The sequence below is a fragment of the Methanobrevibacter thaueri genome (genome assembly GCF_003111625.1).
GTDB classification, from domain to species: Archaea; Methanobacteriota; Methanobacteria; order Methanobacteriales; family Methanobacteriaceae; genus Methanocatella; species Methanocatella thaueri.
In genome coordinates, this window is record NZ_MZGS01000029.1 from 1 (window position 1) to 57,671 (window position 57,671).

Sequence of the window (57,671 nt, forward strand, 5' to 3'; positions counted from 1 at the left end):
TGCTGCCAAAAAGACAATTACAGAATAATTCAAGACTATGGAAACCCTTCCAAAATCAGAATGCAACGGAAAATGGAAACTGACTGGGCGCAAAAAATCTACAAAAAACGATCAAAAACAGCAGAATTACCCTTTGCACACCTAAAACAAAACATGAAACTACATGAATTCACCACAACAGGAATAAAAAATACAAATACTGAATTCAAACTATACACAATCGGACACAACCTAAAAAGAATATACAACGAAATAAACAGAAAAAACAACTAAAAATAAGAAAAATTACAAAAAAATCAAAAACACAAAATTCGATTAAAAATTTTGCGTCACATCCTCAAGTTTAAAAAAAAAAAGTAAATAACTAAAATCAGCCATATGAAAACCAACGCAAATTGATTTAAAATAACTGATTTGACTGAAAGTCAATACTATTCGGATATATAGTAATTAGTTATTTATGATTACTTATCATAGGATAAGACCTATAATTCTCCCTATTTAAACCCAATTAAATAGGAAGTATGTTTAATGATCTTTTTTTAATAGGTATATGTCCTATAACTGAACCATAATCACTTATGGTTAAGACATGAGTCAAAAGCCTTTCGATAGGTTCCTAAATCAATAGAAAACTATCTGATTTCTGTTTTTTCAAATATTTAATACTATTTTTAAACAAATTTTTCATTAACATACATGTCCTAATCATATCTTCTATAATCCAAACACATATGCATATAAATTTATGATATATTGTATAATATAAAGGTTACTATTTTAATTTTGTTTTTATATATTGAAACAAATATTTATTTAAATAAAATATCAAAAATTAACTAAAAAAATTAAACAATCAAATATATATTACATATTTTTTAATAAGTTTATGTAATTATTATATTACTTTTTTTGTTTAATAAATTTGTAATGAATACGTTACATATTCGACATTTATGTAATATATATATTACATATTCACGTGATGTAATTAATATATCACATCAATTGATACATTTCAAAAAGAATTGTTATTTAATATAAAATACATATATTATTAACATGACTACATTGGAAAAGATGAAAATCTTAACAGATTCCGCACAGTATGATCTTTGCGATTATGTCAACCATAACAAAAGTTCGCAGATTAACTTGCCTGGAATTTACGAAGCAATAGGTCATGATGGATGTAAAATCCCTCTTTTTAAGACTCTTTTAACAAACAAATGTAAAAATGACTGCAAATATTGCATAAACCAATCCAAAAGAAATTTCACACGATTGGAACTATCCCCTGAAGAGCTTGCAAAGGCATTTCTTGGATACTATAACAGGGGAATGGTCAATGGTTTGTTTTTAAGCTCCGGCATTTCCGGGGATGTGGATTCCACAATGGAAAAGCAGATAGAAACCGTCCATCTTCTTAGAAACAAGTACGGATATGACGATTATATTCACCTAAAGGTGGTTCCAGGAGCAAGTAAAGATTCCATTAAAAGGGCAATGGCTCTTGCAAATAGAGTCAGCATCAATATCGAAGCCGCAACACCATCCGGTTTGGCTGAATTATCCTCTACAAAGGATTATAATAAGGACATTTTGAAAAGATTGTCATGGATCAACAGTCTACAGCACAAAAGTACAACATATCCAAATTCTACCCACACCACACAGCTCATCGTTGGCGCCAACAATGAAAGTGACAAAGAGATTCTCACCAGAATGGAAAAAATCTACAAAAACTCCGACCTGAAGAGAACATATTTCTCAGCATTCACACCAATTGAAGAGACTGATCTTGGAAACAAACAGGCATGTTCAACCGATAGAACCGCCAAACTGTATAATGCGGACAGTCTACTTAACGATTACCATTATAATGTTAAAGAGTTGGTTTTTGATGAAAACGATAAGTTGTCTCTTGAACAGGACCCTAAAATTTTATCCGCAGAAAAGATGGATATTTTCCCTGTAGAAATTAACACAGCACCATTTGTGGAACTCATCAGGGTTCCTGGAATAGGCGTGAAATCAGCACGTCAAATAATATCTATTCGTAAAAAAATGCCATTCTCCAAAAAAGAAGAACTTAAAAAACTAGGGGTTGTAGTCGATAGGGCAGAACCTTACATCAAAATAAGTGGAGAATATCAAACTACTTTTGATTTTTAAGATTATTATTGATTTAATAGCTAATTATTTAAATTAAATCTAAAATAATTAAGTGTAAAATTAAGCATTATAATAGAAAAAATTTTATATCGAATATATTAAAATAGAATCTATTCACCACAATTTCAAGTGTAATCTATTATATTATAAATCCTTGAATAAAGCCCAAATTTCAGGATATTTTTTAGAAACAGCCTCTTCAATTAAAATTGAAGCTTCTTTGGAAATACTGAATTCGGGTTCGGTTTTTCTTAAATATCTAAAAACAGCTGAGGATTTGGATGACCATAAAGTAATCCTTGGATTTTTCTCAACGATTTCAATTACTTCATCTATATGTTCCTGCTTTACTTCGACTTCTTGTGATGATTGTAAACTGTCTTCGCTGCCTTGATCGCTAGGTAAGTCTTCGGATGGGCTATCATCATCTTCATCTTCTTGTGTTTCTTCGGCATCTTGCTGGACACCGCCATCTTTATCGGTATCGTTATCAACTTCTGAATCATTTTTATCATCTTCGATTTCTTCAAGAACCTCTTCAACACTTTCAGATTCATTCTCCTTCAGCATGTCCTCAAGAGATTGAGTTGAATTGCTGTCAAAATCCTCATTGTAAAAATCAGGTATCAATGAATCTAATCCTTTACCAAGCCCTTTCCTAGCCATTATAATTCCTCTCCGTCACGTTTAAGAATTTCTTTAGCTAACTTAAGATAAGCCTTTGTTCCGGTACTGTCAGGATCATATATCAAACATGGCTTACCAAAACTTGGAGCTTCGGCCAATCTGATATTTCTAGGAATGATTGTCTTGAATAATAAATCTGTACCGCCAAAGTAATTTTTCAATTCTTTATAAACGTCTTTACTAAGTCTAGTCCTTCTATCAAATAGAGTGAGGAGAATTCCTTTAATGGGAGTAGGGCTTCTAAGCCTTTTTTCGACTAATTTTATTGTATTAATCAAATCAGCTACTCCTTCTAGAGCATAATACTCAGCTTGGATAGGTATTAAAACACTATCTGAAGCTACTAATGCATTGACTGTTATGACTCCAAGAGAAGGAGGTAAATCAATGAATATGTAGTCAAATAATGGTACAACATCTTTAAGAGTTTCTTTTAAAATTATGTGGTAATTTTCACGTTTAGAAAGCTCCATTCCAGCACCACTAAGGGATATATTACTTGGGATAATAAATAAATTTTTAATAAACGTAGGAATTGTTGCTTTTTTTACATTAATATCCCCGATGATGGCATCATAGATTGTATTTTCTATTTTAGTCTTATCAATACCAAAACTTGTAGTAGCATTGGCTTGAGGATCCATATCCACAACCAAAACAGATTTGCCCATTACAGCCAGGGATGTTGCAGTATTCACAACGGTTGTTGTTTTACCGCAGCCTCCTTTTTGATTCATCACCGCAATTACTTCACTCATTAAAGAATTCTCCTTTATCTGATAAGTTTTAAGTTATCAGTTATGATTATAACTTAAAATCAAAGTACTAAAAGAATAACGTGTAAGTTATTCAGTATAAGTTAAAAGAATTAAGTTATATCTTTTAAATGAGAACTTAAAGGAAATAAGTTATCAGTTTTAACTTCTAAGGGATAGGAAATAAGGTTTAAGTTAAAACTTCTAAATTATAAAAAATAAGTTCTAAGAAATAACTTATCATAACTAACTTTTAACAAATAAGTTATATTTTATAACTTCTATCTTATAAAGTATTCGTTTTCACAAATAAGTTATTAGTTAAAATGTGTAAGTTAAATGTTATAAGTTATAACTTATAACTAAAAAATAATAAAAAAATAAAAGAAGGATTATTTAGCATTTTGCATTGTTCCTTCAAAATAGCTAGCATATCCTTTCAAGTCTAACATTCCATGTCCTGAGAAGTTCATGACAATGGTTTTTTCCTCACCTGTCTCTTTACATTTGAGAGCTTCATCAATAGTAGCCTTAATAGCATGAGTGGTTTCTGGAGCAGGAACGATACCTTGGTTACGAGCGAAAGTGATTCCAGCCTCGAAACAGTCCTTTTGATGAACAGATCTTGGTTCTATGTAACCTTCTTTAGTTAGAAGTGAAACAATCGGAGACATTCCGTGATATCTTAATCCACCTGCATGAACTGAAGGAGCTACAAAGTCATGACCTAATGTAAACATCTTGAGCATTGGAGTGAATCCGTTGGAATCTCCAAAGTCATAATCATAGGTTCCTTCGGTTAATGTAGGACAGGCGCTTGGTTCAACTGCAATGAATTGGGTATCTGAGTTTCCTTCAATCTTATCCTTAATGAATGGGAATAAAGATCCGGCCAGGTTACTTCCTCCACCAGCGCATGCAATCATGACGTCAGGCTCCTCTTCGGCAATTTCCAATTGGGTCTTCAATTCCTGACCGATTACAGTTTGGTGCAACATTACATGGTTTAAAACACTACCTAATGAGTATTTGACTTCCTCATTTTCCAATGCCTCTTCCATAGCTTCGGAAATGGCAACACCAAGAGAACCCGGATGGTCTGGGTTTTCAGCCAACACTTGGCGTCCGACCTTGGTATTTTCACTTGGGGATGCATAAATGTCGCTGTCATAGATGTGCATTATGTTCTTCCTGTCAGGTTTTTGGTTGAATGAGACCTTTACCATATAAACAGTACAGTCTATGCCCAATAGGTTACATGCCAATGATAATGCGGTACCCCATTGACCGGCACCGGTTTCGGTGGTTAATCTTTCAACACCCTCTTTTTTAGCAAAATAAGCTTGAGGAATAGCTGAATTTAACTTATGTGACCCTGTCGGTGAACTGTCTTCACGTTTAAAGTAAATTTTAGCTGGAGTATTTAAGTATTCTTCAAGTTTATTGGCTCTTACCAATGGAGATGGTCTTCCCATTTCCATGTATAGTTCTCTGACCTCTTTAGGAATAGTGATATAACGGTCTGTAGCAAATTCTTGTTCTAAGCCCGCTTTGGTAAACGCTAATTGTAAAGCTGCAATTTGATCCTTTCCCTCACTGTTTTTAGGAGCAGGAAGTGGAACAGGCAAATCTGCAAGCATATTATACCATTGCTTTGGCACTTCATCTGATGATAATTCTATTTTGTAAGTCATGAATATAATTATAATTAATGTACTATTTAAAGCTTTGTTGTACAAAAATGTACTATTAATTATTAATAATATAAAAAACAATTAAAAAATATGAGAATTTTAGCAATTGATGTTGGTACAGGAACACAGGACATAATGATATATGATAGTGAAAAAGAGCTGGAAAATGCAATAAAACTGGTTCTTCCATCCCCTCACCTATTTATTTCACAAAAAATAAGGGAAACAGAGAATGACATTTATTTCGATGGAGAAATAATGGGTGGAGGAAAAATAAAAAACACACTATTGGAACATATGGAAAAAGGATATAATGTCGTGATGGAACCAACATGCGCTAAAACAATCAGAGACAATATAGAACAGGTCAAATCCTTTGGAATCGAAATAGCCGACAATGAAAAAAGCTATGACGGATATACAAAAATCACATTGGGCGACATTGACATCACCAAACTGTCAGAATTCCTATTGGGATATGACCTTGAATTTGATTTTGACAAGATAGCGATAGCAGTGCAAGATCATGGCTACAACGAGAACATGGGAGATAGGGACTTCAGGTTTGAGAAGATCAGAGAGAAAATATCCGAGCCTACATCCCCATTGGAATTCGGATTCAAGGGTGACGATTTGCCCGAATACTTCACAAGAATGCAGGCTGTCAGAAGACAGGTTAAAAATGAGGGAATAGAGGAACTTCCACTGGTGATGGATACCAAATTCGCCTCAATAGCCGGAATGTGCTATGATGAAGTTGCATCAAAATTAAACAGTTTCATTGCGATTGACATCGGAAACGGCCACACCACTGCCGCATCAGTCGAAAACGGTAAAATCCAAGGGGTGTTTGAACACCACACATCAAGCCTGACAGGCGAATCACTTGAAAGATACATCAAGAGGCTGGCTTCAGGTGAAATCACCCATGAGGAGGTTTACAATGACCATGGCCATGGCGCACATGTCTTGAATCCAATATCAAAAATAGAGAAGGTTATAGTGAGCGGACCAAAAAGAGAGTTGATTGAAAAGACCAATCTGGATTGGCATCATGCCGCCCCAGGCGGGGATGTGATGATGACAGGAACCGTCGGTTTGATTAAAACAATATTAGGATAGATAATAATGCTTAAAATGGATTCACATATTCACAGCGAATATTCCCCAGACTCAAACTCAAAAATTGACGACATCCTGAAAACCGCAAGAAGCAGGAACCTCGACATAATTGCAATCAGCGATCACAATACAGTTGATGGAACTGCCGAAGTTTTGCGTAAAACAAGGAACACAGATATACTTGCCATTCCATCTATTGAAATTTCTTCAACACATGGCCATATTCTTGGTTTTGGGTGTGAGGAAAATGTACCTCGTGACCTATCACCGCAAGATACTATTGACAGAATTCATGATTTAGGAGGTCTTGCAATAATACCCCATCCGTACTGCTTTTACAGGCATGGGCTCCTATGCAAAAGTGACTACAAGGACTTGAAAATCGATGCGATTGAGACAAAGAATGCAAGATTCATTGTAGGATACTGCAACAGCAAGGCCAAAAAATTGTCAAGAAAAGAAAATATACCTCAATTGGGCGCAAGCGATGCGCACTACTGGAAGTTTGTCGGTGACTGCTTCAGCATGATTGATTGTGAAAAGGATATTGACAGTGTATTAAAGTCAATTGTAAAAGGAAAAATAGAGGCTCATGGAAAGGGAACTTCGAACATATTGCTTTCTAAATATCTTTTTGAGAAAAATGTATTAAAGAAATTTGATTAAAAAGAGTTATTCGCTCTTTTCAATTAAAATTTCTATAATAGAAACATTTGTTTTTTCATGGTTATAGTTCTCAATTTCCTCGGTGGAAATTTGGATATCTGTAACGTCTGAATCAGGTACAAACCTATTTCTAACAATTTCAGCTGCATCTACGGCACGACTAATAGCTTTACCTCTAGCTCTAAGTAATACGCTATTAGAGCCTTCATTAAATTGTGTAACGACAGCTAAAACGTAATTCATTACAGGTTTGCTCCCTACAAATATTGTATTATTTTCCATATTTAACTCACCATATAAAATTTATGTAATCAATGTATATAAAATTTTACATGAAAATGTTGAAATTTAAACAGTGGGCAAATAAAAATAAGATAAAATATTATAAGTAACCAATGATTATAAAAAAAATAATAATTAGAAAAAAAAATAAATAATTTATAATAAAAATTGAAAAAAATAAACAAATATGAATTATAATTTATTCAAATTTGAATTTTTAATCAACAATAATTTATTGATTGAATCCAATACCGCTATAATACTTGCCATCACGATATCCTGATTTGTTGATCTTCCGGTGGATTTGTTGCCTTCGGAATCAGAACTGATAACAAACACTTCAGCCAGCGCATCGGTACCTCCAGTGATTGCCTCAAGGTTATACTCCTCAAGCTCCACATCAATGTCGTCCTGAATCAATTCACGAATAGCGTTTAAAGCGGCATCGACGGGACCGACACCTGTAGCGGCTTTTTCCTTTTCAACGCCGTCAATTTCCAGCCTGACTGTTGCTGTTGGGGAAACTCCATTTCCTGAGGACAAACCCAATCCCTTCAAGACAATAGGGGTTTCACGAGCTGAAGAAAGCTCTGTGATTGCAATAGCTATCAGGTCGTCATCTGTGACGCACTTGCCGCTATCACCTAAAGATTTGATATCATCGAACACCTTACAGAATTGCTCCTCATCCAAATCTATGTGATATTCCTTTAATTTGGCTTTAAGGGCATTGGCACCTGTATGTTTTCCCAAAACAATTCTTCTGGAATGACCAACCATTTCAGGAGACATCGGCTCATATGTTGAAGCGTTATTTAGAATTCCATGAACATGAATGCCTGATTCATGGGCAAAGGCATTATCCCCCACAATAGGCTTGTTGACCGGCATTTTCACACCTGTCAAACGGCCGACCAATGTGGATAAACTGTACAGTCTGGTAGTGTCCAAACCCAAATCAATGCCATAGGCAGACTTGAGAGTCATTACCAGTTCTTCTAAGGAACAATTACCTGTTCTTTCACCCAAACCGTTGACAGTAACGTGAGCCTGATTGGCACCACATTCGATTGCAGTCAATGTATTTGCGGTGGCAAGACCGAAATCGTTGTGGAAATGAACGCTGATAGGTGTTGTGAAATTGTCCTTTAAATCTGTAATCAATTCATGGGTTAAGATAGGAGTTAATATGCCGACAGTGTCAGGAACATCAATGAAATCCGCACCTGCACTAACCGCCTGGTTAAAGACCTCAAACAGGAAATCCCTTTCTGTTCTTGTGGCATCCTCAGCAGAGAACTCGACTGTCAGGCCATGGTCCTTGGCATATTCGATGGCATCTACAGCAGTATCGACAATCTCCTCCCTTGACATTTTCAGCTTGTAGTCACGATGCAATGGAGAGGTGCCTATGAATGTATGAACATATTCCAAATCAGAGTCTATAATGGCATCAAGGTCCTTTCTTAAGGAGCGTGCCAAACCCACAAGGGTTGAATTCAAACCTAGGGAAGTAATCTGTTTTGCTGATTCGATTTCACCTTTTGATGAAGCTGGAAAGCCAACCTCTATCTTATCGACACCCAAATTGTTCAATTTGGTTGCAATTTGAATCTTCTCATCGACCGTCAAGGCGACACCAGGTGTCTGTTCACCATCCCTTAATGTTGTATCGAAAATATAGATTTTGTCGGCGAGATTCATATTTTCGTTTTTTAATGTCTCTATATCCTGCATCGTTTCACCATGATTAAAATTATAAGAATATTATATTTCACAAGTTAAATAAACATTTAGAAAAAAAATTGTAAAGATAGAAAATTATTTTCTACCTTTAACCTTACGCACGACCACAATAGCCACTATAATGACTATTATCAGGACGGCTATTGAATAGAACATCTGAGTTGAGCCCGGAACCTCATACTTATTGATGTTTAATGAATATACATTTCCAGAATCATCACCAAAGAATAAACTGTTTCCATTTATTACAGGTGAAGATGTAATAGCTGAGTTAAATAAAATTGTTCCCGGATTATAAGTAAATTCCTCAGCTCCTGTGTATTTATTCAACACATACAAATACCCATTATTTGATCCGAACGCAACAAGGTTATCCTTAATCGCAGCAGTTGACTGCACCTTATCCCCGGTTGAGTGACTCCATTTGACGGTTCCGTCACGAACATCAAGGCAGGTCATGTTGCCTTCATCGGAACCTATGAAAACATTATTGTCATGCCCGTCAACTGTTGGGGAGGAAATAACCTTATCGTTGAGGTCAACTTTCCATTCCAGATCACCGTCAGACTTTTTGAGGCAATATACGCTTCCGTCGGTTGAACCGAAGATAATTGTCTTGTTAACATAGGCCGGTGAAGACAATATTTCATCTCCTGTGGTGAATTCCCAGTTTTTGCTTTCATCGGTATCGATGCTGTACATCTTGCCGCCTGTGGAACCTACATATATGGTATTGTCAACCACGATAGGGGAGGTCCTGAGCTCATCGCCCAATTTCTTATCGAACTTGACCTTGCCGTCCTCATTTACACCATACAGGTGTCCATCATCACTTCCGAAGTAGATTATATCGTCGTGATAGACTGGAGCGGAAGCCACATTGTCACAGTCATAGTCCCAAACGACCTTATGGGAGTTGATGTTGACCGCCTTAAGACCGTCCTCACAACCGATGTATAACCTGTTTGAATGTATTATCGGTGAGGAATTTGTCTTGGCCTCAAGGTCTAAATTCCATTCTTCCTCGCCTGTTTCCATGTCTATTGCCTTTAAAATACCATCGTTTGACACATAATAAATGTAATCCTTATATATTGCCGGAGATGAATGGACCGGAGATTCCATATTAAATGTCCAAAGATTTGTTACAAAATCAGACTCCCCATCTCTATATCCGCTATGGTCTATACCTCCTTGAAATGAATTCCAATTTTCAGCTGCTATTGGAGATAAACATAAAAGAGCTACAATTAATCCAATTAATAATTTTTTATACATTTGAAAACCTCCTATACATCTCTATTGAATCGTTTTACACCTAATATGAAGAATAATATTGCAAAACCGATAAGTATCACTAAATCAAACCATACATCACCAAGTGTCTGTCCCTTAAGCATTATTCCTCTCATTGCATCATTCAAATAAGTCAATGGGAAGATATAAGCTAATTTCTGTAAAATCCACGGCATGGTTTCAATCGGATAGAATACCCCTGAAACAAACATCATCGGCATTGAAAACGGCATTACTATTTGGGCATAATCCTCCTGTGTGGATGTCCTTGCGGAGAAAAATATACCGAATGAAACAAAACACAAGGCCCCAATCACAAGGACTATGAACGTTTGTAGAATTCCACCCTTGATGCTTACGTTGAAGAGAATTATTGCCATCAGAATCAATATCAATGCCCTGACAAGTTCGATGAGAAGTTTTGCTGCAATCTTACCTCCGATAACTGTGGAAACTGAAGTCGGGGTCATGAAGAGTCTTGCGAGTTCTCCTGTTTCCCTTTCACCTGCAATTGTTGCTCCCATACCCATCATACAGCTGAACATGATTGTCATACCCAGGACAGCAGGAACCAAAAAGTCGATGTATTTGATGTTTCCATAAATCTTGTTTATATGCAGGCTGATATCGTCCTTAAAGTTGTTTAGAGAATGAATTATGGACGGTTCTATATCCGCATCCTGTGTTGAAACGCTTGTTTGAGAAGCGACAACATTGGATAGCCTGTAAAATATGCCTTGAGTAGATGATTCAAGGATTTGTGAAGCCATCTGATCTGAGGAATCCAAATATAGCGTTACCGCCTTTTGCTGCGAGGAATCCTTATCATAATCATCAGGCAGTATTATGGCCGCCTTAACCTCACCGGACTCAACGCGCTGCTTTCCCTCATCAACATCATCAATTACCTCTACAACATGATATGTTTCTGTGTCCTTGATGGTGTCCAATGTCAGGTCTGTCAAATCACCATGGGACTGTGAAACAACGACTATAGGCAAGTCTGTCATTTCCCCACCCATTCCATAACCGAAAAGCAGAATCATGATTATCGGAAATGCAATAATGGAAATCAATCTGCCGGGGTGCCTTTTGAGTGAAATCAATTCCTTTTTAATCATCCACCAAAATTTATTAAGCTCTAGCATCTTCATCCACCTCTGCTGTCGCCTTAATGAATACGTCTTCAAGTGAAGGCTCCTCTGTGAAAATTGATTTAATTATTCCTCCGGATGAAATGACATCCTTCATGATATTGTAAACTGCCATGCCATCAAAAGCGTCAATTTTCAGGGTTATACGTCCATTATGGGCGATTTCAAAATCCTTAACCGTTTCATTGGATTGAAGACTTGAAATGATTCCCTCATCATGATCTTGAAGTAAAAATGACATCTTCCTTAAGCTGAGACTTTCTAAATCCTCCATTTTGGAAGTTGAATCCTCGCTTTCGGAGTGAACCTGTGATAGGGCTTCAGTCAATTCCCTTCTGTTTTCTTCAAGAAGAGAATCCTTAAGGCCCTGAGGTGTGTCATAAGCCACAAGATTACCTGTGTTTATGATTCCGACATTATCACACAACATATCCACCTCATGCATGTCATGAGAGCACAATATAATTGTGTGGCCATCATCATTCAGTTCCCGAATCAGGTCCCATAAAGTACGCTTGGTTGTAGGATCCAATCCTATGGTTGGTTCGTCCAAAAACAGGATGTCCGGCCTGTGAACCAAACTGGCCACAAGTGAAGCCTTCTGCTTTTGTCCTCCGGAAAGTTGACCCACACGCTTGTCACGTGCATATTCGATGTCAACCAATTCCATCAGATCCTCTATACGGGAATCCCTTTCATCCTTTGGAACTCCATAATAATCCGCACACATCTGTGAGTTTTCCATCACTGTTAAATCCTTATACAAACTAACCTGCTGCGGAACCATTCCCAAAAGGTTTCTAACCTCATCAGGATTTTTCTGAACATCATATCCGCCAACAGTGGCTTTGCCTGAGGTGGGTTGAATTAAACAGGTCAACATTTTTATTGTTGTTGTTTTTCCAGCCCCGTTCGGACCCAACATTCCAAAAATTGTCTTGTCAGGAATTTCTAAATTTAGAGAATTAACAGCAGTGAAGTTATTGTTATATACTTTTGTAAGATTTTGAGTTTCAATTGCGTTTTTCATTGTTAATCTCCATTCCAGTCATGTCCTTAAAAAAGGCCAACCAGGTGGGACTGTTTAAAACATTGCTCATGTGTGTCTGAACGTGGCCTAAAACAATCTCTCCCTTTTCGGTTATGGAATAATACTTGACCCTTTTGTTGTTTTCATTTACTTTCCACTCTCCAGCAATCAGCCCCACCTTTTCCATCTTGGACAAGATCGGATATACCTTACTGGAGTTAATCTTAATATCACACTGATTGCAGTCAAAGTTAAAAAATTCCTCTAACTTCTTCATAATGCCATAACCATGGATATTCTCCTTTGAAATAATCCATAGAATCAGATTATGCGTTATTCCATTAGAAAATTGTTTAACTAGCTTTTCATGTGACTTGTTAAAATCATTTTCATCAGTCATATTTCACCATATGTCAAAATTTGATATATATTAACATTTATTATATATATCTCACTTATATATAAACATGAAACTTGGATTTACAACACTAGCGCTATTCATGGAACCAAATGACGACATCATCAATCTAGCAAAAAAACACGGATTTGAAATAATCGAAATTCTTGCGGAAGGCCCCTTCTATGAAAAGGACAACTGTGAATTTAAGGACTGCGGACTGGACATGAGAATGCATGCGGCAACAGTAGACATCAACATCGCCAGCTTAAACAAGGGAATAAGGGATGAAAGTGTAAGGCAGATGATTCATTGTGGACAATATGCGGAAAGCATCAATGCAAACACCATCACAGTACATCCGGGTATCATCGGCAGGAACGAACCTCACTTGAGAAAATGGGCATTGGAAATAGCTATTGAAAGTGTTGGGGAAATCATAGATAACACAAATGTTGAGATTTCCGTTGAAAACATGCCGGTTCGAGGAAAATTCCTGGGAAATACCGTTGAGGAAATAGAGATGATTCAGGAAGCCACCGGATGCAGCCTGACAATCGATACGGGTCACGGAAATACCTGCGGAAACCTGGAGGAAATGCTTTCATTGAAAAACATCAGCTATTGTCATTTGAACGATAATGATGGCGTGAAGGACCAGCACATTACCCTGGGTGAGGGCACTCTTGACTTGAATTTGCTCAAAAAGATTGATACCGCAATTATAGAGCTGAATAACTTTGACAACATCCTCAAAAGCAAGGAAGTCATTGACAATCTATAATTTATTTTTTTTATTCGGTTATTAGTTATAAGTTATAAGTGATTAGGCAGTTATCACTTATAAGTTATAAGATATTTTATACATAAATAAAAAGGTTTATCCAATTAATATAGATATTTAAACAAATATCTAATCAAATAAACTAATCAAAGTTTATTTAGTGGAGGAATTTGATGAAAAAAAGTTATATAATAATTTTAATAGCAATATTAGCTATTTTTAGTATCTCAACAGCATCAGCCGGACTTTTTGATGGTTTCGGTGGAGGAAATGTACATTTCCTTGACTTGACCATGAATGTCGATGGTGCAAACTTTGAAGATGGGGATTCACATGCCCAAAACGACAATTTTGATGTCAGCTTCTACAACATAAGTGATAATGATGAGGGAAGAATGAGTACAATAGCAAAAGAGTTGAAAGCTGGAAAATTTGATGAAAACAGCATATCAGACGCCTTTAGCAAAGCAGACGCTTCAATCGCCAATACCATATCATACACATACGATAAAGAATCAGATGATCAAACATGCGCAAAAACAATATTGTCCTTCAACAAACTTTCCGACTATAAGGAATTTGACATTAACGGCAAAAAAGCAGCGGACTTCATCGTTTCAGATTCAGTCATATATGACGATTCCGGAGCCACAAGCATGATACCTGACTACATCACCAATCCTGACAGTGGAAAAACATCAGATGATTTGGCCAGATGGGTGCTGGTGTACGACAATGAAACCGACACACTATACGGTATTGAAATCCAGTCAACAAAAACCAGCGTTGTGACTGACGAATCCGTACTTCAAAGCAGTGAAGTGCAATCCATTATAGATTCAATAACCTTTGAATAGGAACATTCCTATTCCCTTTCTTTTTTTTAAAAGTCAATCATTGTGACCTCAAAGATGTCCTCAATGATATGATCTGTCTTGTCCATCATCTTTGGAGAGACTTCCTCTTGCTGTTCTATTGTTAGGACACTGACATCCGCTTTCTTAAAGGCTAAAATGTCATTCAGGCCGTCACCGACCATCATAACCTTGTATCCTCCCTCCTGCAGGATGGATACGACCTCGCATTTTCCTCTTGTGGAAACTGTTCCGAAAGCATTGTCCTCAGGCACATCAAGCATGTTTGCCAATCTGTTGATGGCACCCTTCCTGTCTCCTGAGGCGATGAATATCTCAATTCCACGGGATTTCAGGACCTCAACTGTTTCAAAAACCTTTGGGAAAAACTTGCCGGCTGAAGTGATGGTGTATGCGACAGTCCCCAGGTCCATGTCCACAATCAATGCGGACCCGTTGCAAAGCTCCATGTGGGAAATCTTTTCGCGCAAAATGTCAAAGCCGTCAGTGATATCGGAAACAGTGGATGACTTTTCATTGTAGAGAATCTCCTCGACTTCGGCCTTTGAAACCTGCCTTGTGGAAAAGCTTACGTCAAAGTCGATGTTGTACTCCTTAATGACATCTGAAATCAGTCTATCCTTATCCAATTCCAGAAGCCTGTTGGTATTGAACTGAAGAACCACCAAAGCCAATGAATCGGCTGAATCAATCAAGTCCAGAGAGTTGATGTCGGTGAATATGTTTCCGTTCAAAACATCCTTAACGACCCTGTATCTTTCTATCAGGGTTCCTGAGTTGTCAAACACTACCGCTTTTTTCATGGTTATTAATATATCAAAAAAATGATTTAAAACTTGTGTAAAAAAACAAGTATATAAACATTGAAAAATAAAATAATAATATTATAATTTACGATTATTAAGGTGTTTTAATGAACGTTATTGAAAAGTTAAACTCCATTAAAAGTGGAGAAATGACAGCTAAAGAAAATGTTGAAGGCTTCATTAAAGTTATCGATGAAAATAACGAAGAAATTAATGCATTTATTGAATTAAACTATGAAAATGCATTAAAACAAGCTGAAGCTATTGATGAGAAAATAGCAAACGGTGAAGAAGTAGGAGCTTTAGCTGGATTGGTATTCGGTATAAAAGCAAACATTAATGTTGAAGACTTGATTATTTCAGCGGCTTCCAAAACCTTGGAAGACTATATTGGAAGCTATAACGCTACTGTCGTTGAGGAAATCCTATCTGAGGACGGAATAATCATCGGTATTTTGAATATGGATGAATTCGCCGCAGGAAGTTCAACTGAAACTTCATACTACGGCCCTACACAAAACCCTGCAGCAATGGGCAGAATCCCTGGAGGTTCATCCGGTGGATGTGCAGCCGCAATCGCAGCGGAAATGTGTGATATATCAATTGGATCAGACACAGGCGGTTCCATCAGAAACCCTGCATCACACTGTGGTGTTGTCGGATTCAAACCAACATATGGTGCGGTCTCAAGACAAGGTTTACTTGACCTTTCAATGAGTCTTGACCAAATCGGACCATTGGCAAATGATGTCAGCGGAATAGCACTGGCTCTAAACACCATTGCAAAATATGATGAAACCGAATGTACCACTTTGGACTGGGAAAAACCTGACTTCACAGAAATATTAGGTGAAACCTCACTTGAAGGCATGAAAATAGCGGTATGTCAAGAGTTCATCGACGTTACTGACGATGAAATCAACAAGACAGTCAACAAGGCAATTCAAAAATTGGTTGATGCCGGCGCTGAACTTGTTGAAGTGAGCTTTGACTACATTGACTTATGTTTACCTACATACTACCTAATCAACTATGTGGAATTCTTCTCAGCAACCAGAAAATACGATGGAAGGGACTACGGTTCCAGAATTGAAGAGGTTTGTGGAGACGAAGTGCTTAGAAGAATCAAGATCGGTTCCCACATTGCCGAAGCAGAATTCAGTGGTAAATATTACAAACAGGCCTTAAAGGCAAGATCCGTAATCAGAAATGAAATCACAAAGATGCTTGAAAACGTGGACCTGATTGTAGGTCCTACCGTGCCTAAGCTTCCTCACGAAATCGGTGCTGAATTGGAACCTATGGAAATGTATGCCTACGACGTTCTAACAGTAATAGCTAACCTTGCCGGTATTCCTGCAGCAAGCATTCCTGCCGGTGAAGTTGACGGAATTCCTGTCGGACTGCAGATTCAGGCAAAACCATTGGATGATGAAAAAATTATTAAAGCTATGAGTGTTTTCGAAAACACTCAATAAATTCTTTTTTTTATAATATTTTTCCGACTCTTTCAGTCTTTTAAATTGTATAACCATGATAGTCAATCATAAAGATGTAAAATCAGTCATTTCAAAATCAAATCTTCCCATTGCCGGTTTCACTGTCAATCCCTATGTTGGCTGTGCGCATGCGTGTAAGTATTGCTATGCAGATTTCATGAAAAGATTTACCGGCCATAAGGAAGAGTGGGGAACTTTTGTCGATGTCAAACATTGGCCTCAAATTAAAAATCCTAAAAAATATGACGAAAAAACAATTATTATCGGTTCAGTGACTGATCCCTACCACCAATGCGAAAAGGAGTTCCTAAAAACACGAGAATTTTTAGAGGAACTGCAGGGTGTTGACGTTAATTTAATCATAACCACCAAATCATCATTGATTTCAAGGGATTTGGACTTGATTAAAACGTTTCCGGATCCGATTGTATCTCTTTCAATCAATACATTGGATGAACGCTTTAAAAACGATATGGACAATGCATCATCAATCGCTGATAGACTTGAAACCTTGAAAAAATTCCATGCGGAAGGCATAAAAACCGTTTGTTTCATTTCACCCATTTTCCCGGGAATAACAGATGTGTTTGATATAATAAAGGAAGTTTCTGATTATGTGGACTATATATGGCTTGAAAACTTAAATCTTCGCGGGGGATATAAAAAGACAATTCTGGAATATATCGCAGAAAAATATCCGAAATTAGAACTGCTTTATGAAGACATTTATAAATACAAAAATAACGATTATTGGGAAAACCTAGATAAAAAACTAAACGAATTTGCAAAAGAAGAGGGATACCTTTATATTATTGATAAAGAACCATTTTTGATTAATCCTACAGATAAACCAATACTGATAAACTATTTTTATCATGAAAAAATTCGCCAAAGTTCCAAAAAGAAATGAATATGGATTTTAAGTCGATTTTTCAAATTATTAAAACTATTTTTACACTTGAAATGCACCTCTAAAATTTTATATTATTAAAATTACAATAGATTATCAAGAGGTTATTTTTATGACAAAAATTGGACTAGCTTACATAAACGGTGCAGTTCCAGGATTTGAAGATTTTGGATGCCTGCCAACTGATATTGTAAAGGAAAACGGACTTGTTAATGGTAATAAAGCTAGTGATGAACTTGATGCATTGATTATCCCCGGCGGGACATTAATCGAGTCAAACGACATTAACATGGGCCTGAACACTGAAATCAAGAAAATGGCCCGTGACGGAAAACCTATCATTGGAATATGTGCGGGATTCCAACTGTTGTCAAACCAGATAGACATCGGACGCAAGTCCCCGGTTCCAATCGTTAAGCCTGGACTCGGATTGATTGACGTTAACTTTTCACCGTTGATTACAAGCGACCGTGTGAAGGCAAAGGTGTTTAAGAACTCCTTTTTGGTGAAAAACCAGGATGAGGATGTAAACGGTTTTCACACACATACCTACGGAAAGGTCGAGGGAGACGCCAAGCCACTGTTCTATTCAAAAGTCCAAAGGATGAACTATGGCGACACCAATGAAAAGGGCGACTACAACATCTTCTCAGGCGCATGCAATGATGACGGCAATGTCATCGGCACAATGATTCATGGAATCCTGGATGAGAATCCGATAATTGTAGAAAACCTGCTGGAACAAATAGACGCCAGGGACACTGATGAAATTTACAATAGAAACATGGAAGTCAAGAGATATCTCAACAGTGAAGTTGGAATAAACACCGGCATAAAAGTACCTCAAATTCAACCAAACAAAAAACCTAAATACCTAATGATTGGAAGTAACGGATCCGACAGCGGCAAGACATTCATTCTTACAGGACTTGCTGGTGCATTGAGAAAAAGGGGCTATAAGGTTGCACTTCTGAAAGTGGGTCCGGACGTGCGCGACATCATTCCAGGATTATACTTGACCAAGGGAAAAATGGAAGATTTCGCATCAGTCAAAATCGGACATCTCGGCTGGGCAGACATCGAGTCTACAATAGCCAAACTGAACTCCTCAGACTATGATATCGTTCTCATTGAAGGAGTTATGAGCGTGTTCACCGGCCTTTTAAATGAAAAGGTGCCTTTTTCAGCTGCAGAAATAGCAATGTCCTCAAATATTCCGATGATACTTGCTTCAGGCGTCAACAAGGGCGGTATCGAATCGGCGGCAATTGACCTTGTCTCCCATGCGAACATGCTTGAAAAGTTCGGAGTTGACGTTGAGGCCATTCTATTGAACAAGGTATACAATGACGATATATTCGACCAGGTGGTTCCATACATCAAGAACAACACCAGTGTTGAAAACGTCTTGAAGCTTCCAAAGCTAAAATCAGCGGATATGAGGGGTTTCATACCTGAAGTGGAAATAAGATATGAGCTTTTCACCTCACATGCGATGGATCTGATTGAAAGCAATCTGGATATTGACCTGATAGTCAGCATGGCCCGTGAAGTGGAGTTTGGAAAAATCTACTCATTCGATGAAATCAAAAGGAAGGTGATTTAATGGCACTTAACCTAAGTCCTGAAAAGGGCGTGAAGCTGACAAAAAAGGACAGGGGCCATGTCCTAAAAAAGATGAGACAGGGCTGGAAGGCGACCTGCCTAATACCCGATTATGTTTTTGATGAAAACGGGGACATTCAGATAGCCTCAGACAAGAATCGTCGAGTGGTAAAAATAGTAAAAATATATGAGGACAATCTTCAAATCGAAAATGCGCTGAAAAGCAAAACCTTGAGAATTCCCTTTTCAAAAATAGTTTCAATCGCAAAGTCTCCTGAAGTCAAGGACGCTTTGGAAATAAGAATGAACGATGGGAAATATGTGGCTTTCAGTATTTACAACTCTTATAAAATCCAACAGATTACCCAATTCATTGCAGATTATATAGCTAATCACAAAAATTAGCTATTCTTTTAAATATTCATTGATAATGTCTTCGCCTCTAAGCAATACAAGGCCGTTTTCTTCCGCGTATTTGCGAGCGTCTGCAACGGATGTAGCCTGACCGGTTTCACCATCCATCATTTCACAAACTACACAAACAGGAGTGACACCAGCCATCTCACATAATGCAAGACCAATCTCTGTGTGTCCTTGTCTATTTTTCACAAGTCCTTGTGCTCCTCTTAAGAGGCATACGTGACCAGGTGACCTGAATGTTGCACCGAATTCGTCAAACCTTTCCTCTTTCATCATTATTGCCATTTCACTGATTGTCATTGCCCTGTCATGGTCTGTTACACCAGTGAAGGATTTTCTGTGGTTTGCCCATACTGAAAATGATGACCTTTCATCATATGGAATGTCGTTTGGTGCGAGTTTTGCGAGTTCTGGATATTTTTCTGTAGCGGCTTTCATGATGTCCACCATGAACGGCAAGTGAATAGCTTCACAAAAATCGTCATGTAAACAGTTACAGATTAAACCGCCTGCATCGTTTCTCATTGTTGCGATTGATTTAGGGGTTACAAATTCTGAAGCGATAATCATGTCGACTTCTCCTTCCCTATCATCATCATCGAAAACAAGAACGAATTCGCCGTTTCTAATAGCTTCTAAAGCTTTATCTAAATTTGTTTCTTGATTCATAGTAATGTCTCCTTATTTACTAGAACCAGGGCTAAAAATAACTAAAATTAACTATTATCTTCTCTTCCATCCGGACTGTCACCGTCGGTTTTGGATTTTCACCAAATCAACACTTATTCGTGCTCGTGGACTTATTATTTCTAAATCACCACCGGTAGGGAATTGCACCTCACCCTGAGAACGTATTATCAAATATATTAATCATGTATAAAATACTTTTTGGTAAGGTCATTAAAATTCCAATGAGACGACATCTCCATCCTCAAGATTCAATTCGTCCCTCAATCGGTTTTCTGCAATGAACTCTAGATAATTCTCTTCATGGGTTGTTTTGGCCGGAAACACTATGGCCCCCTCAACTTCTTCGTTTAGGATGGCTTCAATATATTTTACGGCACCAAATCCCTCATCTGGCTTGATTAGATTTTCACATGCATCTTTGATTTTGTTGATTTCATCCAAATGATCATCACTGACAACAATGTTCAGTGTTCCTGGAAATGGAACGAAGCCCAAATTCTTTTCGAATTCCCTAGTGTAAAATTCCTGTGACAGGAAAAATGCAGCCTTGCCCAAACCTGTTGTAACTTCACCCTCGATTTTCATCAAATAACCTCTAATTAAAGTACATTATAATTAATTTCAATTAAAAATTTAAATCATTATTTTAATCTAACGATATCATGAATGATAATATTAAAATTTAATTTGTTAAATATAGATTCGATAGTATAACTTAATAATTTTTGATTAATAAATATTTTTGAAGAAATTTATTTAACATTAAAAAATAAAAGTATTACTATAATAAAGATTTACAGGGTAATTTAAATGGAAATGAAAACTATCTCAACAGATGTATTGATTATCGGATCTGGTGGAGCAGGTTCAAGAGCAGCTATTGAAGTTGATGATGCGGGACTTAAAGCAATAATCGTGTCAAAAGGCCTTTCATTCAGGTCTGGCTGTACCGGAATGGCAGAGGGAGGATACAATGCAGTATTCAAGACCGTCGACAAGGACGATTCAATAGAGGCTCACATTCACGACACCCTAAAGGGTGGAAGCTATCTAAACGATGAAAAGCTTGTGGAAATACTCGTTAACGAATCACCGAAAAGGCTCATTGACCTTGAAAACTACGGTGCACTATTCGACAGGCAGGAGTCCGGTGAAATAGACCAAAGGCCATTCGGAGGTCAGACATACAGAAGAACCTGCTATCAGGGAGACAGGACAGGTGCTGAACTGTTGAACGCACTTAAGGAAGAAATCATCAGAAGAGACATAGAATGCATCGAAGAGGTGATGATTACCTCACTGGTTACCGATGACGACCAGGTGATAGGCGCAACAGGACTTGACCTCAAAGATTCCACTTTAATTTACTTCAAGGCAAAATCCGTTATTCTTGCAAGCGGAGGGGCTGGACAACTTTACCCTGTAACATCCAACACCTTCCAAAAGAACGGTGACGGTTATGCCATTTCATACAGAGCGGGAGCAAAACTGGTTGATATGGAACAGATACAGTTCCACCCAACAGGAATGGTTGCACCCGAATCCAAAAAGGGAGTTCTTGTAACTGAGGCCGTGAGAGCGGAAGGCGGAAAACTCATAAACAGCGAAGGCGAAAGGTTCATGAGTAAATACGCCCCTGAAAAGATGGAATTGGCCACACGTGACGTTGTCGCACGTTCAATCTATCAGGAAATCATTGAAGGAAGAGGCACTGAAAACGGCGGAGTTTACTTAGACATTTCACACCTTGATGACGACTACATTGATGAAAAGCTTGAAACAATGGTCCTGCAGTTTGAAAATGTCGGTGTTGACATCAAGCATGGACCGATAGAGGTTGCCCCAACCGCACACCACTTCATGGGCGGTTTGAAAATCAACCCTGACGCATCAAGTTCCCTGAAAAACCTATTTGGTGCAGGTGAGGTCTGCGGAGGAGTTCACGGAGCAAACCGTTTAGGTGGTAATGCACTGGCAGATACACAGGTGTTCGGTAAAATCGCCGGTGTGAGCGCATCCGAAGCCGCAAAAGCTACCGAGCTGAAAACAAACGACGAGCAAGTCCAAGAGGAAGCCTCAAGAATCGAATCCCTAATTAAGAAAGGATCAATCAAGCCACAGGAATTCAAGGAAAACATCAAAAACCTGATGTGGGAAAAGGTGGCGATCGTTCGTGAAGAAAAGACCCTGAACGAGGCATTGAAAGAGCTTCAGAAAATGCAGGAAAACCTCGACAAGCTTGACGTTGGCTATAAAAAACAATACAACACTGAACTGATGACAGCGCTTGAAGTAATAAACATGGTCGAAATCTGCATTTTGACCGTAAAATCAGCTATATTGCGTAGGGAAAGCCGTGGAGCACACTTCAGGTCCGATTTCCCAGAAACAATCGATATGTGGAAAAGAAGTATTGTTATAAATAATGAAAAAATAGAATTTGAAGCTAGATAGCTTCTTTTAATTCTTTTATTGCTTTTCTAGCCTTATCATAAATTTCCTGTTCATCCAAAACAGTCAATTTTTTATTTTCCATTAATATTTTACCGTTACAGATGGTAGTGTCCACATTTGAACCATTTGCAGAGTAAATCACGTTGGAACTTAAGGATGAACTGTCGGGAACCATGTTGGCTGAATTGGTATCAATTAGAATGATGTCCGCCTTTTTGCCGACTTCAATTGAACCTATCTCATTTTCCAATCCTAAAGCTTCAGCACCTTTTATTGTGGCCATTGTAATTGCCTCATCTGAAGTCAATACCTTAGGATCAAGGGTTGAAACCTTCTGAAGTAAACTGGCTGTCTTCAACTCTTCAATCAAATCGAGGTTGTTGTTTGAAGAGGCGCCGTCGGTTCCTATTGAAACACAGATGTCATTTTCTATCAATTTTGAAACCGGAGCTATACCTGAAGCCAATTTCATGTTACTACATGGGTTGTGGGAGACCTTGACATCATGCTTTTTGATGATTTCAATTTCCTCGTCGCTTAACCATACACAATGTGCCGCAACGACATCAGGACCCAAAAAGCCTATTTTTTCCAAGTATTCAAATGGTCTAAGACCCCTTTCATCCAGACTGTCATTGATTTCCTTTTCGGTTTCTGAAACGTGTATGTGAATTCCCATGTTATACTCATCGGCCAGTTCACGTACCTTTATTAAAAGGTCTTCTGATGCGGTGTATGGTGAATGCGGACCGAAGAACACCTTGATTCTACCGTCGGCCATTCCATTGCATGACTTGAAAAGCTGTAAGTTCTCTTCAATTTCAGCTTCCCTCCTCTCAGCATCTCCAAAGTCAATCATTCCATAGGATAATACCGCCCTTATGCCAGCGTCCTCCACTGCACGGGCAACATCCTCCATGTAAAAGTACATGTCGGAAAATGTTGTTGTTCCTGACTTTATGAGTTCAACCGCTCCCAAAAGAGCTCCAATATAACAATAATCACCATTAAGATTAGCTTCCATTGGCCAAATGTGGTCATTTAACCAGCTGTCCAAACTTAAATCATCAGCTAATCCTCTAAATAAAGTCATTGATAAATGAGTATGAGTATTAATCAATCCTGGAAGTAAAATTTTTCCTTCCGCATCGATGATCTTATCCACATTGCCCTCATCGATAGTCTCAGCAATTTCAGCGATCAAATCATCTTTAATCAATAAGGATTGTTTTTTGTTTTCAAAATTATTCAGATTTAAAATTAATGCGTTCTTAATCAAAATAGTATTATTCATGATAACACCTTAAAAAAAATAAAAAAAGTTAGCTAAAAACTATTTATAAGTTTTTGATAGCTAATTTAATGTCTTCTGCTTTAACAGTTTTACGTTTTGCGATTTTAGCAACACTGTTAGCTTCTTTAGCAACGTCACGAGCAACTTCTTCTAAGTATGCAGCTAATTCAGCTTTAGCATCTTCACTTACTCTTTCTGCACCAGATTCTTTGATGATTCTAGCAATAGGAGCTTTTGGTATTTCAGACATGTTTTTCACCTCACATAAATTCTGTTAAAACTTATTATTAGATAAGTCAATAATAAGTTAAATAAGATATAAGATGTCCTAATATTTAAATATTTTGCAAAATCGTGCCAATATTTGGAAAAAAAATAATATAATTAATAAAATTATCAAATAAATCTATTAAAAATTATTACTCCCAAAAAAAGTATTTAATAATATGAATTTACATAATATAATAAGAACAAAAAATTGAGTAGATATGATGAAAATTAAAATTGCCATACCATCAAAGGGAAGAATAAGTGAACCTTCAATAAACATTTTAGAAAAGGCAGGTTTAGGTTTAATCGATAAAAACAATAGAAAATTAATTTCAAAAACATTTAACGATGATATAGAGGTAATGTTTGCAAGAGCGTCTGACATTCCGGAATTTGTAAATGACGGTGTAGCCGATATGGGAATAACAGGCGTTGACTTAATACAGGAAAGCGAATCTGATGTTGAGGAACTTCTTGACCTGAGGTTCGGCCAGACAAAACTCGTCCTTGCAGCTCCGGAGGATTCAGACATCAATTGCGTGGAAGACATTACCAATGACATGAAGGTGGCTACAGAATTTCCTGTCCTGACTAAAAAATACCTGAATGAAAAGGGCCTTGACTTGAAGATTGTCAAATTGAGCGGATCAACAGAAGCGGCACCGTTCATCGGAATTGCAGACCTGATTACCGATTTGACAAGCACAGGAACAACCCTGAAGATGAACCATCTTGAAATCATTGACACAATATTGGAAAGCACAATCAAGCTTATAGCAAATCACAAAAGTCTTGAAGAGAAAAGGGAACTGATTGAATCCGTAAGCACAAGCATTAAGGGTGTGCTCGATGCCGACAGAAAGAAACTGATTATGATGAACGTCTATTCCGATGATTTGGATAAGGTTAAGGATGTAATGCCTTCAATGGGAGGTCTGACAATATCTGAAGTGCTGTCCGATAAAAAGACCGTTGCGGTCCAGGCAGTTATTGATGAAAAAGAGGTCTTTGAACTTGTAAACGACCTCAGAAATGCGGGTGCCCATGACATTCTTGTAGTGCCTATTGAAAGGATTATATGATAACAAAAACAAAATATTAAACATAGGCAAAATCACTGATAACATTTACTGTATGACTGAAAAGGGTTGATTAAAATTTTTAAACTGAAAAACATTATTTCAATAAAAGATTTTGAAAGGGAAGATGTAGAATATATTCTCGATGAGGCATCAAAACTGGAAGACATAGCCAAATCCCGCGAAGTCTCAGAAGAACTCAAGGGAAAGATTCTGGGTTTGATGTTTTTTGAACCTTCAACAAGGACAAAAATGTCATTTGAAACCGCAATGAAACGTTTAAATGGACAATGCATAGGTTTTGAAACTACCGGATCAAGTTCCGTTTCAAAAGGCGAAAGCATTGCGGATACTGCCAAGATGTTTGAGGGATACAGTGATGCATTGGTGATTAGACACGAGCTTGAAGGAGTTTCCAAATTCATATCAGACATTGTGGACGTTCCCGTCATTAACGCCGGTGACGGTGCCGGTCAGCATCCGACACAAACATTGTTGGATCTCTACACCATCAAAAACGAAATCGGCGAAATAGACAATTTGAAAATAGCATTAATCGGTGATTTGAAATTCGGTCGTACAGTACACTCACTGGCAAATGCATTGGGACTGTTCAACAACATCACAATATACCTGGTCTCACCGCCGGAACTCAAAATGCCTCAGGAAATCCTTCACGATTTGAACAAGACAAACATCACCTACATTGAAGCTGAAAAAATCGAGGATGTCATCGATGATGTAAATGTGCTGTATGTAACCAGAATCCAAAAAGAGCGCTTTGCAGACATCGAGGAGTATCAAAAAATAAAAGGGGCATATATCGTCAACAAAAAAATGCTAGAAGGAAAGGATTTAATAGTTATGCATCCTTTGCCAAGAATTGATGAGATAAATGGTGATGTGGACAATACTAAATACAACAAGTATTTCACACAGGCTGCAAATGCAGTCCCTGTAAGAATGGCCATTTTAAAAACATTAATTAAAAACAACCCTAAATAGTGTATAAGGCTGTTTCCAATAATACTTCGTCGCATTGAAGTTTGATAATGTTAGTTCTACCTTTTCCACGACCACGTGAAACTGTGTTGGTTGAGATTATTCCTAACAGCTCCAAATCATTGATGAAGTCAAATATTCTTCTATATGTAACCGCATCACTTTTGGACACGTCAGAGTATGCCTCATAAAGTTTTCCTGAAGTGATCTCCTCACCCTGTTTTGTCAATGTCAAGATTGCTTCCAAAAGCCTTTGTTGCTGTAGAGGTAATGTTGATAGAATCTCGCTGACCTTATTGTGCTCTATTCTGTCTTTCGCTCTTCTTACATGGTCGCTTGTTACTTTTTCTGAATCCTCATCAAATGCCAATTCACCAGCATTCTTAAGCAGATCCAAAGCGTATCTTGCGTCACCCTCTTCTTTGGCCGCCATTGCGGAACATAATGGGATTACGTCACTGTCCAAAACGCCATCATTAAATGACAATAGAGCCCTCTCATTTAAAATATCGGATAATTGATTAGCTCCATAAGGTGGAAATACGATTTCCTTATCGTTTAGGCTGCTTGTAACCCTTGAATTAATAAGATTCTTGAAGTCAAGGTAATTACTGATTGACAATACGGATATGTTGTCTGTCCTTGTCAATGTGTATAGGATTCCGTCGCCGTCCTTTTCAAGCAGGATATCAATTTCGTCCAAAATAACAATCAGGTGCAACTTCCTGCCGAATGCGTTTGTCCTGAACAATTCCCTGAAAGCGTTTACAACCTCTGCCTTGGTCCATCCACGGTTTGGGACATCCCTTCCCAGCCTGTTACATAATTCGGCTATAACCTGATATTCGGTTGTATAGTCTGTGCATCTGATATATTCAATTTTGACAAAAACATTCTCATTGTTTGCAGCTTCTATTAACTGTTCACGTGCAAATTTTGATGCTGCTGTTTTTCCTGTTCCTGTTTTACCATATAGCGTTACATTTGATGGGGTCACGTTATCAAGTACGTCAACCCAGTACTTTGCGATTTGTCTTATCTGTTCGTCTCTGTGTACCAATTTATCAGGTAAGAATCTGTGATCCAAAGGTTTCTTATCTTTGAATATTGGGTTTTTTCGACGACTGCCCACAAGACTCTCATCTTCGAAAATATTTGACATGTGTTTCACCTTTGCTGATTTTATGTGTTATCTTAAAAATTATGAAAAATATGATAAGTATAATTTCCAGTGTTAATAGTATAAAACATGTAATAAATAAAGGTTTTTATTACAATTTTGCATTTGAGTAATAAAATTGTTTGAATTGATAGAAATTAATTTTCTTAAAACTCTTAAAATCAAATTATATTCATTGAAAGTATGTAGTAATTAATATAATTGATAGTAAATCATTTATTTTAAAAAATTCATTGAAAAAATCGTTTAAATTTTAAATATGAAATAGTACTATTTCAAATATAAGATAACAATTTCAAGTGTAAAAATCATATGAAAACAGGCATTTTCTTATTCTAAATTGAGATTTGGACATCACTTTTGAAAAAATTATCATGATTCCTCACAAAGACAGAGAGGTCCATTTCAAGTGTAATGTCATTCATGCAAAAGCCGAAAATCGAGAGGTGGATTTCAAGTGTAAAACCGGTCTTTTTAAAGAAGTTTGAAGACAAAAAATTAAAAAGGGATATGATTGCTTAAAAGTGAAAAAGAAGCTCAGATAGAGGGATAAATTTCAAGTGTTTACAGTTGAAATATACCTCTTCAATCTTAATATACCTTCGCTAACGTTTCACTTGCAATACACCCCTCCCTCTCTAGATGAACATGTCGTTCTCATTGGAAGGAGCAGCATTTACTGCAACATTGCCGAATTTCTGATCAATAAGCCAGATGCAATGCAGTTTGGATTTGAAAATTCTCTTGACTGTTCTTATCAGTTCGTTTTTAGTTAACCCATCTTCAAATATCTGTTCTGTGATGACGAACTGCTGAAGAATGTCATTTGATACCTTGAGCTCATAGTCAACCAGGAATTGATTCAAACCAAAGTTAAGTTCCATTATGAATTCCCGTTGAGTGTTTTTGTCGCTTGAAATCATCAGATTCTGATGCTGAGGTGCAACCTGGGTTGCACAGGCAATTACAACACAATCCTTATCCTTTGGCTTTACGACATCCATTATATTATCATTTGGAAATTCAATGATGTAATGAAAATCAGCGTTTTCATCATATTTCATTTCTCTAAGCAAATCCTCTTCAGATAACCATTTCTCTACGTCTTTTTCGATATTCATAATATCATCTTATTAAAATTTATAATAAATTATTTATTTTTTTATTATATATATTAAATTATGATTGAATATAATTATTTGATTAATGACGTATTGACAAAAAATGTGAATGCTCTTGACTCATTTACAATGTTTGCATTTGTCATTTTGGCATTGATATTGTCATTAATGATTGACATTATATTCGCAGAACTTCCAACAAGAATACATCCTGTGGTGATTGTCGGATCAATGATAAGCTTCTTCAAGAACGTTTTAATCAATTTCAAAAGCAGGCTGTCAGGATTATTCGTTGTAATTGGAGTATGTCTGTTGTCAGCTATTATATTATTTATTATTTATTATATTACATCAATAAACATTATTTTGTTGTTTATTGTATTTACAATACTGTTATCATCCACATTTTCGGTAAATATGCTTTTACAGACCGCTGTTGATGTTGAAAATGCATTGAAGGATAACATCGACAAGGCACGTCAACTTGTCTCATATTTGGTGAGCAGAAAAACCGATGAGCTTACGGAAAGCTTCATTGTTTCAGCAGCGATTGAAAGTCTCACTGAAAACATAACAGATTCATATGTTGCACCGGTATTCTATTATTTCATTTTTGCTTTAATTGTGTTGTTCTATCCATTCGATAACTGTTTATATTTCCTGCTATTGGTTCCAATGCTTTACAGGATTTTCAACACACTTGACGCAATGCTTGGCTATAAGACTGATGAGCTGATAAATATCGGGTTTGTTCCGGCAAAGATCGATGATATTTTAAATTACATTCCGGCACGGATTTCTGGAATCTATGTGGTAATGTCAGCCTACATGCTTAAACTGGATGGGAAAAACGCATATAGGATAATGAGAAGGGACGCCAGAAACTGCCCTTCACCAAATTCAGGATATACAATGGCAACCACCGCCGGAGCGCTGAATATCCAACTGATTAAAAAGGAAACCTATATTTTAGGTGATGACAATAAAGATATTACAGCAGATGATATTTCCAAAGCTGTTAAACTGTCAAAACTGACAATCATGTTGTTCACATTAACAATAATTCTATTATTAACATTACTTTATGTGATTTTATGAAGGTAGCAATAATTTCTGTCTCAGACAAGGGTCAAAAAGTGGCTGAAGATTTAAAGGAAAAATTGGATACAGACTCAACAATAATAAAGACAGACCTGTATCATAAAAATGTTAAAAAGTATTTTCCATTATTATTCAGTGAGTATGATGCGATAGTGGCCATAATGGCATCAGGAATCCTAATCAGGTCAATCGCACCGTTGGTCGAGTCAAAAATATCAGACCCTGCAGTCATAAATATCGACGACAATGCGAATTTCGTTATATCCACATTGTCAGGACATCTTGGCGGGGCTAATAAGCTGACACATAAAATTGCTGACTTGATTGGTGCAACACCTGTCATCACAACTTCCACAGACGTAAACAACAAGCTTGGAATCGATGTCATCGCCAAAGATTTATATTTATCAATCGACAATACAAAAGAGATTCTGTTTTTCAATAAGGCCATCCTGGAAGGCAATGAAATATCATTCACAGTAAACCCTAACAAAAATTTCAATTATCTGTTTGATTATCTGAATAATAATACACTTGAAATTAACCTTTCTATAAATTTTTCATCTAAAGTGCCAACTGATGAAATTCATGTTGAGTATGGCGATCATCATCTGACATTGACAGAAAGGAAAATCGTTGTTGGAATCGGCTGCAGGCGTGGTAAGGAGTGTGAAAAGATATATCATGGATTGATCGAATCAATAGGAGACTTGAACATTAACATTTCAAGGGTAAACATGCTTGCATCTGCCGAGATAAAAAAGGACGAGAAAGGAATTCTGGAATTGTCAGAAAAGCTAAGCATACCTGTTGAATTTGTTGAGTTGGACAAGCTGAAACTATTCGAATCCAATGATGTTTCAAAATCAGAGTTCGTGAAATCAAAATTCGGCATATGGGGTGTCTGTGAACCTTCAGCGCTGATAATGGCAGGTTTCGATTCTAAACTGATATACAAAAAAACCTCTTATGATGGTGTTACAATATCAATTGCGGTGGAAAATAAAAATTAAATAATAGAAACTATTTAAATAGCTTCTAATTTTGAAAGAACTTCCCAAATTAAAGTTCTTGCGTGTACTGGAATATTAGGATCGTTACTGATTTCATCCAATTTTCCAAGAACGGTACTTATTTTAACAGATTGGTCTTGTTCCTCATCGTTTAATAAGTCAACGGATTGACTTGCAGCTTCTCTAATGTTACGTGGAACAGTATTATTATCTGAAATGTAGTTAAGTATTTCACATACTTCATTAATCGCATCATTACTCATTATACTCCCTCCAAACTAAAATATTTAAAAATAAGTAAAATAACTATTAAATAATAATATTTAACATTATTTAATTTAAATAGTTTGTGGTAATTCAAATTATTTGTTACGAAAAATATATATTAAATTAAAATGAATTATTATACATGTCAGAAATAAGCAAAACCACAATAAACTTACCTAAAGATTTAAAAAAAGAATTAAAAAAGATGGCAATCGATGAAGATACTTCATTATCCGGATTAATCATTAAAATGATTGAAGAAGGAATGCAATCAAGAAAAAAACCTAATTCAGATGGAGATTAGTCACCATCTTCAACTGAATTTAACATATGAGTAATAAATTGAGTTTTGGCGGTTTCCTCAACAAAAACAGCCAATAGCATAGCTTCTTTTAGACTGTCACTTACACAAATCACACCATGATTTTTTAAAATTAGGACATCCTCATCTCCAAGACCTTCACCGGCGCTTTTTGCAAGTTCGTCAGATCCAGGCTTCTCATATTCTATGTCTGAGAGGTATGGTGATTTTATTGCACCGAATCCTTCCAGCCTTTTAAGCTTCTTGTTTGAAAAGGCAAATCCTGTGGCATACGGTGAGTGGGTGTGAACTATTGCCTGCACATCAGGTCTTCTTTTATAAATCTCCAAATGCATATTGACTTCTGAAGAAGGCTTTCCCTTTGTCAGAACGTTGGCATCCATGTCAACAAGAACGATATCCTCTTGAGACAGGTTATATAAGGATTTCAAGGTTGGTGTAATGGCAACCACTTCTCCAAATCTTGCACTGATGTTGCCTGCCTTGCCTGAAACCAGGCCTTTTTCGTAAACTTCATTTGAAACGTCAATAATCTCAGCAATATTTTTTTTCATCAAATAACCTCATAAGAATTTAAAGTGTCTGTATTTTCCTTTATGAATGATTGGAACTTCAGCAGGAGTCGGATTGATGTTGTAGATTTTCTGGAACTCTGTCTGTGTCTGGAATGTTCCTGAGTTGATCAAGTGGATTCCCTTGAATTTCTTGTAGCTGTTAATGTGAATGTGTCCTGTGTGGAAAATGTCTGGAAGTTCATCAATAACAAGATAATCTTCAAGTTCTGAAGCCAATGGAGTTCTTTCACCATAGATCGGAGCTAAATGTCTTTTCTGTAACATCTCTTCCATTATATCATCGCTTTTCTCATAGGTGAATTCCTTAACAGCCATCACCAGGTCGTCGAAACTGCGTCCGTGATAGATTAGAACGTTGATTCCGTCAAGTGACACAACACCCGGATTTGAGATGAATTCCACATTATCCAGTTCATACAGAGCCTTTGCATACTCTTCCGGAACCGCCGGCTGTGGCTCTGCAACCCTTGATGCGTCGTGGTTTCCAGGAGCGATAATGATTTTGATGTCACTGCGAATGTTGCCTAAGAATCTTGCCGCCTCATTGTACTGCTCGGTAATGTCCTTTATGGCAAGCTCCTTGTCCTGGTTAGGATACACTCCGATACCGTCCACGATATCCCCACCGATGATTAGGTACTTGACGTCTTCGGCAACCCTTCTCTGTTCCTCATCACCGAACTCACAGTTGATCCAGTCGATGAACCTTTGGAAGGCATCCTCGAGGAATGTCAGGCTTCCGATGTGAACGTCGGACAGGAACACTATACCGAAATCCATTTTCTTTTCAGGGATTCTTAAAACGCCCGGATTGATGATTTCCTGACCGAAGGCAAAGCCCCTGTCGTCGCTCTTGTTAGCTATTACACCTACAACCTCATCCCTCACAAGCTTTTCGGCTTCGGCAAAAAGCTCCTCGTTTTTGTTTGAGAACAAGACGGAAATGTTTCCTGTGTCGTCTTCAAACTCGACAATCTTATGGCCGTTTTTACTTGACCTTATTTCACGGACCATCAAAATCAGACTTAAGCTGTCCTGTGAATCGTCAATGTCAGCTATTTTTGTGTAGTTTCTAAGTTCAGGCCTCTTGGACAGGATGTTGGCCAGCTTTTCGTAACGGCTCTTGAAGTAGGCGATTAGGTTTTCAAGTTCCCCGCTTGTGTATGATTTTTTACTTGTGTCCTGGATTATTTTGAAGTCATATTGGACATTGGTCTTCTGCTCGTTTCTTTTGAACTTGATTTTGGTATCTTTAATAGTTTCAGATGCCTCTAAGATTTCCTTGTTGACATAGGTTTCGGTTTTGTCGCTTTCCTTTTTGAAGCTTTCAAGAGAACCGGTCTTTTCACTTTCTTTTGGGGCATCTTTTTGTGGTGTTTTGTCAACTTCAGGCTCCTTTTTTGGAGCTTCCTTTTCAACGGCGGGTTTTACATCGGCCGCCAATGTTTCCTGATTTGAACTTTCGGCTTTTTGTTTGACGCCGAGTATTTCATCAACAGTTTCACCACTGACAGAAACCAAATCCTTTGAGGAAAATTTATCGCTTTTCAGTTTAACTATTAAGTTAGATGCAAAGTTTAAGGGATTTTCTGCATTAACAACTCGTTCGTATGCTTCAGGTGATAGGTTAATTCCTTTTTTTGCAAATTTTAATAGAATCTTATTAGTTGACATATTGATAAAAATTTTATTTTTTTATATTAATAAACTTTGAGAATTTCACACATCAAAAGTTATTTCGGCCCATTGAATTTAGTTATATTTATTATATATTAAACATAAAATTAAACATACTATAATATAATCTTTAATTATAAAAGATTGAGTTTGTGATAAAATGGCGAATAAGATAGTTAGAATTATTTTAATTATAGTATTATTTGTTGTATTTTTTGAATTGGGACTTTTCAGTTCATACACAATCGTTACAGCTGAAGCTCCAAATCCTCAAGCTTTAATTGATATGCAGATATCCAAGGTCACTGAATTTTTCAGTCCTGAAAATGTTAACGAGGCATTGATTAAGGATCCGACTCCGGTCAACATTACAAACAAGAAGGATGTCGGGCTGAAAATGGAGGAGCTGTCGAAGGTTGACGGTGTGAACGTCGATTCAATGAATATAACCACTTATGATGATACTGACAATAAGAATTTAACAGTTAATATTGAAGCTTTAGGTTACGCTTCTCCTAATTCAACTTCCGGCCAAATTGTAATCAGCCAAACTCCTTCATACAAGGTTATTGCCACAGGACAGGCTGAATACAAGGAAAACGGATTGAGAGTTGATGAGAACACCATAACAATAACTTCAATTTTACAATTGTACTAGTGATACCATGATTAATGTAATAGGAATTGGTCAAAATAGGGACAACATGACTCTGGGAGCCATCAGGGCCATTGAGGAGTCAGATGTGATAATAGGCTATAAGAAATACATCGACCAGATTGAAGACCTGATTGAAGATAAGGAAGTCATCAAAAAAGGTATGGGTGATGAGATAGCTAGAGCCGAATTTGCAATCCAAAAAAGTCTTGAGGGCCAAACCGTTTCATTAATAAGTTCCGGAGACCCAGGGGTCTTTGGAATGGCAAACGTGCTGTATCAAATTGTCAGCAAATATGAAGGCGTTGAAATCAAGGTATATCCAGGTGTATCTGCACTGAATTATGCATCAAGCCACCTAGGCGCACCTTTACATGACTTTGCGGCAATCAGCCTAAGCAACATCCTAACCCCAATGTCTGAAATCGAGAAGAAGTTAAGGTATGCGCTTGAGGCCAATATGATAGTTGCAATATACAATCCGATAAGCAAAACACGTAAGGAACCTTTCAGAAGATTCAAACAATGTGTTTTGGAAATCAAGGGTGAGGATGCACTGATAGGCATTGTGGACAGTACCTATGAGCCTCCAAAAGCAACAATAGTCAAGGCCAAGGACCTGACAGAGGACATCGTAAACATGTCCTGCACATTGATTGTCGGAAACGATATAACTTATGTTCAAGATAATAACCTGATTACACCAAGAGGATACGTTATCAGGTCAAAAATTCATCCTTTATCACAAAATCATTATGAAAAGTTCTTGAATGGTGAAGTCCCTCACGGACCAAACCGTGAGTGCGAGTTTTACCCATGCCACTGGGACGGCCAATACTGCGATTTCTGCTATTGTCCATTTTATCCATGTGGAGACTCAGCGACCGGAGGGGAATGGATTAAGGGCAAAGGTGTTTGGAACTGTACAAACTGCCACTGGCTACATGAAAAGGAAACAGTCGAATACTTAAGAGAGCCTTTGCAAAACATTCTCGAAGAGGTTGAGGACTTGAAAACCAAGAAAAAGACCTTATTGAAACTTAGAAAAGCATGCTTATTAAAAACAAATCCAAATGATCTTTAGGGGAATTTGAATTGTCAATTAAAAATCTTTTAATAGAAATGAAAAATATGTCGGAATTAATGGTTGATTTAGCTTATTCAGCTGTTTTATTCAACAGTAAAGCAGCAGCTGAAGAGGTTCTTGCATTGGAAAATGAAGTCAATGCAATGAATTATGAAATCAAAAAAGAATCATTAGTTGCCGCACGATCTTATGAAGATGCGGAAAAACTAACCGCATTGCTTGAAATCGCCGAAGCGGCTGAAAGTATTGCAAACGCAGCTAAAGATTTGGCCGATTTAGTAATAACCGGGTTTAAACCACACCCTGTATTCAAGATGGTTATGGAAGAATCAGATAAAAGTATTGTTAGAGTAAGAATCGAAGAATCTTCAGATTTAGCAAACAATACCTTAGGAGATTTATTATTAGTAAATCGTACAGGTATGAGAGTAATTGCAATCAGAAGAGGTTCATCATGGATTTACGGACCAGATAAACGCACAATGCTTTTACCGGACGATACTTTAATTTTAAAAGGAACAGACGAAGGAGCAGATTTGCTTGAAAAATTGGCTGCCGGAACCTGTTCACTAGAAGACATTCCAGAAGAATTAGAAGACGAAGACTAAAGAGTGATAAAATGATTATGGGTAGTGATATTTGTGAAAGAACAACAGAAGAAGATTCGCAGTCCACTATCTGTAATTTCAACATTTCCTGATTTTGTTGAAGAACACAGTTCTGTAATCAAAGAAAGCCTGATAGCCCTATTGATTTGTGCAATAGGCGATTTATGTGCAGGTATTATTTTGGGTAAGATGACCTTTTTCCTTGAAGCTTTTCCAGGATTACTGGTAATTATCCCTGGAGCCATTGGAATGAGGGGAAACATTTTTGGTTCTTTTGCCTCAAGGCTATCAACAAACCTTCACATTGGTATAATATCTGCAAAATTCGAATTTTCAGAAGAGCTGAACTATAACATATTCTCATCATTTGTTTTGACACTTGTCCTGTCATTGTTTTTAGCAATAATTGCAAAGGCATTATGTATTCTACTGCATCAGCCTTCAATGAGCGTACTCGATTTCATTTTAATCAGCGTAATTGCCGGTGTGATTTCAAACCTGATTATGCTTCCGATAACAATGATTGTATCATTCAAGAGTTTTGAGCACGGATGGGACCCGGATAATATCACAAGTCCAATCATAGCGGCATTCGGTGATCTTTTCACATTGCCGGCAATCATAGCTTCAGTGTTTATCCTACAGGCAATGAAGTTTAACATGATGTTTAAGGATTGTGTTCTCGTTATAATATTAATAGCCGTTGCGGTTAGTTTTGTTTATTGCTACAGGTTATCATATGAAACCAAATCCATCTTAAAGCAATCCACCCCGGTTTTACTCTTGTGTTCCCTTTTGGGAGGAGCGGCCGGAGGAATCTTGAACTCTGCAGTTGAAACATTGCTTACAAATCCGAGCCTGCTTACATTGTTACCTTTATTCTCAGGTGAGTGCGGTAGCCTCATCAGTATTTTGGGTGCAAGATTGTCATCAGGACTTCACTCCGGTTTGGTCGAACCGTTTAAAAAACCGGAAGGGGAAGCTGTTCACAACTTTATAATCAGCTTTATTTTAGCCATTATAGTGTTCCCATTAATAGGCCTTTTGGCTGAAGGTTCTTCCTATGGGCTTGGCGTAACCGGTGTAGGATTTGATAAGATACTTATGATTTCAACATTTGCGGGACTGATTTTGGTTGCAATCATGGTGACTATCGTCTATTACGTGTCAATCACATCATATAACAATAACCTGGACCCGGATAACATCGTGATTCCTATTTCAACAAGTATCACAGACTCAATTTCAAGCCTGATATTGATTTCAGTTTCATTGCTTATATTGGGCGTTTTAATTTAGGGCTATCAATACCATGCCTTCATCGTCAATTTGCATTCGTTGGTCCTGAAGTAATCGTAGTTCAGGAATTTCTCATCGAAATCCTTTGGCACAGACACCAGCACGGCTCTTGCATGAGGCTTGTCGAGATGAATGAACACAACGGCACTGTCATCCGTGAAATCAATTTTGTCATTTAAGTAAATCTTGTTGGAGTGGGCCGTTTGCCAATTCTGAGCTTCCTCTTCACTTGTAGTGCCGACAATGTATTTTAGATGATACACTTCATCGTTGTCCACCAACAGATAGTAATCAGATTTCCGTAGATTGCCTGGAAACACCTTGAAGTAATTGCAGCTATGTTTATCCTGTGCATGATGCTTATTGCATTTTCCATCATTTTGAAAGTCTATGAGAGCATAGCCCTTGTAAAAGTCACATTTCACCAGTCTGTTGGTTGAAAAGATTACATTTCCCTCATCACTGTCACCTATTTTTACACTTGAAATGGTACTCTCTTGCGGGATCAATTCAATCGAAGATTTGATTTTCGAGCCCAGCAATTTTTCATATACCATATCCTCATAATTTTCGCCCAAGGCTATCAGTTTGGCATAGGAGACGCTGTTGGGAATTGTCTGTCCATCAACATTCACGATTGCAAGTCCTGGAGTTCCCTTTACATATTCATTCCAATTATTCGGAATTCCTGGATTGTTTATTAAATAGTCAAGGGTTTCAGAGGCTAGCTTTTCCATATTATTGATTTCCTGTGTCTTCATGACTTTTTCAGTGGAATTTTCAACCGAAGTGAGGATGACTCCAAAAATCATCACAATCACTATCAGGATTATTCCGATTTCAATCAGTCGCATTGCCATAGTCACTCAACCCGTATTTTTTTCTGTGTGATGAATCCAAAATCAGGCTGTCCCAGTCGTTTGGGTCAATCTTCTCGCCGTTGTAATGATCTGCAAAGACAACATGGTCCGAACATGACAGCGATTCATTGCCCAATGGCGTATGAGTCTGTATGAATACTTCCATTCCATAATGTGGGCACTTGCCCTTGCCCTCCAGCCTGCACAAGTAGCAGCTTCCGTCAGCGCTTTCATGAAAATATCCTGTATCCAGACAGTCATCCAATACCCCCGGGTCGCCGTGATGAACATAAGGGTCATATGGGCATTTCTTGATTGTCATAGGTGCGGTTGCCTCAATATATGATTCCGGAGAATCCAAATCGTGCAGAAGCATATAGGCGGACAGTGCTGTTTTGTAGTGTATCTTATCGTCATAGGCCATAACCCCTGAAACTATTGTCAGCTTGGCTATTGGCAACGGATCTCTCAAACCCTCTATCGTTGCATTTCTCTCAATGATTTGTGAAAATCTCTCATCGTCCTTTTCACCGTTCAGCTTCACCCTAAAGAGAACCTTCCATGGCGAATCGCTTGCCTCGACTGAGAGGACTTCAGATGACAGGTCAACGTCATATTTATCCTCGAATTCATCGTTTTTCATGTTCAAATGTTTATCTAGATTTTTTTTGATTTGGCCTTCGCTGTCATGAACCGGCAGTCCATTGTACACTTTCTCTGTTGCTTCGGCTATCGATTCCCTTCCCAGCACCTCCAAATTTGTTGAATAGTCATCAATGATGTATTTGAAGTTGTCATTGGCTTGTGATTCAATGTTTTGATTTTGGATATAATTTATTGAACTTAAAACAAAAATGCACATCAACAGCAACATTAAAATTAAAATGCCGGTAGTGCCTACAATTATATTGCCTTTCGAGTCTGGTTTTCTCAGTTTCATTCTTAAAGGTTTGCCGTGGAATTTATAAATCGCTTTTTGAAGTGCGACTATATGATTTTGTGTAAAAGTGTAATAATTTTTTGCAGATTTCGTAAAAATAGTAATAAAAAAAATACCTATTTATATTATTGAAGATAAATTATACTTATTGAAAATTATAGGAGGCATTACATGTCCGATACTGTAAGAACATGGCGTCATATACAACAGAGATATAATCTTATAGGTTCCAAATGTAACACCTGTGGTGAAGTATTCTTCCCATCTCGTGTTGTTTGTCCTAACTGTAGGAGAAAAGGAGACCTTGAACCTTTCCAATTTTCAGGAAAAGGAAAAATATACACTTATTCAGTAATCAGATCAGCACCTGATGACTTTAAAAAATCAGCTCCATATGCTGTAGCTGTCATCGAACTTGAAGAAGGTGCAAAATTAACCACACAACTAGTCGATTGCGATGTGGATTCACTTGAAATCGGCGACGATGTTGAAATGGTATTTAGAAGAGTTAGAGAGGATGGAGAAGACGGAGTAATCTCATATGGATACAAATTCAAAGTTATCAAGTAATACCGGTGTAATTCTCGTCAGCCACGGCAGTACCTTGCCCTACGCTGAAGAGGTGTTCACTGAAATAAAACAGAAATTTATCAAAAAGACTGGTCTTGCGGCTGAAATAGGATACATGAAAGTTTCAGAGCCTACTATTGCTGGTGCTGTAGACATTCTAAAAGAGGAAATTGATGATTTGGATAAAATCATCGCTCTTCCTGTATTTTTAGCTCCAGGAATTCACACCAACATCGACATTCCGCAATTGTTAGGTCTTGAACCTTTGGAGGAAGATCCGAGATGTCCCGACGGTAACTATCCGCCTGAACATTATTTGTCAATAGCTCCCGATGTCGATTTTGACGGCGAAATTGAACTTTTAAGTTCAATCGGCCCGAGGGATGAGCTTTTGGATATCATAGATAAAAGGATTCAAGAGGCATTGGCCGAATCCAAATTAGGCGACGATGCAAAAACCGGAATTTTGCTTGTAACCCACGGTTCCAGATTGAATTACAACAAGGAATTCGCAACCGCATTATACAATAAGTTTGAAAAGACCTGCGAATTGCCTTCAAGCTTTGGATTTATGGAATTGTGCGGACCAAGCATTCCTGAATCAATTAACAAACTTGTCGATGAGAACGGACTGGAAAGGCTTGTTGTCATACCTGTCTTCATTGCTCCTGGAATGCACACAACCCATGATATTCCACACATCCTAGGATTTTTGGATGACCATGAACATGAGCATTCACATTCACATGACCATGGCGACCACGACCATGTGCATGACTTGACTCCGGTCGAGTTCGATGGAGAGATATTATATCCGGAGCCTATCAAAGCGGACGATATCCTAATAGACATTTTAGCTAAAATGATTGATGGAAAATGATTGTTTTTCCATATATTTTTTTGAAAAATTTTTTAATCAAGATAACTTAATAGAATTTAACTTAAAATTTAATAATGGTTGATATTTATGTCAGATAAAACAGGAATATTATTATTGTCACACGGTTCAAGATTGGACGATGGTGAGGAAGTAATTAAGGCTTATAAGGAAATGTATGCAGAAGAGTTTCCGGACATGCCGGTGGAATATGGTTTCATGGAAATCAGAAAACCGGGAATCCCTGAAACAATCAAGAAATTAACAGAAGAAAACGATTTGGAAAAAATCATCGTTGTACCGGTCTTTGTCGCACATGGATTACATACAAAAAGGGACATTCCAGGAATGCTTGGCATTGAAAGCGATTTTGAGTCAGAAGAAGGTCATCATCACCACCATCATGACCACGATGACCACGACCATGGACACAGTCACGGACATCATCATCACCACCATCACGACCACGATGAAGAGCCTGTCAAATTCGATGGCGAAATCGTTCTAACAGATCCTTTGGGAATCGACAAAAGAATGTATGAAATCATCAAGGACAGAGTTTCAGAACACTTATAGTTCTGAAATTCACTTACTTTTTTTGAATTTTTGAGGTTATTTTGGAAAAAAACTATTGATATACTTTTGAGCGATCTTCAATTCGTCCAATATAAATGCAATTGTTGTCTACTCTAAAACAGATTCTATAATTTCCTTTTCTTGCTCTTTTGTATTTTGGATATTTTTTTACTTTTTTATAATCGCTGTCTTCAGGATTGTTTAATATTTCTTCTAATTTTTCACGAATCAATTTATAAGCTATTGGATTTTTCTTTTTATAGTATTTCAATTGTTTTAAAGCAGAACGTTTAAATTCAAGTTCCATATTAATCATCTAGGTATGTGTCAAGTTCATCTAATGAAGAAAAGTGAACTCCTTCACCATTTGCAAATTCTTTATCTGCTTCAATTAAGTCTTTGATTCCTTGATATTCTTCATACTCATCTAATAATTTAGAGATAATATCATTGAAAGAATCATTTTTGTGTCCAATGTCTGCTAATCTTTCATGATTAATTAAACTGACTCTGATAGATTTGGTTTCCATTTTATATCACCTAATAATATATGTGTAGTTTAAGTATATATAGTTTACAATGTATACTTAGTATACATAATCAACAATATTAATTCAAGGTTGTCTATTTTTGAACATGTTATCTTCATTAATTATTAGTTTACTGCCGTTCATAATTAATTTTCCACAGTCAACTCAATAGGTTTATAATTTATCATTTTTTGATATTTTCCAATATCATATTCCGTTTTTCTAAAGACTTATTTATTTTAAAATTTATACTAATATTCATGACCTTGAAAGTCTCAGACATCGGTGAAAAGGAACTGGTTAGATATATTATTTCCAATTCCAAAGATATCACACCGGATGACACCGCAATAACCAATTTCAACGATACAAACCTGATTTCCACATGTGACATGCTAATCCAGTCAAGGCATTTTCCAAAGAACATGACATATTTTGACATGGGATTCAAGGCAGTCACAGTCAATGTTAGTGATCTTGCGGCCATGGGAGCCGAACCTTTAGGTTTCTTACTTGCAATAGCTATTCCTAAGGATTTAAGATTGGATGACTTTAAAGAAATCATTGATGGGGTTTTGAAGGCTTGCGATTACTATTCAATTCCATTGATTGGCGGAGACACCAATGAGGCGTCCGAAATTATCATTAACGGAACGGCATTAGGTTTGAGTGATAGCCCGTTAATGAAGGATACCTATCACAAAGGCGATTTGATAGCCGTCACCGGCGATATCGGCCTTGCAGCATTAGGCTTTGAACTGGACACTTGGGATAATGTTTATGTCAAACATGCCTTAAGGCCAGAGGCAAAGATTAAGGAAGGATTAATACTAAAGGATTATGCGACATCCGCAACGGACATCACCGATGGGCTTGCAAGCGAACTGTATGAGATTAAAAAGGACGATTATGGCTTCATGATTTATGAGGAGATGCTGAACGTTTCCGATGAGTACAAGCAATTGGCCGACAAATTGGGCCTTGATTATCTGGATTTGATTCTTCATGTCGGCGAGGACTTTGAGCTGTTGTTTACAATATCAAGGGAGAATCTGGAGAAATTGCCGATTGACTGCATCGTGATTGGTGAGGTAAACGATTCCGATGTCATTGAGCTTACATTGGAAAACGGCTTTGTTGAAAGAATTAAGAATGAGGGTTATGAGCATTATGTTAGTGAGTAGTGATTTGTACAAGAAAAGTTCCAAGACTCAAAAGATTCGCTGTGAGATTTGCGCAAACTATTGCAAGATAGCCGACGGCAATGTGGGAATTTGCTGTCAGCACAAGAACATCAACGGCGAGCTGTTTGACGAGTCATATGGTATTGTCTCATCACTTTCGCCTGATCCCGTCGAGAAGAAGCCATTGAATCATTTCCTGCCGGGCACTTTCACATATTCGATAGGCGGTTTTGGATGCAACATGGCCTGTTTGCATTGCCAGAACTATATGATATCACAGGAATATGACAAGTATTCAAGAGGCATTAAGATAACACCAGAAGCGATTGTGGAAAATGCACTTAAATTCAATTGCAAGTCAATTGCTTGGACCTATAATGAACCTACCATACACTTGCCTTTCAACAAGAAAACTTCCCTGTTGGCAAGGCAGAAAAACCTCAAGGTTATTTACGTCACAAACGGATACTTCTCCGACAAGTCCATTGAGGAGGTGTTGGGTTTTGTCGACGCCTTCAATATTGACCTCAAGTCAATGTCAGCCGATTTTTACAAAAAGGTCTGCCGGGCGGATTTGGATGTAGTTCTGAATAACATAAAAAGGGTCTATGATGAGGGCAAGCACCTTGAAATAACAAATTTGATAATCAATGATTATAACGATTCAATTTCCCAAATTTCTGCCTTATGCGATTTTGTACTTGAGGAATTGGGTCCTGAAGTGCCGCTGCATTTCTCAAGGGCATTCCCATACTATAAAATGAATGACATTGAGCCGACAAGGGCTGAAATACTCTATAAGGCAAGGGAGATAGCCAAGGATAAAGGAATCAAAAATGTTCATTTAGGAAACATTTAAAAATAATTCTAAATCAATATAACTTTTTTTTCATTTTAATATTTTTTAGAAAAAATTTTATATAAAATAATATAATATTTAAAATTATATGAAATTTACAAAGAATGAAGTAAGGGATTTAATCATTGCATTCATTGTACTTTCAGTCGCTTTTGCAATATCAAGTGTAAGACTAGATGTCCATCAATTCGTTTCAATTTTACCGATTGTCATGGTGGGTGTAGCCTTAGGGTCTATAGTGCATGAGCTTGGACAGAAATACATTGCAGCAAAATATGGTTATGAAGCCGAATTTAAAGCATGGCCCCTTGGATTATTAATATCACTTGCATCATCATTTATCGGAATCGTATTTGCAATGCCGGGTTCAGTTTTTACTAATGATGACAATATGGATGATGAGATAAATGGCAGAATCGCAATTGCCGGACCGATGGCTAATATGGCTCTTGCAATCCTATTCATAGTAATTGCAGCTTTAATATTTCCTTTAAAAGCATACTCTAATGTTTTTACATTAATATATTTAATTTGCACTGTAGGATTCTCTGTTAATAGTTTTTTAGCTACATTTAACTTATTTCCCCTTTACACATTAGATGGAACAAAAATTATGAAGTGGGATCCTAAAATCTGGATTATTATATTCGCAATATCTGGAATAATGCTTTTGTCATCCATAACAATCGGTGCGGAAAAGATGGTTCAATTCATCATTATGAGAAGTTAGATGCCCCATCATTATTTAACTGTAGATTTTTTTAAGCTAATTTTTTTAGATTTGATTTAAATGTGAAATAATCAGAGAATCATATAATTAAAAATGTTAGAAATATGTTTCATACATTATTATTGAATCTAAATCGATAGGCATATAAATAGTAATTTATTCAACATTGATGAAAAACAAAAATGATGAACCATGTTTACACTTAATAAAAAAATGAAAAATATCTTAAAGAGAATGCCAAATCATCAGAGATAGATGTACATTGCCATTTGAAAAATTAGCATGTTAAAAACAATATTAAAAATAAATAAAAAAACAAGTAATTAAAATAACAGTCACCCCAGTAACCGTTAGTTTAATTATCTAAAAAATTAATATAAACTACCCTTCGACCATGATGAGCTTGCCCGTCGACGGATCCTTATAAACCTTACCCATCTCGGTATAACCCTGACCTGAACTGTTACTGGTATCCGGAGCCTCATCCAACTGAGTGCCCTGATCAATCTCAGTAGTCTTCTGCTGCATCTGCTCCTGAATATTCTCACTTGGATCAATCATCGCCTGCATATTCCAGGAAATAATAACAAAAACCAGAAAACCAACAGCAATAACCAGCATAGCATCCACCAAGTTGGATGTTCCGGCCATCGGATCTTCCTCAACACGCTCACGCCTACGCTGTCTGCTTCTAACCATGGTATCTACTCCATATAGTCAAGCACCGCATCAGACAATGCATCCAAATCAGCCAAAGCCTTATCACACCACTGCTTTCGAATCTTACCCAATACATAGCATAATGCACCGGAACCGATACCCACAATGGTTGTGTTAAAAGCAATTGTCAGGGATGATGCCAAAGTGTTAATGTCACCAGCACCCAAAGCCGCAAGACCGGGACCCATAGGAATCAATGTACCCATCAAACCCAATGTCGGCCCTACACGGGTGATGACATCAGTCTTGTTCAAGGTCTTGTCAACACGCTCCTCTTCAACCTCAACGAGTCTTCTTGCCAAAGCCTCACGTGAGGACTTTTTCATGGTTGAAGAGTTGGCAATCTCAGAGAGCATAACCTTCTGATTTGAGGGAATATTACTGTTTTTGATAATACTTTTAACCTCATCAATGGATGAGGCATTGTTAATCGCCCACATCATGTCACGAGTATCCCGGACTTTATGATTTTTGTTTTTAAAGTACTCGGCAATCACCTCCCCTAACAGGAACAATGAAAGAACCACAATAATCAAAAGAATAATCAATACAGGTATGGAGAGGCTCTGTGAGATAATGTTCATCGCATCCGCAACGAAAGTGCCGCCAAAAAAAAAGAAAGCATTAATAAAAAAACCTCCATATTAATAGAAAAAAGAAACGATAAGGAAAATTTTTCCCCTTATCTGATTACTACTTTGATTTTTTTAGTGACTGTCTTGTAGGTTTCCGCCACCTTTGTTATTTGATAGTTGCGACACTATCCTTTCGCCAAACCCTATCTTTTTAGACACAACCTAATATGTTACAACACTAATCAATCTTTAAACATATAGTTAAAATTAATTTAACCCATTTATAATAATGAAAATGTCTTTATAGGAATATAAATGACATTATCATCTTTTGTTATGACCTCAGTTGTATTGGAGATTATTATTCCATAATCGGAACCATACTTGTTAATCGCTTTTGTGATTTGTCTTTTAGTTTTTTCCCCAAGACCGACTTCAATAGGTATCGGATTTTCAAATCCTTTTTTAATTAGAAAATCTACCGTATTTTTACCATAATCGAAAAAAACATCAAATTTAAAATAATTTTCATTATTCATTGCATTAAACAATGCTGATGCTACAAGATTTTCAACCAATATTCCCTCATAATCTTCCTTTTTCATTGAAGAAAAACCGAAGTGAAAATTTATGGCATGCCTAATGCTTGAATTAGCAAAATAATAATTCCATGATTTTTTCACACGACCTCCAGGACTGACATAAGGTTCATAATGAAATATCAACTGTGTTTTTTCCAATAGTCTAAGCAACGAATTAACTGTACTTTTATTTGTATTTGCACTTTGGGCCAATGTGGCCTGGGATACCTCTCCGGGAAATTTTTGCGCTAAAAACTGCAATAAACGAAGGGAATGGTCTTCACTATCTTTCGTGATGTTTCTTATTGTTCCCAAATCTTTTGTAACTATGGTATCCACAGATTCATAGAGTTTTTCACAGGCTTTCCTTTCTGTTTTTTCATGCATTACAGATGGAAATCCTCCAAATTTAAAATATTTATCCCAATCATTAGAGGTATAATTTTTAAGACCCATTAAATCCATATTTATTTTCTGCTCCAGTTCACAGGATTTGTCAATTTCAGATGTAAAAAGCAGATTGAACAATTCATTTGAAATGCTTCCAGTATCATAATTATATTTTAATTTCAAATGCTGTGAATAATTTAATGGAAAAATAGAATTTCTTATCATTCTTCTTTTAGCTTCATTTTCATATTCTAATTTTAAAGCTGATGATCCGGTGAAAATCATGAATATTTTTTTACTTTGATCATATATTATTTTTCCCGCCATTGACCAATCCTTATCAAAGTGAGCCTCATCAATTAAAAGAAATAATTCCTTATTAATAGTTCTTGGAGTTAAATGATGAAATTCATCCAGATAAAACTCTATCGTGTCTAAAATATCGCATTTTGTTATTTTATTGATTTGGTCGCATGATATATACAAGATTTGATTTTGATTAATGTTTTTTGTTTTTAACAGATATTCATAGACTTGATATAAAATTGTTGTTTTTCCAACACCCCTCAATCCCGGCAAAACAATAAAACGATTAATATTGTCCCCCTCTAAAAAATCATCAATGACTTTGGTTATATCTTTAAAGTCATTTCTATGGTTAAATGCTTCATTATGGTAACTTAATTCTTCATCTAATATCAAGGGCATTTCAGTTGTTTGCTTTTGAAGGTAATTTCGCATTGAATTTTTTTCATCAGAATTCATAAATTTTATCCTCCCACAAATTAATTATAAATTATTAATTATTATATTGGTCGTTCATATATAAATATATGATTAATATAATAATCGATAATATATAAATGATTGATTATTTTAATATTTGATCTTAAAGAAAATCGTAAAGATAATATCTTTATATTCATCAAAGACATCTAAACCGGAATTGTTAATTAACCAATCACCAATTGTATTTTCATTATAATCGTTAATTTCGTTTGTCATGTGGTCTGTAAATACTTCAATTTTCTTTTGAAGAGACATCATAACCATATCATTCTTTTGAGGCTCATTTTCAAGATATTCTTTGAATTTGTCTCTAAAATCATCAACACTGTTGAGATCTTCATTCCTCATTTGTTCTCGAAAATCCTTGATTAAAGTTTCAAATGGAATAGTGATGAAATTTGCATTGTTATATATCATAATCCCCATAGGCGGATTTTTAGACAACATGAACAACTTATTAACCCCTTCATATGTTTTATTTCCATTTACTGTAACAACACTATCAGCAGCCATTGCAACTGCACTTGGAGTCATAATCAGCACTTCCGAAGTCATATGAATAACACCTCCATTTATATTAATAACTAGCATTGAATATGTTTTTTGACAATTATTAACATTGCCAAACTGCGACTAGGCACAAAAACACAAATATGCTCATATCACATGATGAAAAAACATGAATCCCAAAAAACAAATACAAATAAATAAAAAAACAAGTAATTAAAATAACAGTCACCCCGGTAACCGTTAGTTTAATTATAGAAAAAATTAATATAAACTATCCTTCGACCATGATGAGCTTGCCCGTCGATGGATCCTTATAAACCTTACCCATCTCGGTATAACCCTGACCTGAACTGTTGCTGGTATCCGGAGCCTCATCCAACTGAGTGCCCTGATCAATTTCAGTGGTTTTCTGCTGCATCTGCTCCTGAATATTCTCGCTTGGATCAATCATCGCCTGCATATTCCATGAGATAATGACAAAAACCAGAAACCCAACAGCAATAACCAGCATCGCATCCACCAGGTTGGATGTTCCGGCCATCGGATCTTCCTCAACACGCTCACGTCTACGCTGTCTGCTTCTAACCATGGTATCTACTCCATATAGTCAAGCACCGCATCAGACAATGCATCCAAATCAGCCAAGGCCTTATCGCACCACTGCTTTCTGATTTTTCCAAGCACATAGCATAATGCACCGGAACCGATACCCACAATGGTTGTGTTAAAAGCAATTGTCAGGGATGATGCCAAAGTGTTAATGTCACCAGCACCCAAAGCCGCAAGACCGGGACCCATAGGAATCAAAGTACCCATCAAACCCAAAGTCGGCCCTACACGGGTGATGACATCAGTCTTGTTCAAAGTCTTATCCACACGCTCCTCTTCAACCTCAACGAGTCTACGGGCTAGAGCCTCACGTGAGGATTTTTTCATGGTTGAAGAGTTAGCAATCTCTGAGAGTATAACCTTCTGATTTGAGGGAATATTACTGTTTTTGATAATACTTTTAACCTCATCAATGGATGGGGCATTGTTAATCGCCCACATCATATCACGAGTATCCCTGACTTTATGATTTTTGTTTTTAAAGTACTCGGCAATCACCTCACCCAATAAAAAGAGTGAAAGAACCACAATAATCAAAAGAATAATCAATACCGGTATTGACAGGCTCTGTGAGATAATGTTCATCGCATCTGCAATGAAAGTGTCACCAAAAAAAGAAAGCATTAATAAAAAACCTCCTATTAATAAAAAAAAGAGGGGAAAACCCCTCGATTTATTTTTCGTGTTTAAATTTTTTCATTTAGCATATAAAAAAACCAGACATGGAATATGTCCAGCATTTTTAAGGAGAAAAACATATCCAATTCAACAGTCCCAGATTCCACTTATGGGAATCCGGGGGAAAGACCAAAACTAATCTTTCTCTCTACAATATTTAAATTTCATCACCATCATCATCTTTGCGTTTCCTGTAAGCATAACCACAAAGGACAATGCAGGAAAACAACACGACAGCTAGAACAAATTTCCAATTACTATCATCTATATTAATAACTTTTTTTACTTCGTATGCATTAACAGATTCCGGAACCTCACCAGATTCAGAACCACCTTCAACAGACTCAGAATCACCACTAGCAGCAGCCTCAACACCAATAGACGGAGAAGTTCCAGTGTTGCTTTGAACTGTGGAAACATCACCTTCCACTTCACCTTCACGACCATTCAAATCAGAACCACCATGACCACTGGAACCATGACCATTACCTGACCCCTGACCGTTACCGGTACCGGTACCATAACCGTTACCAGCATTGGAATTTCCACTACCAGTAAACCTTTTAATCATATCAGCAATGCTTGGAGCCTTAGGATTAGGATTGTCAATCGCCTCACCAGCCTCATAACCCGGATCATGGTCACGATTAGAAGACGAATAACCCTCCGCTATAGGAGTATTCCAAGAAATGGACTTCTTGATTTCCGCCGAAATCTTAGCGGTAATAGTGGTAATCGATGACGCCACATCAAAAGTCGCAACCGCCTGATTGTCAATGAACTTAACAGTCTGAGTGTATCTGCCGGCAGTGAAAGTCACATCAAAAGCCGGAATCTCAGAGAGAAACTCACCGGTACGCATATTCTGCAATCTCAAACGATAAGATGAATCACCAATACGATCAAGGACAAGATTCACAAAACCTTCCTGATAGTGTGTTGCACCGCTTGTCAACCAATGATATGAATCAGACCCGTCCATCAGGTTGTAGCCATAACCGTCACAACCACTTTGGATAGGAGTGCTTGTCTTACGTGATTCCCATGCACGATGCTCAACAAGAACACAAACATTGTTTTCAATATGAACCTCACCATGGAAATTGCTTGCAAGCTCAAACACCTGAATAGCATTATCATACTGAGCATACAAATCGGTTGTATGGCGGAAATTATAGAACAAGTCATATTCACGACCGCTTTCCGGCTCACCTTCATGAGAGTGAATCTTCCAAATCAGATTGCTCAACACTTCAACATCCTCACTGTAACCGTTGAAGTTGATACCCATAAAACAGCCTTCAATACGATTATGAGTAACATTCAAACCAATATACCTGCCTGACAGATATATTGCATCACCAATGCCCTCATAAATAACATTATTGTCAACAAGAGTATTCTTATTGGTATTTTTAAAATACAATCCGAAATAACCGTAATTGATGGTATTGTTGACTATCCTCGTATTTTCATTACCATCCAAAAGGATATTATTGGCCTCAGAGAAATACGGATCAACACCATTATTCTCAAGCAAAGAATTGCTGATGACAGTACCACTTGTACCTTTAAGATAAACTCCGTTTTTAGTACTGTTCACAACACTTACCCTGTCGATTACAGTATCCTTTGAACCGGTAACCTGAATTCCATTAGTGGAATTGACGATTTGAGTATCCTTAACGACAACATTCTCACCATTACTAATCGCCACACCATTATCACCGGATATGATGGAATTTATTATCTTCACATTGCTTGCGCTGTTGATTAAAACCCCATCAGCACCATTTTCAATAGTGAACCCGTTGATGGTAGTGTTATCGGCATTGATTGTGAAAACCGGCTGAACACTGTTTCCCACCAACCTTGTGTTCACATTAGTGATAATGTTTAAAGGCTTGTTGATGGTGAAATTGGCACCATACAATACCGGATAATCGAAAACAAATTTGGAATAGGGTTCCGCATTATCCAACAACTCCTGAATCATCTGAATCAAAGTGGAATTGACCCTATCATTAACATTAATGGCATCAGTGATGTTGAAAGTCAATGAAGTGACCCTGCCGTAATTATTTGACAGGTCAACAGCAACAGCATTCAACACAGTATACGATTCAATGTCAACAGGTTCAATATACATTCTTCTGGTGGAACTGTTCATTGGATTGGAACCGTCAACAGTATAGTAAATAATGTATTCGTCAGAATCATCACGGGAAGACAATGTTACAGTCTGAGTGGATGGGAAAACACCACCTGAAGTTACAGTATTGTTGATGTATGCAGTTACCGGAGCAGGAGGAGTAATGTCATATGAAACAACTTCAATGGTAGTGTTACGAGCAAGATTAACACCATCATGCTCAACCACCAACTCCACACGATACCTGCCAGGTTCTCCATACATGTGTTGCGGATTCTGCTCAGTTGAATAATAACCATCACCAAAAGACCAGAAATAACTGTTATTGCCCTTAGTCGACAAATCAGTAAACTGGATAGTACGTTCAGTTCCATCAACATGACTATAAGTGAATTCAGCAGCAATATCATTAAAAGCATAAATTCCCTGAATGGTAGTTACAATTAAAGTGCCATCATCCGTAAGAGTTGGACTGGAAACACTGAAAGCACCACCATACTTGGAAGGAATACTATAACTCCACAACAACTCACCATCCAAAGATATTGCATACACAGTACTGTTACCAGACAAATAAATCACTGAATCATTACTGATTAATGGAGAGCTTAATGAAAGACTAGTGGTTTTCAAAGCTTTAAACCATAATTGATTACCATCACTTGCATTAAGCGCATACAAACCAGAAGTCCCAGACACATATAAAACACCATTATATACAGTTGGAGTTCCAGAAGCCCCTGAAACACGTTTATGCCAAGCATGAGTACCATTAAAATAATAAGCAGAAACTGCATAATGATCCACAATATAAATAAACTTATCATCACGACTCAATGAAGCATAATAACCAGAACCAACAACAAAATTGGCAGGATTACCACTTATCACATTAAGGGCCTCTTCATCACCAATAGTCAAATATACTCCAAATTTTAACGATCCATCAACATTAACACCAAATAAATAATTACTTTTAGAAATTAAATAAACAGCACCATCATCACCAATAATCGGAGTATGTGCAATCAATGCAGGAAACTTAGATGACCACAACAATTTCATGTCCTTAAATGCAAATAAAGTAGAGTAAGTATCATCACCACTAATCACATACAATGTATCATTATAACCAAAAATCGGACTGGAACCCGTATTATAATCACCTAAAACATATTTCCAAACCAACTGCCCTTCTGGAGATAAACAATACAAAGTACTGTTCAGCCAATTGACAAAATAAATATTACCATCATTACCAATTGTAGGAGTACAGATAATTTTACTGGTTGTTCCAAACCTCCAGATAACTAATCCCTGACTGTTTAAACAATATAAGTAACCATCATCACCTGAAATAAAAATATGGCCCTCACTATCAACAACAGCAGAACCACTACTTATAAAATTTTCCAATGACCATTTAGAAATATTATTTAAAGGACCAGAATAATTGGTTACACCAGAATTATTAATATCCCCCTGATATTTACCCCAAACAGCACCAGAACTTGTTGTGTTAACTTCTTTTAAATAAGTAGTTGAAAAATCATAATTATAAGTATATATCCTAAAAGGATATGATTTTAAAATATTTTCAGTGCCAGTCCAAAAATAATATGGCCATCTCGCACGAAGATTAGACACTTCTTCAATGAAAAAAGGATGAGTATAAACAATTTTAGAATTACTATCAACAGGATTTGTCCCATCTAAAGTATAATAAATAGAATTATATCCTGTTTCTCCACCAACACTTGAAAATAAAATAAAACAGTGATTTCGTGTAACTGAAAGATCATTAACCTGAATTATAGAATCTTCAATCATATAAAAATTACCTAATGAATCTAAAGCAACATAATGAACAACAGTTGTCTCATTAATAGTGAACGGACCTGTGTAAACCTTACGGGTTGAACTATATCCTGCATCACTACCATCCAAAGTGTAAAAAATAATCGCTTCAGAATCATTACACTCAATAACAACTTCCATTGTATCCTTAAACGAAGTGGATGGAGTAATATAACTTATTTTTAAAGTATCATTAGCAACCCACTTAGAATAAGTATTTTCATATGTTTTACCGTTCACGGTCAGGTAAATTGTTTCATTAGCAATATTAAATGTGACTTGACGAGTGTCCAATTCTATAGATAAAAACTGATTAATGAATTGAATATTCATTTCACTAACATCACTTGTCAGATATCCCCAACTAAACAAGTATTCTTTAAATCCATTTTCAATAAATATCTCAAATTCAACATTATTAAATTTGAATTCATAAAATTTAGAAGGTAAGTTACCTAATTGACTTATATCCTCGCCAAGATTATTATGATTTAAATCAATTGTTAAATTATAGTAAGTGACACCACGAATCCAGTAGTGATAATCCAAATCATGTTTTGTGATGTTTAAAACTATCCATGAATCCATACCTGAGCTAGCATCACTGATTTGTAAAACATCAAAATAATCATCAGGAACAATTAAACCACAATTAAAACTAGGATTATTCAAACCCCACCAATTATTGGAATAATCAATAACATCATTTGAATAGACTAAACCAAACCTATTGTTTGAATGGATTTCATTGAAATTAATATTAGATTCACCTCCACTAACATTAACACCAATACCATTACCATATATACTGTTACCTGTTAGGTTTAACTCACCAGCATTTTGAGTAACTGCAATATCACAGCCAACAAAAAAATTGTTACTGATTCTGGATTTAGCATCATTAACAACAACAGCATAATCACTAAAATTACAATACTCAACCACAGCACACAAAGCATCAATACTTAAAAAACCATTACCAAAACCATTATTCCTAAATAGAATATTAGCATCACTTGTAATGTTTGCATTAGATATTTGTGAATTTTCAATAGTTAAACTTGACTGATAATCACTTTTCAAAATATTATTCCCCTGCAAGGAAATATTTTTAAAAGTAACTTTCGCACCATCACTAACAATAACCAAAGGAACATTATCTCCTTTAGACAATAATTTACAAGAATTAAAGTCCAATGTTAAATCCTTGTCAATTACGAGATTTTCAAAATAAGAATCAACAAAGACATTAGGAGTCATTATAATTGTATCTCCATTGTTTGCATTATCAATTGCATCTTGAATAGATGAATACTCAATGCCAGTTCGTTCAATTGTAGGACCATGCAAAGGTAAAGTGTAACTATAACTATCTGTTGAATGATCATTAGAAACAGCTAAAGTAATCTTATATTGACTTAACTTGAATGTGTGTATTGGATTTTGAAAATTAGAGGTTATTCCATCACCAAAATCCCAATAATACCTTGAAATCAAACCATAAGACTTATCCCTAAAAACAATAGTCAACTCATCACCATTAACCAAGAATGAGTCAATTGTGAAGTTAGCCAAAACATTACTATTATAGTCCACCTGGAAATTGTCAATATATGCGTTTCCATATTTTTGAAGCAGCTTCAATTCATGATAACCGTTTATAGTTGATGTGTCCAATTTAACTTCTTCCCATCGATATTTAGCATAACCGGTTTTAACAATAGTATAATCCAATACTGGAGAGTCATCCAAACAGACACTAACAGTAGCATTAGTTGTAGGAGACATATACCAGAAACTTAAACCACTAATTGTGTCAAAGTTAATTTTCTGGGAAATATAACTACCTTCTCCAGTTAAGCTGACGAAAGATGATCCGTTTTTTCCATCAAAATTGGAATTTACAACAGAAACATCAACACTATCCCAGCCACTAGTCTTATCTACTTCAAAACTAGGATTGACGATAACATCATTGACACTGTAGTCATCATCAGGACTAGATTCCATTTGATCTGCATTATACGAATTATCCATAAGCACTGAATCTTCAGCAGACAATAGTGTAGTTTCATTTGCATCGCTGCTTGCATAAACACCACCTACAGATAATAAAAAAAGTATTAATATGAATAATATAATACTTTTATTAAAATTTTTTTTAAACATACTACTTTTCTCTTCGTTATTTAAAAAAAAGGTTGACACTTAAAGGATTTAAACCTTTTAAAAGCATCCTGCGACTATATAAAAAAAATAATAAAAAAAAATAAAGAAAGAGAAAAAAATATTTTTCAATTTTACTTCTTTATTTTTTAACTGTTAATTTTATTTTTTTACTGGTTGCTTTATAGGATTTGTTTCCTGCAAATTTGATTTTTGCTGTGTATTTACCTTTTTTATTTAATTTTGTTATTTTAAAGGTTGCAACACCTTTAGCATTTGTTTTTGCTTTATAGGTTTTTCCTTTAACTTTTAAAGTAACTTTAACCTTTTTAATAGCCTTACCACTTTTTGTTTTAAGAGTGATTTTGTATTTTTTAGTTTTAGTTTTCACTTTAAAAGTTTTCTTTTTAGCAACAATCTTAGATGCAACTTTAACTGTTTTAGCAGTAGTAGTGGTGGTTGTTTGAGTATTTGTGTTTGTAGAACCACCATTTCCAGTAGTGTTAGTTGCATTACTGGTGTTGTTTGTTGTATTTTCCTTTTGAGGTACAGTGAAGTTAAAATTCATTGAAGTGACATTAGCGTTGTATGTATCATCGCCAGGATAATTGAATTTAATTTCAATGTATTCATCAGGTAAATCAGAAATTGTGAATTTACCATTAGCATCAGTAACATTAGATAATGTCTCACCGCCATTAACAGTATAATTCACATTAGCGCCAACAACAGCTTTACCATTTTCATCTTTTAATGTAATGGTGATAACTTTGCTTTCATTAGCAATTATCATACCAGTGTTTAATTTAAAATCAAATGATTTAGCATTATTTGTTGGATTGTATGTTTTATTACCAGTATAATTAGCAACTATATTGATTAAACCAGTTAAATCATTAATGGTGAATTTACCATTAGCATCAGTAACATTAGATAATGTCTTACCGTCATTAATGGTATAATTCACATTAGCACCTGAAATAGCATTACCGTCACTGTCTTTTAATGTGATAACAATGCTGCCTTTTTCGGTTGATTCAATACTTAATGAAGTATCTAATGGTTTGGCAACAATACTTACAGGATTATCACCATTAACTAGAGTGTATTCTTCATCCAGTAATGTGAATTTTACCTCATCACTTACTGCACCTGCAGTGAATTTTAATTCCCCTTGATTATCACTGATAACAATTGGAGAAGTTACTTCACCGTTTGTACTGGTAAAGTCCAAAGTTAAATCATTCAATGCACCATCCATACTTCCGGTATTTGGTACAAATTCCACTTTAATTGTGTATTCACTACCAGAATACATTTCACTGTCAACAGATGTGAGAACCAATCTCAAGTAGGAATCATATCCAGTTACTTGATTAGTTCCAAACCAGTTATTATTCATGGTTGCACCATTGAGTGTTAAATCTCCAGTATTGTGGTATATTGCATTGTAGCTGATTGTTGCAGATCCACCAGTAATGTTGATTGCATTGTTGTTGTTTTTAATAATGTTATTGGTTAATTCCAATTCACCGGCAGTTTGTGTAATTGCAACATTACAGTTAGTTAAATTACTTTTGGTGATTTTTGATTTACCACCATTTACAATAACTCCACTATTCTCAATATTAACATTATTAATACTACAATTATTAGTGAGAGTTAAATAAGTATTATCAAATGTTACATTCTCTACTGTAAGGTTTCCTGATTCTGATACAATTTTTGAATCAATAATGTCAGAATTACTCAATATCATATTTGCATCATCAATAACATTTAAAATACAATTATTACTTATTGTACTGTCATTAACAATTACATAACCTTTAACAGTTAATTTACCTGCATTAATAGTGGAATTATAAATATTAGTATCTGCAATTAATGTTAAACCTACATTGTTGAATGTATTATTAAT

57 protein-coding genes and 1 riboswitch (1 of these 58 running past the window's edge) are annotated in these 57,671 nt (G+C 36.5%); of the genes, 26 read left to right on the plus strand and 31 right to left on the minus strand.

The genetic code is table 11. The features are described 5' to 3' along the window. A partial coding sequence (locus MBBTH_RS10040; protein ID WP_207773368.1) for a transposase occupies nucleotides 1-273 on the plus strand: 273 nt, incomplete at its 5' end. A 789-nt stretch (nucleotides 274-1,062) separates the two neighbouring features. Then, the gene (locus MBBTH_RS10045) at nucleotides 1,063-2,175 is read left to right on the plus strand and encodes a radical SAM protein (RefSeq protein ID WP_116592903.1); all 1,113 of its coding nucleotides are present in this window, start codon (nucleotides 1,063-1,065) and stop codon (nucleotides 2,173-2,175) included. Between the two features lie 144 nt (nucleotides 2,176-2,319). Here the strand turns inward: MBBTH_RS10045 and MBBTH_RS10050 are convergent, their stop codons facing one another. From MBBTH_RS10050 to MBBTH_RS10060, 3 genes are all read right to left on the minus strand, one after another. Continuing rightward, on the minus strand, nucleotides 2,320-2,841 hold the full coding sequence (locus MBBTH_RS10050; RefSeq protein WP_116592904.1) for an AAA family ATPase: 522 nt from the start codon (nucleotides 2,839-2,841) through the stop codon (nucleotides 2,320-2,322). Then, nucleotides 2,841-3,620, minus strand: a complete 780-nt coding sequence (locus MBBTH_RS10055; RefSeq protein WP_116592905.1) for a ParA family protein — start codon at nucleotides 3,618-3,620, stop codon at nucleotides 2,841-2,843. The genes MBBTH_RS10050 and MBBTH_RS10055 overlap by 1 nt, the downstream gene beginning before the upstream one ends. A gap of 389 nt (nucleotides 3,621-4,009) precedes the next feature. Further along, nucleotides 4,010-5,311, minus strand: a complete 1,302-nt coding sequence (locus tag MBBTH_RS10060; RefSeq protein WP_116592906.1) for a TrpB-like pyridoxal phosphate-dependent enzyme — start codon at nucleotides 5,309-5,311, stop codon at nucleotides 4,010-4,012. A gap of 90 nt (nucleotides 5,312-5,401) precedes the next feature. Between MBBTH_RS10060 and MBBTH_RS10065 the strand changes: the two genes are divergently transcribed. Together MBBTH_RS10065 and MBBTH_RS10070 are read left to right on the plus strand one after the other, a co-directional pair. Continuing rightward, complete coding sequence (locus MBBTH_RS10065; RefSeq protein ID WP_116592907.1) at nucleotides 5,402-6,433, plus strand: DUF1786 domain-containing protein; 1,032 nt, start codon at nucleotides 5,402-5,404, stop codon at nucleotides 6,431-6,433. Between the two features lie 6 nt (nucleotides 6,434-6,439). Further along, nucleotides 6,440-7,099, plus strand: a complete 660-nt coding sequence (locus tag MBBTH_RS10070; protein ID WP_116592908.1) for a PHP domain-containing protein — start codon at nucleotides 6,440-6,442, stop codon at nucleotides 7,097-7,099. Between the two features lie 6 nt (nucleotides 7,100-7,105). On the opposite strand, the gene albA is transcribed toward MBBTH_RS10070, so the two are convergent. The 6 genes from albA to MBBTH_RS10100 all read right to left on the minus strand — a co-directional run bounded on the left by albA (nucleotide 7,106) and on the right by MBBTH_RS10100 (nucleotide 13,007). After that, nucleotides 7,106-7,381, minus strand: a complete 276-nt coding sequence (gene albA, locus MBBTH_RS10075; protein ID WP_116592909.1) for a DNA-binding protein Alba — start codon at nucleotides 7,379-7,381, stop codon at nucleotides 7,106-7,108. A 192-nt stretch (nucleotides 7,382-7,573) separates the two neighbouring features. Beyond that, nucleotides 7,574-9,118, minus strand: coding sequence for a 2-isopropylmalate synthase (locus MBBTH_RS10080; protein WP_116592910.1), 1,545 nt, complete (start codon nucleotides 9,116-9,118; stop codon nucleotides 7,574-7,576). 84 nt (nucleotides 9,119-9,202) lie between these two features. Then, a complete protein-coding gene (locus MBBTH_RS10085; RefSeq protein WP_116592911.1) occupies nucleotides 9,203-10,405 on the minus strand; it encodes a beta-alanine-activating enzyme beta-propeller domain-containing protein in 1,203 nt (400 codons plus the stop codon). An 11-nt stretch (nucleotides 10,406-10,416) separates the two neighbouring features. Further along, a complete protein-coding gene (locus MBBTH_RS10090; RefSeq protein WP_116592912.1) occupies nucleotides 10,417-11,571 on the minus strand; it encodes an ABC transporter permease in 1,155 nt (384 codons plus the stop codon). Then, nucleotides 11,558-12,607, minus strand: coding sequence for an ATP-binding cassette domain-containing protein (locus MBBTH_RS10095; RefSeq protein WP_116592913.1), 1,050 nt, complete (start codon nucleotides 12,605-12,607; stop codon nucleotides 11,558-11,560). The genes MBBTH_RS10090 and MBBTH_RS10095 overlap by 14 nt, the downstream gene beginning before the upstream one ends. Then, the gene (locus tag MBBTH_RS10100; RefSeq protein WP_116592914.1) at nucleotides 12,591-13,007 is read right to left on the minus strand and encodes a PadR family transcriptional regulator; all 417 of its coding nucleotides are present in this window, start codon (nucleotides 13,005-13,007) and stop codon (nucleotides 12,591-12,593) included. Before MBBTH_RS10100 ends, MBBTH_RS10095 begins: the two co-directional genes overlap by 17 nt. 67 nt (nucleotides 13,008-13,074) lie before the next feature. Between MBBTH_RS10100 and MBBTH_RS10105 the strand changes: the two genes are divergently transcribed. Further along, nucleotides 13,075-13,788 (plus strand): sugar phosphate isomerase/epimerase family protein, encoded by a 714-nt coding sequence (locus MBBTH_RS10105; protein WP_116592915.1) that lies wholly within the window; start codon nucleotides 13,075-13,077, stop codon nucleotides 13,786-13,788. 173 nt (nucleotides 13,789-13,961) lie between these two features. Next, nucleotides 13,962-14,645, plus strand: coding sequence for a hypothetical protein (locus MBBTH_RS10110; protein WP_116592916.1), 684 nt, complete (start codon nucleotides 13,962-13,964; stop codon nucleotides 14,643-14,645). Between the two features lie 26 nt (nucleotides 14,646-14,671). Here the strand turns inward: MBBTH_RS10110 and MBBTH_RS10115 are convergent, their stop codons facing one another. After that, nucleotides 14,672-15,466, minus strand: coding sequence for an HAD family hydrolase (locus MBBTH_RS10115; protein ID WP_116592917.1), 795 nt, complete (start codon nucleotides 15,464-15,466; stop codon nucleotides 14,672-14,674). A 110-nt stretch (nucleotides 15,467-15,576) separates the two neighbouring features. Between MBBTH_RS10115 and gatA the strand changes: the two genes are divergently transcribed. The 4 genes from gatA to MBBTH_RS10135 all read left to right on the plus strand — a co-directional run bounded on the left by gatA (nucleotide 15,577) and on the right by MBBTH_RS10135 (nucleotide 19,888). Then, on the plus strand, nucleotides 15,577-16,947 hold the full coding sequence (gene gatA / locus MBBTH_RS10120) for an Asp-tRNA(Asn)/Glu-tRNA(Gln) amidotransferase subunit GatA (protein ID WP_116592918.1): 1,371 nt from the start codon (nucleotides 15,577-15,579) through the stop codon (nucleotides 16,945-16,947). Nucleotides 16,948-17,002: 55 nt separating this feature from the next. Further along, on the plus strand, nucleotides 17,003-17,878 hold the full coding sequence (locus MBBTH_RS10125) for a radical SAM protein (protein WP_116592919.1): 876 nt from the start codon (nucleotides 17,003-17,005) through the stop codon (nucleotides 17,876-17,878). A gap of 112 nt (nucleotides 17,879-17,990) precedes the next feature. Beyond that, the gene (locus MBBTH_RS10130) at nucleotides 17,991-19,484 is read left to right on the plus strand and encodes a nucleotide-binding protein (protein ID WP_116592920.1); all 1,494 of its coding nucleotides are present in this window, start codon (nucleotides 17,991-17,993) and stop codon (nucleotides 19,482-19,484) included. After that, nucleotides 19,484-19,888, plus strand: a complete 405-nt coding sequence (locus tag MBBTH_RS10135; protein ID WP_116592921.1) for a hypothetical protein — start codon at nucleotides 19,484-19,486, stop codon at nucleotides 19,886-19,888. The genes MBBTH_RS10130 and MBBTH_RS10135 overlap by 1 nt, the downstream gene beginning before the upstream one ends. On the opposite strand, the gene ribB is transcribed toward MBBTH_RS10135, so the two are convergent. Together ribB and MBBTH_RS10145 are read right to left on the minus strand one after the other, a co-directional pair. After that, nucleotides 19,889-20,572, minus strand: a complete 684-nt coding sequence (ribB, locus tag MBBTH_RS10140) for a 3,4-dihydroxy-2-butanone-4-phosphate synthase (protein ID WP_116592922.1) — start codon at nucleotides 20,570-20,572, stop codon at nucleotides 19,889-19,891. 54 nt (nucleotides 20,573-20,626) lie between these two features. Continuing rightward, nucleotides 20,627-20,758, minus strand: a riboswitch (FMN riboswitch). Nucleotides 20,759-20,803: 45 nt separating this feature from the next. Next, entirely contained in the window at nucleotides 20,804-21,178 is a 375-nt protein-coding gene (locus tag MBBTH_RS10145; protein ID WP_116592923.1) for a DUF120 domain-containing protein, read from the minus strand. Between the two features lie 225 nt (nucleotides 21,179-21,403). Here MBBTH_RS10145 and tfrA point away from each other — a divergent pair, with 225 nt between their 5' ends. After that, nucleotides 21,404-23,047, plus strand: coding sequence for a fumarate reductase (CoM/CoB) subunit TfrA (gene tfrA, locus MBBTH_RS10150; protein ID WP_116592924.1), 1,644 nt, complete (start codon nucleotides 21,404-21,406; stop codon nucleotides 23,045-23,047). On the opposite strand, the gene MBBTH_RS10155 is transcribed toward tfrA, so the two are convergent. Together MBBTH_RS10155 and MBBTH_RS10160 are read right to left on the minus strand one after the other, a co-directional pair. Next, nucleotides 23,040-24,344, minus strand: a complete 1,305-nt coding sequence (locus MBBTH_RS10155) for an amidohydrolase family protein (RefSeq protein WP_116592925.1) — start codon at nucleotides 24,342-24,344, stop codon at nucleotides 23,040-23,042. The two genes, tfrA and MBBTH_RS10155, sit on opposite strands and share 8 nt — an antisense overlap. Nucleotides 24,345-24,384: 40 nt before the next feature. Continuing rightward, entirely contained in the window at nucleotides 24,385-24,591 is a 207-nt protein-coding gene (locus MBBTH_RS10160; RefSeq protein ID WP_116592926.1) for a histone family protein, read from the minus strand. A 241-nt stretch (nucleotides 24,592-24,832) separates the two neighbouring features. Here MBBTH_RS10160 and hisG point away from each other — a divergent pair, with 241 nt between their 5' ends. Further along, entirely contained in the window at nucleotides 24,833-25,693 is an 861-nt protein-coding gene (gene hisG / locus MBBTH_RS10165) for an ATP phosphoribosyltransferase (RefSeq protein WP_116592927.1), read from the plus strand. A gap of 66 nt (nucleotides 25,694-25,759) precedes the next feature. After that, on the plus strand, nucleotides 25,760-26,695 hold the full coding sequence (gene pyrB, locus MBBTH_RS10170; RefSeq protein ID WP_116592928.1) for an aspartate carbamoyltransferase: 936 nt from the start codon (nucleotides 25,760-25,762) through the stop codon (nucleotides 26,693-26,695). Here pyrB and MBBTH_RS10175 read toward each other — a convergent pair. After that, nucleotides 26,688-27,854 carry a Cdc6/Cdc18 family protein gene (locus MBBTH_RS10175; protein ID WP_116592929.1) on the minus strand — a complete coding sequence of 389 codons (1,167 nt, stop codon included), beginning with the start codon at nucleotides 27,852-27,854 and terminating at the stop codon, nucleotides 26,688-26,690. The two genes, pyrB and MBBTH_RS10175, sit on opposite strands and share 8 nt — an antisense overlap. A 656-nt stretch (nucleotides 27,855-28,510) precedes the next feature. Beyond that, nucleotides 28,511-28,993, minus strand: a complete 483-nt coding sequence (locus MBBTH_RS10180) for a DUF2299 domain-containing protein (RefSeq protein WP_116592930.1) — start codon at nucleotides 28,991-28,993, stop codon at nucleotides 28,511-28,513. Nucleotides 28,994-29,053: 60 nt separating this feature from the next. Here MBBTH_RS10180 and MBBTH_RS10185 point away from each other — a divergent pair, with 60 nt between their 5' ends. Together MBBTH_RS10185 and MBBTH_RS10190 are read left to right on the plus strand one after the other, a co-directional pair. Then, entirely contained in the window at nucleotides 29,054-30,091 is a 1,038-nt protein-coding gene (locus tag MBBTH_RS10185; protein ID WP_116592931.1) for a cobalamin biosynthesis protein, read from the plus strand. Next, nucleotides 30,088-31,107, plus strand: coding sequence for a cobalt-precorrin 5A hydrolase (locus MBBTH_RS10190; protein WP_116592932.1), 1,020 nt, complete (start codon nucleotides 30,088-30,090; stop codon nucleotides 31,105-31,107). Before MBBTH_RS10185 ends, MBBTH_RS10190 begins: the two co-directional genes overlap by 4 nt. A gap of 14 nt (nucleotides 31,108-31,121) precedes the next feature. Here MBBTH_RS10190 and MBBTH_RS10195 read toward each other — a convergent pair whose 3' ends face one another. Further along, entirely contained in the window at nucleotides 31,122-31,370 is a 249-nt protein-coding gene (locus tag MBBTH_RS10195; RefSeq protein ID WP_116592933.1) for a UPF0147 family protein, read from the minus strand. Between the two features lie 146 nt (nucleotides 31,371-31,516). Between MBBTH_RS10195 and MBBTH_RS10200 the strand changes: the two genes are divergently transcribed. Beyond that, a complete protein-coding gene (locus MBBTH_RS10200) occupies nucleotides 31,517-31,678 on the plus strand; it encodes a ribbon-helix-helix domain-containing protein (protein ID WP_116592934.1) in 162 nt (53 codons plus the stop codon). Here MBBTH_RS10200 and MBBTH_RS10205 read toward each other — a convergent pair. Together MBBTH_RS10205 and MBBTH_RS10210 are read right to left on the minus strand one after the other, a co-directional pair. Further along, nucleotides 31,675-32,250, minus strand: a complete 576-nt coding sequence (locus MBBTH_RS10205; RefSeq protein ID WP_116592935.1) for a class II aldolase/adducin family protein — start codon at nucleotides 32,248-32,250, stop codon at nucleotides 31,675-31,677. The genes MBBTH_RS10200 and MBBTH_RS10205 overlap by 4 nt on opposite strands. Nucleotides 32,251-32,259: 9 nt before the next feature. Next, the gene (locus MBBTH_RS10210; protein ID WP_116592936.1) at nucleotides 32,260-33,945 is read right to left on the minus strand and encodes a DNA-directed DNA polymerase II small subunit; all 1,686 of its coding nucleotides are present in this window, start codon (nucleotides 33,943-33,945) and stop codon (nucleotides 32,260-32,262) included. A 163-nt stretch (nucleotides 33,946-34,108) separates the two neighbouring features. On the opposite strand from MBBTH_RS10210, the gene MBBTH_RS10215 reads away from it, so the two are divergent. Genes MBBTH_RS10215 through MBBTH_RS10230 form a run of 4 tightly spaced genes read left to right on the plus strand, consistent with a single transcriptional unit; the run spans nucleotide 34,109 to nucleotide 37,597 of the window. After that, nucleotides 34,109-34,606: a hypothetical protein gene (locus MBBTH_RS10215; protein WP_116592937.1), complete on the plus strand. Its 498-nt coding sequence runs from the start codon at nucleotides 34,109-34,111 to the stop codon at nucleotides 34,604-34,606. Nucleotides 34,607-34,613: 7 nt separating this feature from the next. Then, complete coding sequence (gene cobJ, locus MBBTH_RS10220) at nucleotides 34,614-35,687, plus strand: precorrin-3B C(17)-methyltransferase (RefSeq protein WP_116592938.1); 1,074 nt, start codon at nucleotides 34,614-34,616, stop codon at nucleotides 35,685-35,687. 11 nt (nucleotides 35,688-35,698) lie between these two features. Continuing rightward, nucleotides 35,699-36,298: a potassium channel family protein gene (locus MBBTH_RS10225; RefSeq protein ID WP_116592939.1), complete on the plus strand. Its 600-nt coding sequence runs from the start codon at nucleotides 35,699-35,701 to the stop codon at nucleotides 36,296-36,298. Nucleotides 36,299-36,331: 33 nt separating this feature from the next. After that, the gene (locus tag MBBTH_RS10230; protein ID WP_116592940.1) at nucleotides 36,332-37,597 is read left to right on the plus strand and encodes a magnesium transporter; all 1,266 of its coding nucleotides are present in this window, start codon (nucleotides 36,332-36,334) and stop codon (nucleotides 37,595-37,597) included. A gap of 5 nt (nucleotides 37,598-37,602) precedes the next feature. Here MBBTH_RS10230 and MBBTH_RS10235 read toward each other — a convergent pair whose 3' ends face one another. Together MBBTH_RS10235 and MBBTH_RS10240 are read right to left on the minus strand one after the other, a co-directional pair. After that, the gene (locus MBBTH_RS10235; RefSeq protein WP_133241963.1) at nucleotides 37,603-38,457 is read right to left on the minus strand and encodes a hypothetical protein; all 855 of its coding nucleotides are present in this window, start codon (nucleotides 38,455-38,457) and stop codon (nucleotides 37,603-37,605) included. Further along, nucleotides 38,438-39,397: a hypothetical protein gene (locus MBBTH_RS10240; RefSeq protein ID WP_116592942.1), complete on the minus strand. Its 960-nt coding sequence runs from the start codon at nucleotides 39,395-39,397 to the stop codon at nucleotides 38,438-38,440. The genes MBBTH_RS10235 and MBBTH_RS10240 overlap by 20 nt, the downstream gene beginning before the upstream one ends. 171 nt (nucleotides 39,398-39,568) lie before the next feature. Here MBBTH_RS10240 and MBBTH_RS10245 point away from each other — a divergent pair, with 171 nt between their 5' ends. The 3 genes from MBBTH_RS10245 (at nucleotide 39,569) to cfbA (MBBTH_RS10255) (ending at nucleotide 41,420) form a co-directional block, all read left to right on the plus strand. After that, nucleotides 39,569-39,967 (plus strand): Zn-ribbon domain-containing OB-fold protein, encoded by a 399-nt coding sequence (locus tag MBBTH_RS10245; RefSeq protein WP_116592943.1) that lies wholly within the window; start codon nucleotides 39,569-39,571, stop codon nucleotides 39,965-39,967. Continuing rightward, entirely contained in the window at nucleotides 39,939-40,847 is a 909-nt protein-coding gene (gene cfbA, locus MBBTH_RS10250) for a sirohydrochlorin nickelochelatase (RefSeq protein ID WP_116592944.1), read from the plus strand. The genes MBBTH_RS10245 and cfbA (MBBTH_RS10250) overlap by 29 nt, the downstream gene beginning before the upstream one ends. An 87-nt stretch (nucleotides 40,848-40,934) precedes the next feature. After that, nucleotides 40,935-41,420: a sirohydrochlorin nickelochelatase gene (cfbA, locus tag MBBTH_RS10255; RefSeq protein WP_116592945.1), complete on the plus strand. Its 486-nt coding sequence runs from the start codon at nucleotides 40,935-40,937 to the stop codon at nucleotides 41,418-41,420. Nucleotides 41,421-41,472: 52 nt separating this feature from the next. Here cfbA (MBBTH_RS10255) and MBBTH_RS10260 read toward each other — a convergent pair whose 3' ends face one another. Next, complete coding sequence (locus MBBTH_RS10260; protein WP_165814073.1) at nucleotides 41,473-41,727, minus strand: type II toxin-antitoxin system RelE family toxin; 255 nt, start codon at nucleotides 41,725-41,727, stop codon at nucleotides 41,473-41,475. Nucleotide 41,728: 1 nt separating this feature from the next. Then, nucleotides 41,729-41,950, minus strand: coding sequence for a hypothetical protein (locus tag MBBTH_RS10265; protein WP_116592947.1), 222 nt, complete (start codon nucleotides 41,948-41,950; stop codon nucleotides 41,729-41,731). Between the two features lie 260 nt (nucleotides 41,951-42,210). Between MBBTH_RS10265 and thiL the strand changes: the two genes are divergently transcribed. The 3 genes from thiL (at nucleotide 42,211) to MBBTH_RS10280 (ending at nucleotide 44,723) form a co-directional block, all read left to right on the plus strand. Next, entirely contained in the window at nucleotides 42,211-43,134 is a 924-nt protein-coding gene (gene thiL, locus MBBTH_RS10270; RefSeq protein WP_116592948.1) for a thiamine-phosphate kinase, read from the plus strand. Then, nucleotides 43,121-43,993, plus strand: a complete 873-nt coding sequence (gene amrS / locus MBBTH_RS10275; protein ID WP_116592949.1) for an AmmeMemoRadiSam system radical SAM enzyme — start codon at nucleotides 43,121-43,123, stop codon at nucleotides 43,991-43,993. The genes thiL and amrS overlap by 14 nt, the downstream gene beginning before the upstream one ends. 88 nt (nucleotides 43,994-44,081) lie before the next feature. Beyond that, the gene (locus MBBTH_RS10280; RefSeq protein WP_116592950.1) at nucleotides 44,082-44,723 is read left to right on the plus strand and encodes a zinc metalloprotease; all 642 of its coding nucleotides are present in this window, start codon (nucleotides 44,082-44,084) and stop codon (nucleotides 44,721-44,723) included. Nucleotides 44,724-45,104: 381 nt separating this feature from the next. On the opposite strand, the gene MBBTH_RS10285 is transcribed toward MBBTH_RS10280, so the two are convergent. From MBBTH_RS10285 to MBBTH_RS10325, 8 genes are all read right to left on the minus strand, one after another. After that, nucleotides 45,105-45,422: a DUF2149 domain-containing protein gene (locus MBBTH_RS10285; RefSeq protein ID WP_116592951.1), complete on the minus strand. Its 318-nt coding sequence runs from the start codon at nucleotides 45,420-45,422 to the stop codon at nucleotides 45,105-45,107. A gap of 5 nt (nucleotides 45,423-45,427) precedes the next feature. Further along, complete coding sequence (locus tag MBBTH_RS10290; protein ID WP_116592952.1) at nucleotides 45,428-46,027, minus strand: MotA/TolQ/ExbB proton channel family protein; 600 nt, start codon at nucleotides 46,025-46,027, stop codon at nucleotides 45,428-45,430. A gap of 272 nt (nucleotides 46,028-46,299) precedes the next feature. Continuing rightward, nucleotides 46,300-47,754, minus strand: a complete 1,455-nt coding sequence (locus tag MBBTH_RS10295) for an ATP-binding protein (protein WP_116592953.1) — start codon at nucleotides 47,752-47,754, stop codon at nucleotides 46,300-46,302. A 111-nt stretch (nucleotides 47,755-47,865) separates the two neighbouring features. After that, nucleotides 47,866-48,312: a hypothetical protein gene (locus MBBTH_RS10300; RefSeq protein WP_165814074.1), complete on the minus strand. Its 447-nt coding sequence runs from the start codon at nucleotides 48,310-48,312 to the stop codon at nucleotides 47,866-47,868. 247 nt (nucleotides 48,313-48,559) lie between these two features. After that, nucleotides 48,560-48,877 (minus strand): DUF2149 domain-containing protein, encoded by a 318-nt coding sequence (locus tag MBBTH_RS10305; RefSeq protein ID WP_116592951.1) that lies wholly within the window; start codon nucleotides 48,875-48,877, stop codon nucleotides 48,560-48,562. A gap of 5 nt (nucleotides 48,878-48,882) precedes the next feature. Then, nucleotides 48,883-49,521 carry a MotA/TolQ/ExbB proton channel family protein gene (locus MBBTH_RS10310; protein WP_116592955.1) on the minus strand — a complete coding sequence of 213 codons (639 nt, stop codon included), beginning with the start codon at nucleotides 49,519-49,521 and terminating at the stop codon, nucleotides 48,883-48,885. A gap of 211 nt (nucleotides 49,522-49,732) precedes the next feature. Then, the gene (locus MBBTH_RS11215; protein ID WP_116592957.1) at nucleotides 49,733-55,753 is read right to left on the minus strand and encodes a chitobiase/beta-hexosaminidase C-terminal domain-containing protein; all 6,021 of its coding nucleotides are present in this window, start codon (nucleotides 55,751-55,753) and stop codon (nucleotides 49,733-49,735) included. A gap of 139 nt (nucleotides 55,754-55,892) precedes the next feature. Continuing rightward, nucleotides 55,893-57,671, minus strand: partial view of a PKD domain-containing protein gene (locus MBBTH_RS10325; protein ID WP_165814075.1) — the final stretch only. The gene runs 2,235 nt beyond the window's last position; 1,779 of the gene's 4,014 nt are visible here — the last part of the coding sequence; the start codon falls outside the window, past its right edge; its stop codon occupies nucleotides 55,893-55,895.

Coding starts and splice junctions, on each gene's coding strand:
- MBBTH_RS10045 (WP_116592903.1), top strand. CDS start 1,063: ATGACTACATTGGAAAAGATGAAAATCTTAACAGATTCCGCACAGTAT.
- MBBTH_RS10050 (WP_116592904.1), bottom strand. CDS start 2,841: ATGGCTAGGAAAGGGCTTGGTAAAGGATTAGATTCATTGATACCTGAT.
- MBBTH_RS10055 (WP_116592905.1), bottom strand. CDS start 3,620: ATGAGTGAAGTAATTGCGGTGATGAATCAAAAAGGAGGCTGCGGTAAA.
- MBBTH_RS10060 (WP_116592906.1), bottom strand. CDS start 5,311: ATGACTTACAAAATAGAATTATCATCAGATGAAGTGCCAAAGCAATGG.
- MBBTH_RS10065 (WP_116592907.1), top strand. CDS start 5,402: ATGAGAATTTTAGCAATTGATGTTGGTACAGGAACACAGGACATAATG.
- MBBTH_RS10070 (WP_116592908.1), top strand. CDS start 6,440: ATGCTTAAAATGGATTCACATATTCACAGCGAATATTCCCCAGACTCA.
- albA (WP_116592909.1), bottom strand. CDS start 7,381: ATGGAAAATAATACAATATTTGTAGGGAGCAAACCTGTAATGAATTAC.
- MBBTH_RS10080 (WP_116592910.1), bottom strand. CDS start 9,118: ATGCAGGATATAGAGACATTAAAAAACGAAAATATGAATCTCGCCGAC.
- MBBTH_RS10085 (WP_116592911.1), bottom strand. CDS start 10,405: ATGTATAAAAAATTATTAATTGGATTAATTGTAGCTCTTTTATGTTTA.
- MBBTH_RS10090 (WP_116592912.1), bottom strand. CDS start 11,571: ATGCTAGAGCTTAATAAATTTTGGTGGATGATTAAAAAGGAATTGATT.
- MBBTH_RS10095 (WP_116592913.1), bottom strand. CDS start 12,607: ATGAAAAACGCAATTGAAACTCAAAATCTTACAAAAGTATATAACAAT.
- MBBTH_RS10100 (WP_116592914.1), bottom strand. CDS start 13,007: ATGACTGATGAAAATGATTTTAACAAGTCACATGAAAAGCTAGTTAAA.
- MBBTH_RS10105 (WP_116592915.1), top strand. CDS start 13,075: ATGAAACTTGGATTTACAACACTAGCGCTATTCATGGAACCAAATGAC.
- MBBTH_RS10110 (WP_116592916.1), top strand. CDS start 13,962: ATGAAAAAAAGTTATATAATAATTTTAATAGCAATATTAGCTATTTTT.
- MBBTH_RS10115 (WP_116592917.1), bottom strand. CDS start 15,466: ATGAAAAAAGCGGTAGTGTTTGACAACTCAGGAACCCTGATAGAAAGA.
- gatA (WP_116592918.1), top strand. CDS start 15,577: ATGAACGTTATTGAAAAGTTAAACTCCATTAAAAGTGGAGAAATGACA.
- MBBTH_RS10125 (WP_116592919.1), top strand. CDS start 17,003: ATGATAGTCAATCATAAAGATGTAAAATCAGTCATTTCAAAATCAAAT.
- MBBTH_RS10130 (WP_116592920.1), top strand. CDS start 17,991: ATGACAAAAATTGGACTAGCTTACATAAACGGTGCAGTTCCAGGATTT.
- MBBTH_RS10135 (WP_116592921.1), top strand. CDS start 19,484: ATGGCACTTAACCTAAGTCCTGAAAAGGGCGTGAAGCTGACAAAAAAG.
- ribB (WP_116592922.1), bottom strand. CDS start 20,572: ATGAATCAAGAAACAAATTTAGATAAAGCTTTAGAAGCTATTAGAAAC.
- MBBTH_RS10145 (WP_116592923.1), bottom strand. CDS start 21,178: ATGAAAATCGAGGGTGAAGTTACAACAGGTTTGGGCAAGGCTGCATTT.
- tfrA (WP_116592924.1), top strand. CDS start 21,404: ATGGAAATGAAAACTATCTCAACAGATGTATTGATTATCGGATCTGGT.
- MBBTH_RS10160 (WP_116592926.1), bottom strand. CDS start 24,591: ATGTCTGAAATACCAAAAGCTCCTATTGCTAGAATCATCAAAGAATCT.
- hisG (WP_116592927.1), top strand. CDS start 24,833: ATGAAAATTAAAATTGCCATACCATCAAAGGGAAGAATAAGTGAACCT.
- MBBTH_RS10175 (WP_116592929.1), bottom strand. CDS start 27,854: ATGTCAAATATTTTCGAAGATGAGAGTCTTGTGGGCAGTCGTCGAAAA.
- MBBTH_RS10180 (WP_116592930.1), bottom strand. CDS start 28,993: ATGAATATCGAAAAAGACGTAGAGAAATGGTTATCTGAAGAGGATTTG.
- MBBTH_RS10185 (WP_116592931.1), top strand. CDS start 29,054: ATGATTGAATATAATTATTTGATTAATGACGTATTGACAAAAAATGTG.
- MBBTH_RS10190 (WP_116592932.1), top strand. CDS start 30,088: ATGAAGGTAGCAATAATTTCTGTCTCAGACAAGGGTCAAAAAGTGGCT.
- MBBTH_RS10195 (WP_116592933.1), bottom strand. CDS start 31,370: ATGAGTAATGATGCGATTAATGAAGTATGTGAAATACTTAACTACATT.
- MBBTH_RS10200 (WP_116592934.1), top strand. CDS start 31,517: ATGTCAGAAATAAGCAAAACCACAATAAACTTACCTAAAGATTTAAAA.
- MBBTH_RS10205 (WP_116592935.1), bottom strand. CDS start 32,250: ATGAAAAAAAATATTGCTGAGATTATTGACGTTTCAAATGAAGTTTAC.
- MBBTH_RS10210 (WP_116592936.1), bottom strand. CDS start 33,945: ATGTCAACTAATAAGATTCTATTAAAATTTGCAAAAAAAGGAATTAAC.
- MBBTH_RS10215 (WP_116592937.1), top strand. CDS start 34,109: ATGGCGAATAAGATAGTTAGAATTATTTTAATTATAGTATTATTTGTT.
- cobJ (WP_116592938.1), top strand. CDS start 34,614: ATGATTAATGTAATAGGAATTGGTCAAAATAGGGACAACATGACTCTG.
- MBBTH_RS10235 (WP_133241963.1), bottom strand. CDS start 38,457: ATGGCAATGCGACTGATTGAAATCGGAATAATCCTGATAGTGATTGTG.
- MBBTH_RS10240 (WP_116592942.1), bottom strand. CDS start 39,397: ATGAAACTGAGAAAACCAGACTCGAAAGGCAATATAATTGTAGGCACT.
- MBBTH_RS10245 (WP_116592943.1), top strand. CDS start 39,569: ATGTCCGATACTGTAAGAACATGGCGTCATATACAACAGAGATATAAT.
- cfbA (WP_116592944.1), top strand. CDS start 39,939: ATGGATACAAATTCAAAGTTATCAAGTAATACCGGTGTAATTCTCGTC.
- cfbA (WP_116592945.1), top strand. CDS start 40,935: ATGTCAGATAAAACAGGAATATTATTATTGTCACACGGTTCAAGATTG.
- MBBTH_RS10260 (WP_165814073.1), bottom strand. CDS start 41,727: ATGGAACTTGAATTTAAACGTTCTGCTTTAAAACAATTGAAATACTAT.
- MBBTH_RS10265 (WP_116592947.1), bottom strand. CDS start 41,950: ATGGAAACCAAATCTATCAGAGTCAGTTTAATTAATCATGAAAGATTA.
- thiL (WP_116592948.1), top strand. CDS start 42,211: ATGACCTTGAAAGTCTCAGACATCGGTGAAAAGGAACTGGTTAGATAT.
- amrS (WP_116592949.1), top strand. CDS start 43,121: ATGTTAGTGAGTAGTGATTTGTACAAGAAAAGTTCCAAGACTCAAAAG.
- MBBTH_RS10280 (WP_116592950.1), top strand. CDS start 44,082: ATGAAATTTACAAAGAATGAAGTAAGGGATTTAATCATTGCATTCATT.
- MBBTH_RS10285 (WP_116592951.1), bottom strand. CDS start 45,422: ATGGTTAGAAGCAGACAGCGTAGGCGTGAGCGTGTTGAGGAAGATCCG.
- MBBTH_RS10290 (WP_116592952.1), bottom strand. CDS start 46,027: ATGAACATTATCTCACAGAGCCTCTCCATACCTGTATTGATTATTCTT.
- MBBTH_RS10295 (WP_116592953.1), bottom strand. CDS start 47,754: ATGAATTCTGATGAAAAAAATTCAATGCGAAATTACCTTCAAAAGCAA.
- MBBTH_RS10300 (WP_165814074.1), bottom strand. CDS start 48,312: ATGACTCCAAGTGCAGTTGCAATGGCTGCTGATAGTGTTGTTACAGTA.
- MBBTH_RS10305 (WP_116592951.1), bottom strand. CDS start 48,877: ATGGTTAGAAGCAGACAGCGTAGACGTGAGCGTGTTGAGGAAGATCCG.
- MBBTH_RS10310 (WP_116592955.1), bottom strand. CDS start 49,521: ATGCTTTCTTTTTTTGGTGACACTTTCATTGCAGATGCGATGAACATT.
- MBBTH_RS11215 (WP_116592957.1), bottom strand. CDS start 55,753: ATGTTTAAAAAAAATTTTAATAAAAGTATTATATTATTCATATTAATA.